This is a genomic window from Acetobacterium bakii (assembly GCF_001263355.1).
Lineage (GTDB): Bacteria > Bacillota > Clostridia > Eubacteriales > Eubacteriaceae > Acetobacterium > Acetobacterium bakii.
In genome coordinates, this window is sequence record NZ_LGYO01000011.1 from 57672 (window position 1) to 115342 (window position 57671).

Consider the following 57671-nt stretch of genomic DNA (forward strand, 5'->3'; position numbering starts at 1 on the left):
AAATGAAAATCCCCGTTCCGGATTGTCTATTTGCATGGAAGAGACACCCAAATCGGCTAATACAAAATCCAGTGGCCCTGATGCTAAAGCAATTTGATCGATATCGGAAAAGTTCATTTGTCTGAGAGTTAAAATTTCGGAGCCATAGCCAAGGCTCTCTAAGCGCTTTTGGGTCCGGGGTAACTCAATGGAATCGACATCCATTGCATACAAGTGCCCCTTAGAATCCAAGCATTTAAGCATCGCTAAGGTATGACCGCCAAAGCCCAGGGTTGCATCCAATCCCGTTTGTCCCGGCGTGATTTGCAGGAATTCCAGTATTTCTTTAACGCAAATGGAACGATGCATGCCCGCCGGCGTACTGCCCTTTTGAATAACTTTTTCCACGGTGTCGGCATATTTCTCGGGTTGCAGTTCCTTATACTTATCTTTATAAGCTTTAGGGTGCGTGCCTTTATAGCGCGGACGCCGCTGATGTTTTTGCTCTTGATTATCCATTGCACAACCATCGTAATTTGGAGTTTATGAATTTGGAATTTGAAATTGATGTACTATGAAACGCTTTACTCATTTTTTCCACCTTTTTAATAGCTTTTTGTATTTGCTTTTATAAATTATATAATATCAAATACAATTCATAAAAGCAAATCAAGGTTGGCAGTACCCTTATAATAATCATGCAACTGGAGATCCGGGAAAGTAATCCGGGACAGGTAACCGCGTCATAATTGGATTGGCGGAGCAGGAAAAGGAGGTGACTAAGGAAATGTATAAAAAAATCACAGCCCAGGAGGCAAAGAGTATCATTGACAGCCGTGAAGAGGTTATAATTTTGGATGTGCGCACTCAGAAGGAATTTGATGAAGGATATATCGAAAATGCTGTTTTAATCCCTCATACAGAAATTGAAAACCAGGCACCAGGTGTCTTAACAGATAAGAATGCAAAAATTTTAGTCTATTGCCGTACCGGTAGCCGCAGTGCAGTGGCGGCTAAGAAATTAGCAGAAATGGGTTATGCCAACGTTTATGATTTCGGCGGTATCGTGGATTGGCCCTATGGCGTGGTTGTAAAATAAGGGCTGAATCCTAAGTTAAAAACCGGTTCAGGAACTTTACGCAAACTTATTATATTTATCGTTGGCTGGTTTGATAGAATTTTTATGATTGGGGTACTCAATAAAGAAATAAAAAGTAAGGAGGAAGTGGAATGTTAAAAGCCAATACAGGGGCGAGTACTGACAAAATTGCCAAAAAAGCAGGTGGAGAAGCGGCTAAAAAGGCCAAAGCCGGACTTGGCGATATTAAAATGGCCTTTGCTTACGCAAGCTATACGTATGATTTGGATGATATGCTGGCAGGAATTAAAGAGGAATTGCCAGGCATCCCGATTATCGGAAATACATCCTTTACAGGGGTTATTTTGCCTGAGGGTTTTATTTCGGGCGAGGAGGGTTTTCTTGGCATGCTGCTACTCGGGGATCCGGATTTAAAGGTAGGGATTGCAGGTGTGAAAAAAGGTGAAAGTGCGATTTCTGATGGTAAAAAAGTGGCTCAAAAAGCCATGGAAAACGCAGGAAAGTCAGAACCACCCAGTTATTTTTACATGGTGGCGCCTCCGGGAGAGGAAGAATATTTTTTAAAGGGCATTACCGAGGTTATTGGGAGAGTGCCTTTCTTCGGCGGGAGTGCAGCAGATAATGCCATCGCCGGGGAATGGAAGCTTTTTACAGCTGAGGGATCCTTTGCAGATGGGGTGGCAGTGGCTTTTTTCTATACGGACAAAGAAATGAAAAATCGTTTTACCGGAGCTTATCATGAAACGAAAGACCGGGGCATTGTCACCAAAGTCAGGGGCGACCGGACCCTGGTAGAAATTGACGGAGAGCCGGCATTGGAAAAATATGCAAAATGGTTGGGTGTCGATGTGGCATCATTAAAGAACGGCAACTTGTTGGCAGCCGCGATTACCGCGCCTCTTGGGGTTAAAGACCGTTTGGGGGATTTAGTCGCCATCCGTCATCCTATGAATGGGAATGCGGATGGTTCTATGGCCATTGGCAGTAAGATAACCGAAGGGACGGCAGTCATTCGCATGGAAGCCACCGTCGATGACCTCATTGAATCCTCGGGAAACGAATTAAGGGCATTAAAGGGAAAAATGGCAGGGACTCCTGGAGCATTTCATCTGGTTCATTGCGGCGGCAGGCGGGCAGGGATTGGCGATCGGATTGAAGAGGTGGTGAAACAAGTAAAAGCCGCAGCCGGGGAGGTTCCCTTTATTATGGAATTTACATTTGGAGAATATGGGTTTGAAGCAGATGGTATTAATACCTGCGGCGGTTTGATGTTGTCCTATACCGGATTTGCAAAGTAAGCATTAAATTTGTGGAAAAAGTTCGCCTCAAAATGGCAAGGGAATAAACGTTCCCTTGTCATTTTCCCTTGTTATTCGGAAAAACATTTAAATGATCAGTAATTTAAACAATTAATATGCTATAATTTTTACAGTTACTCAGTAATAAGGGGTAGCTAAACCAGCACAGAATTTGAAACTATTTTATTACGGCCAGTGTGGAAACGTTTATCTAAAAATATTAAGCCAGGAAAGAGAAATGACAATGATCGAAATTAGGAAGCTTATAATTTTTATGTTTGTTAGTCTGCTGCTGATTTATACCTATAAACTTCTTTATGCAACACGGCATAAGAATGATAAATCATACATATTTATTATCATGATCTGTGGGCTCAGTGTATTGTCCGTTGCTACTTTTTTAGACCTGATTTCAGGAATTTTCCGAATTCCCTATATTTATATAAGCATAAAAGCATGCTTTACCCTGGGCGGAATTTTATACATTATTGGAATAATATTATGGACGGATTTCACTAAAAAAATGCTCAATGACCTTGAAAGAATGGCTACTATGGATTCGCTGACCGGTTCATTTAATCGAAATGGGTTAAGAAAAGTATTCGAGACATTGATCAAAGATAAAAAACAATTTTATCTTGTTGTCTGTGATCTTGATGGCACCAAATTAATTAATGATACCCTGGGCCATATAGAGGGGGATCGTTTTATCTGCAACACATGCCGGATCATGATTGATTCGGTGGGGCAGTACGGACGGGTTTCGAGATTTGGCGGCGATGAGTTTGTGATACTCTTGGAGCAGAATGAAGTATTGAAAATTGAAAACGTAATTTTGAATATTAAAGAAGAGATTTCAAGGCTTTATCCACAGGATAACTTTGGTGTCAGTATCGGCTATGCAAGTTTCTATAAAGAAGGTCGAGCATTTGAAGAGTTAGTTAAGGTGGCTGATTCCAGAATGTATGAGGATAAAAAAAACAACCACACCAGGTACCCGGACCCTGGTGATAAAGAACCGGCCAGGCTTATTGATATTCTGGAGTATGCAGAATAAATAACTCAAGATGAGGCCGATCATATAAGAAATAAAGGTTGCGGTTAGTCGGCAAGTTCAATAAATCGTTTAATTAAAATGCCCCCATAGGAATTTTGACAAGAGGCAGCGCAAAGGAAATTTTCAGTGCATTCCGGGTGAAACTGTACGCCCCATATCTTTTCACCGTATGAAACCGCATGATAGGGTTCGAAATTGTTTTTGGCCAGAATTACGGCATTTTTGGGCAATTTGGTCACTGTCTGAAAATGTGAGGCGTAGGCAGAAAAGTGGGCTGGCAAGACACTGAGCAAGGGATCTTTTTTGCCTTCTTCGGTCAGATAAATTTCAACTTCACCCTGTTCCGCTCCCAGGGAATGGTAATCCACGGAGCCCCCAAAGGTTTGAGCCAAAAGCTGATGCCCATAGCAAATGCCCAGAATGGGGATTTTTTTCGTGACAATATCCTTTATCCAGTGCGAGGTGGCAATACTCCAGGGGTCAAAGTCGGTAATCATCGCAGGCGACCCGGTAATGATGATGGAAGATACATCTTCCATTAGATCGGAGACGCTCTCAATCAGACCGGGAATACTGTCTTCATGGACGGAAACAACTTTTACATCCTCATAGGGAATGCCGGCACAGCCGGCAATGCGAAGATCACAATCCCCGCATTTTGAAATAATTGATTTGTCGGAAAGGCCGGTTTTAATAATAAGCAGCTTACTCATAAGAATCCCCTAACAAAATATTTGCCTGGTTTTGACAACCAAAAGCTGTGATTTTGATTATAACATAATTCAGATCCCAAAGAGAAAAATTTTAGGGAATCATCGAAAAGGGGAGGTAGAAAAATGAAAAAAATTGTTGTCATGATTTTGGCGGGATCGTGGATTGGCCCTATGAGGTAGTTAAATAATAAAAAACGGCAGCTCCAAAATTAGATGGGATCTCTAATATTTGAAGTTGTCGTTTTTTTATGTCTGTTCATGACAGGAAATAAAACCTTAATTATAAAATTATTTAAAATTTCTAGGCCAGATCGTTATCCTCCAGGGCCAGCTTAGCAGCCGGAAAAGGTTCCAAAGCCCGGCTGAGAATGCCCTGAACATAGGCGATGAGCATGCCGTAATTGGTGATGTACACGCCTTTTTGTCTGGCCGTGCGGACTCGGTACTGCATTTCCCGGCGATTGAGCATGCAACCCCCACAGTGGACGATGACGGCGTATTCAGAAATATCTTTGGGATAATGGGCGCCGGCGGCCCAGTTAAATTCAATGTCGCCGCCGGCAATCTGACGGATCCAACGGGGAATTTTGACCTTGCCAATATCATCTGACTGGCGATGGTGGGTGCAGCCTTCCACAATCAGGACCTTGTCACCCGGAACCAGTTGTTCAATGCGTTTAATGCCCTTTACCATTTCAGCAAGATCAGATTTCTGGCGGGCAAACAGGATGGAAAAAGAGGTTAAGGGGATTCCGGGCGGGGTGTCTGCCGAGACCTTTAAAAAGGCCTGGGAATCGGTAATGACAATGGCCGGGGGTTTGTTTAAACCTTCAAGGGTATGCTTAAGTTCGTGCTCTTTGGTGACAATGGCGACAGCATCTTTTTCAATAATATCCCGGATCGTTTGTTGCTGGGGGAGGATGAGGCGACCCTTTGGTGCCGATTTATCAATCGGTGTCACCAGGATGACCATATCTCCGGATTCAACAAGATCCCCTACTAGGGCAGGTTCCACATCTTCGTAATTGGCATGGTCGATGATCATTTGCTTTACGGCTTTAATGCCGCTGCCATTGTAAACACTGGTAAAAGAAAGGGGGATTTTAATGGATTTTCTCAGGATATCGATTTCTTCCTTAGTGGGTTCGCCTTTATCGGACTTGTTTAAGACAAAAACACTGGGGATCTTTCGTTGGATCAGCTGATCAACGAATTCCTGTTCAAAGGCGGTAATGCCGGTTTCGATATCCGCCACCACAATGGCAAAGTGACATTTTCTCAGGACTTCGTATGTTTTTTCAATTCGCAGCAGGCCCAGTTCGCCGGCATCATCCAAGCCTGCGGTATCAATAAAAACCACCGGTCCAATCGGTAAGAGTTCCATGGTTTTGTAAACCGGGTCGGTGGTTGTTCCGGCCACATCGGATATGACTGCCACGGACTGGCCGGTCAAGGCATTAATCAGGGAAGATTTTCCGGCGTTTCGTTTGCCAAAAAGACCAATTGCCATGCGGCTTGCCATGGGGGTTTCATTCATACTATTATTCATGATTTGTATTGTCCTTTCTTATTTGAACTGGGAGAGGTGAGTCGTTCGGGTTTTAGGACCTCATCCAGGGTATCCTTATCCATCCAGTTGTTTTCAATGATAATTTCCTTAATGGATTTTCCGGTTTCGTTAAAGACCAGTGCGGCAACCGTGGCGTTATCATAACCAATGGTCGTGGTCAGAGCGGTGAGCATAACGGTGCTGTTGTCCAGGTTTTGGCGGCAGGCCCTTTCATTTGCCGCAATGCCCTCAATGCAGCGTTTGATAAATATGGGCAGGATATTTCTTAGGATATCCAGGGCTTCAAACAAATTTTTGGCAATCACCGGTAAAAAAGCATTGAGCTCCAGTTGTCCCGACATAGCGGCCAGGGTGATGGCGGTATCGTTGGCCATGATCTGAAAAGCCACCTGATTCACTGCTTCGGGAATAACCGGATTGACTTTTCCCGGCATAATCGAAGACCCGGCCTGAACCGGCGGCAAGGTGATTTCGCCAATACCGGCATAAGGGCCTGAGGCCAGAAGCCGCAGATCATTGGCGATTTTTGAAAGATTAACCGCCGCGGTTTTTAACAGTCCGGACACTTCCACAAAGACATCGCAGTTCTGAGTGGGGTCCATCATGTAGTCCGTCCGGGCAAGACTGATTCCGGTGAGATCCCGGAGGCGTTCAATCATATTAAAAATGTAGGCCCGAGGGGCATTCAGCCCGGTACCCACAGCAGTGCCCCCAATGTTAACCTGCCGGAGCCTTTCTTCAGCTTTGTAAAGTCGCCAGCGGTCCCGGGAAATAGCCTGAGCCCAGGCACCGAATTCCTGGCCCAGGGTGACCGGGACAGCATCCTGTAACTGGGTTCGTCCAACCTTGATGATTCGGGAAAATTCTTCTTCCTTTTCCTGAAGAGCGCTTTGAAGATCCGCAAAGGATTCGGTTACCGGTTTTAACAGGCGGATGGCAGCAATTCGCACAGCGGTGGGAAAAACATCATTAGTGGATTGATGCATATTCACGTGATCCAACGGATGAACCAGATCATAGTCCCCTTTTTTACCGCCTAAATGTTCAATGGCTCGGTTGGCAATGACTTCGTTGGCATTCATATTGGCCGAGGTGCCGGCGCCGCCCTGAAGACAGTCCACCACAAAATGGTCGCGGAGAGCGCCGGCCAGAATTTCATCACAGGCGATGATAATGGCTTCTGCTGTTTGCTCATCCAAAACACCGATATTGCGGTTGGTGATGGCAGCAGCTTTTTTGATGGTTACCAGAGCATCCACCAGTTCCTTATGGATGGCAACAGCTGTGATATGAAAATTCTGTAGGGCCCTGAGAGTATGAATACCGTAATATGCCGTGTCTTCTATTTCCAGTTCACCGATTAGGTCGTGTTCTTTTCGCATTTTTCCCTCATTTCAAAAAATAAAAACTCCCTTTCTGAAAAATAGACAGAAAGAGAGCGACATAGCAAAAATTATACACGTTGCCAAATGCGCACCTTTCCGGTCAGAAAACTCTTTTCGGTTAGGTTGAATTATAAAGTATCATCTCAGCGACGTCGTCTGCTGAGATGATAACTAATTAACGTTTACAATTATCTTAGCATTGTTTTGCTGGCTTGTCAAAGAAGATTGATGATAAAAATTTACATTTTTTGTGTTGTATCAAGTGCCGATCCAAAACTCAGGCATTCATTATCAAAGTTAAGCTATTCCCGAGAATCAGAGGTTTGGTTCCAACAGGTCGGCCAGGGCTTTGGCCTGTAAAACATCGGAAATTGCCAGTACCTCATCTTTTACCTGCAAAACCGTGCTCCCGGTGGGGATGAGCAGCTGATCATCTCGAATCACCGCGACCAGCACACATTCACAGGGTAGGTTGAGCTCTTTCAGGGACTTGCCGGCAACCAAAGAAGCCGGATGTATTTTTTTTTGCACCAGCGAATATTGGCCCTGGTGCAGCTTAAGCAGGGTTATCATATCACCCAGTGACATTTCTTCAGCAACCACATGGGCCATCAGGTCGGCCTCGCTGAGTCCCACATCCACACCCATTAAAGGTGTGAACAGCCAGGTGTTTTTGGGGTTATTGGCCCGGGCAATCACTCGCTTCACATTGTATTCGAACCGGGCCAAGGTTGACACAACCAGATTTCCTTCGTCAGAGGGTGTTACTGCGACCACAACATCGGCCTGCAAAATACCGGCAGTTTCCAAGACCCCGGGATCGGTGAAGTCCCCGGGAACAACGGTGCCCGGGGGTAAGTCCCGCTGAAGGATCCGCAGGTGCTTTTCGCGCATTTCAACAACTTTGATATCATGGCCGTCTTTAAGGAGCAGCGAAGCCAGATACGAACCAACCTGACCGCCACCCACGATAATCACATTCATGGTTTTATAGTCCTTTCTGCTTACTTCAAACCCAATACATATTTCAGCTGATCCATTGAGGTGCCGGCGACGGCCAGGTGAATGAAATCTCTTTCCAGAAATTCTGTGCCCAGTGTCGGTAAAAAGGTTTTATTGTTCCGACTGATGCCAATAACCTGAATCTCCCCGGGGATGGTTAATTCTTTAACCCGTCGACCCACCAGCAGGATGGGGACCTCAATTTCCACAATATCCACATCCCCGCTGCCGATGCTCAGTACTGTGCCCAGCGGTGAAAAACAAAGCAGGTCAACGATTCGGTTGATCCCCCAGGCGGTGGGGTCAATGGTTTGAAGGCCCAGACGATTATAAATTTGGTCTTTGCGCACATCCTTTAGCCGGGCAACAACTTTCGGAACATGGAAAACCTGACTGGCCACCCGGGCGATAACGGCATTTACTTCATCGCTGAAAGTCACTGCTGCCAGGGCATCGCTGTGCTCAATGTCAGCTTCCAGCAGCACATCGCGGTCAAAACCAAAACCGACAAGCGTACGGCCCTTGAACGATGGGTCCAGCAGTTCAAAGGCCGTCGCATCCAGATCAATAACGGTGACGGTATGACCGATTCGGGTCAGACTAAGGGCCAGACCAGACCCCACCCGGCCACAGCCGACAATAATAATTTTCATTTAGAAACCTCCTCAGAGCTGTTCTTTTTTCGGTCGGCGCGTTTGTCCCATCCACGGAGGAAGGCTTTACGCAGCTCATCCAACAAAATAATTACCGGTGCCCAGATTATCAGATAGGCCCATTGGCTTAAGCCAAGGGGGGCGGTGTTAAAAAGATCGTGAAAGATGGGAACATACATTAAGATGCAAATTAAGATAAGTTCCACGGCGATGCCAATTAATAGCAAACGATTGGTAAAAAAACCAATCGAGAAAACTGACGCCCGGTGGGTGCGGGCATTAAAGACCACCCCGACCTGGCAGATCACAATAGCCGTCAGGGTCATGGTCGTGGCCATCCGATAAATGGTACCGGAGTCGGCTAAGGGCACGCCGGGCCAGCCGTACTGCCAGTTCAGGAAAAAATACGCGGAAATGGAAATAACCGACTCCAACATGCCATACCAGAAAAATGCCAGCAGCAGCAGTTGGCGACTGAGCAGCGGTTCTTTCTGGGAACGGGGTGGGTGATCCATAATGCCGGCTTCCGGAAGTTCCGCGCCCAGCCCGATGGCGGGCACCATATCGGTGCCCAGATCCATGGCCAAAATCTGCATGATGGTAAGCGGCAGCGGAATACTTCCCCGGGAGAACAAAAATAAGATAAAGGGAGCGGCTTCGGACATATTGCTGTTGAAAATATAGACCGCGAATTTACGGATATTATTATAAACCGCCCGGCCTTCTTCCACCGCATTCACGATTGAAGCAAAGTTATCATCGGTCAGAATCATATCCGCAGCTTCTTTGGCAACATCGGTGCCGGATATCCCCATGGCCACGCCAATGTCCGCCTTTTTAAGGGCCGGGGCATCATTCACACCATCTCCGGTGACAGCCACCACGTGACCCATTTCCTGTAGGGCGGTGACCACCCGTAATTTTTGTTCCGGAGCCACCCGGGCAAAAATCACCTCATCCCCGAGCGCTTCTTTTAAAGTGGCGTCATCAAGCTCTTCCAAGTCAATCCCGGTCAGAATCCGGGGATGATCTCCCCCAATAATACCGATGCGTCGGGCGATGCTCTCGGCGGTGAGCCCATAATCACCGGTGATCATAATAATGCGGATACTGGAATGATGGCATTTTTCAACCGCTGCGGCCACCTCGGGCCGAGGCGGATCCGCCATGGCAACGAGTCCCAGAAAGGTCAGGTTCTGCTCAACCAATTCGGGAGTATAGGCACTCATACTGGCAGGCAGGGTGGCTTCTTCAGTTAGCCATCGCAGAGCCACAGCCAGGACCCGCAGGCCGCTTCGGGCATACCCATCATTGGCGGATATAATCTCGGTGCGCAGCGCTTCGGTCACCGGAGCATCCTGACCGCCACGGCGGACATGGGTACACAAGTCCAAGACTTCTTTGGGGGCACCCTTCACATAGGCAATCCGAACCGTCTGTGAGTCCGGATCTTTGATTTGGTGGATCGTGCTCATCCGTTTCCGCCGGGCTTCAAAGGGCAGCTCCCTGAGACGAGGCGTCAGAAGGGCTTCTTTAGGTAAGTCTAAACCGCTTTTTTGAGCAGCAACCAGCATGGCTGCTTCGGTGGGATCACCCAGCACCGTCCAGCGAGGGGCATCATCAGTGGGAGGAATAAGTCGGGCGTTGTTACACAGACTGGCCGCCACCAGCAGTTGACGCAAATCCTGATTTTGGGCTTGGGTAACCGGGTGATTGTCCGCTAATATTTCTCCCTGGGCGCTATCATAACCAACACCGGTGACTTTAAATGGCTGATTCGCCAGCCACAGATCGCTGACGGTCATTTCATTCTGGGTCAGGGTTCCGGTTTTATCGGTGCAGATGATGGTTGTACAGCCCAGGGTTTCAACCGCGGACAGCCGTTTAATCAGGGCATTGCGTTTGGCCATCCGCTGAACGCCCATAGCCAGGGACAGGGTCACGGTCGGCAGCAATCCTTCGGGGACAAAAGCGATAATCATACCCATGGCAAAGATAAAGCTTTCGGCGACATTGGCGTTGGGCAGCAGAATTGAGGCGATAAAGAAAAATACACCAATGCTCACAGCCATAACCGACACCGTTCGGGTTACCCGTTTAAGTTCCTTTTGAAGAGGACTTTGAACTTCTTTCTGGCTTTGGGTCATACCGGCGATTTTTCCAAATTCGGTGCTCATGCCGGTGGCAAAGACAATTGCTTTTCCCGATCCCGCCGCGACATTGGTTCCGGCAAAAACCAGATTAGGCTCCTCAGCCCGGGCTAAATCCGGCCGCAGTACCGGGTCTTTCGTTTTTTTGACAGCGTGTGACTCACCGGTGAGGGTTGATTGATCACACCTTAAATCAGCATCTTCAACCAATCGGGCATCCGCTGAAATGCGGTCCCCTTCCGCCAGCAAAATCACATCGCCGGGAACTAATTCCTCAGCCAGAATGCGCTGTTCTTCGCCATCCCGAAGGACCCGGGCATAGGATGGCAGCATTTTGCGTAGCGCTTCGGTGGCTTTTTCGGCTCTGAATTCCTGCATAAAACTGAAGACGCCGTTGATGATATTTACCAGCCAGATGGCAATGCCCAATTGTGGCAGCTGAGCAATAAAACCGATGATACCGCCAATCCATAAGAGTATCGCCATTAAGTGAGTGAAATTGGATAAAAATTTCCAAATCAGCGGCTTACCTTTGACTTCCTGGATGGTGTTGCTGCCATAGGCTTTTAGGCGCAGGGCCGCCTCAGTTTTAGGCAATCCGGATATGGCCGTTTCCAAGTCACTATAAACCTGGTTAACTGGTAATTGGTGAATCGTCTTTTCCGTTTCGCGGTTGATTTTCTGAGTAGTTAAAGTTTCCATAATTTTTCATTCATCCTTTAAATTCACTGGATTGTAAATGTTAATACCGAATGGCTCAGGCAGATCAAAAATTATTTGTATCAATAATCAGTGTATACCCTTTTAAAAATTTATATGCATAAGAAGTTAATCAAAAACACCTTGATGTCGTTTCATTTAATAAGATTGACAACGCGATAACTACTGGTTAAAATTAGCATAGCTAACGATTAAAGTAAAAGAGGGGTACTAAATGTTTAATATTGCTTCACGAATTGATAAACTGCCATCAACGCCCATGCTCAGAAAGATTCTGGTTTTGACTGGGATCGGTTGGATGTTTGATGCCATGGATCAGGGAATGGTTGCCGGTGTGATGGCAGCCATTGGTACGGAATGGGCCCTGAGTCCCGCTCAGTTGGGTCTTCTTGGTAGTATTGGTATGCTGGGAATGGCTTTAGGAGCGGCTTTATCCGGTATGGCCGCGGACCGCTGGGGAAGAAGAACGGTGATTATGTGGACCTTGATTATTTATGGGGTTGCCAGTGCACTTTCGGGTTTATCCGTCAATTTCACCATGCTTTTGGTATTGCGTTTTTTCACCGGCTTTGGCCTGGGAGGGGAATTGCCGGCGGCGGTTACCCTGGTCAGCGAGTACTCACCGACACGGATCCGCGGCCGAAATGTTATTATTCTTGAAAGCTTTTGGGCCTGGGGCTGGATTCTTGCAGCCCTTGTGGCATATCTGCTTATTCCGGTATACGGTTGGCGGATTGCTTTTTTTATCGGCGGGATCCCCGCGCTGTTTGCGGCCTATCTGCGAAAGGCTGTGCCTGAATCGCCGCGGTTCCTGGAGTCAGTCGGAAAAACCAAAGAAGCGGATGAATTGGTTACAGTTATGGAAAAACAGGCAGGGATTACAAATGATGTCATCAATGACTCAAACGCCGCAGAGCAAAAATTGGATAAGGTGCGGATTACGTTTCTGGATTTATGGTCAAAAAAATACCTTCGAACCACCGTTGTGCTGTGGGCAATTTGGTTTGGAATTAATTTTGGCTATTACGGTTTTGTTTTGTGGACCCCAACGTTGTTGGTGGCAAAGGGTTTTGCCCTGGCAAAAAGCTTTGAATTCACACTGATTATGTGTCTGGCCCAATTACCGGGTTATTTCAGCGCCGCCTATCTGGTTGAACGGGTTGGCCGCAAGAAGGTATTGACTCTATATTTTGCCGGTACCGCAGTGGCAGCCTGGTTATTTGGACATGCCGGAAGCGTCAATGAAGTGCTGGCCTTTGGCAGCATGCTTTACTTCTTTAGCCTGGGCGCCTGGGGCTGCGTTTATGCATATACACCGGAAGTCTACCCAACCGTTGTCAGAGCCAGTGGTTCTGGTTGGGCTGCCGCTTTCGGACGTCTTGGGGCTTTCACCGCGCCGTTTATTGTACCGGTTATTTATAAACTCTATGGGACAGAACTGGGTTATACCTATATATTTATCCTACTCACAGGGGTATTTGCCATAGTGGCGCTGATTGTTGCAGTCTTTGGAAGAGAAACCATGGGTAGATCCCTGGAAGAAATTTCAGCTAGCCAGGAACAAGCAGCATAATTAAAAAAATAAATTTGAATAAAAAGCTGTATGATTTGGTTTAATCCAATTCATACAGTTTTTTATTATATTGCATAATAATTGGGTATAAAAAAATAAAGATGGTGGATTTCCAACATCAGGTAAGAAGAAGGAGGGTTCATATGCTTAGCTTCGATATTTCAAACCAATATAAGGGTTCGGGGGTTTCTCAAGGTCTTGATCGGGGGCTACTTGTGTATGACGACGACATTTTGCTGGTGGAGGAAGGCATGGGACTGGGGGCTTGCTCATTTCAAATTGGCGGATACACCCATTTCACATCAATAAAAAGCATTTCCAAAGCCGGCGATTCTTTCCGGGTGGTGTGCAAAATTGATAAAAAACTGGTCTGGAAAGCACTGGGTGTGAAATCCAAGTCGTTGACACGAAGTATGGAATTTATAACCACAAATGTATATATGAAGCAAGAAAAAAGGCAAAAAAGACTTCTGGAATTAGGGGATGTTTTGCGGAGGATTTTTAATGTGGAAGCAAGTTTTGTGGATGTGCCAGCCCAGGGGGAAGTTGAAATTACCTATGAGATCAGGGACAATGCGATTTTTGTGAATTTAAACTGTGAAACAAAAGAAACCGGAAGCAGGATTTTTGTGATGAATGAACTGGGGGGAAGCATCTTTAATCGGGGAATTATCGATGGAAAAATCGCCGCACCGCCGACCGGATGGGAAAAATTAAAGGGTGCATGCGAATTATATAGTTATGTTCATGGGTTGACATTCACGTGTGTGCAAGAAAATATCCCGGAAAATGTGACCAGCAAACTCTATTGGGGAAGGGAGCGAACCGCCAATAATTATTGTTGGGCCGGATTTGAAAGTGAGATTATCTGTAACTCAAACAAATTCAACAATTACAGATACTCAATAAGGTTCAGAGAGGTGGCATAATGAAAAAGAAAAGGGTTTTACTGATATATCCATATTTTTACACCGGGGTCATAAAAGATCAGCTTTTCCCCCCTCTTGGCATCAGTATGCTTTCCGCTAGCCTAAAGCAAAAGGGCATCGAAACAATGAAACTTGATTGTACCTTTTTAACAATGGCGGCGGCGATTGAAAAAGCTAAAGCGTATAAACCTGACATTACCGGTATCTATATCATGACTACTCTTGAAAAAAATGCCATAGGATTATTGAAAAAGCTGAAAAAATGCAATCCGGGCAGTCTTTATATTGCGGGAGGCCCATTGGCAACACTTTATCCCCAAAAATTTGCCGAGCATTTTGATTGTGTGTTCAAAGGAGAGGCGGCGATCAGCTTTCCTGATTTTTGTGATGATTATTTAAAGGTTAACTCCGGGGTTGAGTTTTTAATAACCAGCGAAGGATCAAAATATCCCGGAATATACAGTCTAAAAGCAGCCACCATTGACTCCCCGGTGATGCATCTTACAAAGAAAGAAATTGACTGCTGTCCCATCCCGGACCGGCAGGATTTTGATCATGAAAGATATCAGTGCCAGAGCTTCAAATACTCTGGAAAAAAAACAGCAACCATTATGATGACCTACGGCTGTCCGTTTTCCTGTGATTTCTGTTCAAAACCGATATTTGGCAATGAGGTCAGATTCAGATGTTTAGAAAAAATATTTGAAGAAATCAGGGATATCACTTCCTACGGCTATGACTCCCTTTGGATTGCCGATGATTTGTTCACCTGGGATCTGCAATTTCTGGAAAAATTTTGCGAAAGATGCATCAAAGAAGACCTGGGAATTTCCTGGAGTTGTCTGTCAAGGGTTGACAGTTTAACCGATGAAATTGCCCGGATCATGAAAAAAGCTGGGTGTACCAAGGTTTACCTGGGCATAGAATCTGGAAATGATGTGATTTTAAAGCTGATGAATAAGAAAATTGATACCGCTACAGTGAGACGAGGCGTAGCCGTGCTAAAGCGTAATGGTATAAATTGTACCGGATTCTTTATTGTGGGATATCCCGGAGAAACTGTTGAAACAATTGAAGAGACATTTGCGTTTGCCCTATCATTGGAAATTGAAGAAATTTCGTTTAATGTCCCTTATCCCCTGCCGGGATCAAAACTGTATGAACGGGTTTCCGGGATAAAAGATGATGATTGGACCATTGAAAATGAGACCCGCTTTTTATATAAAAGCGAATTTAATGAACAATGGTTACAGGAACGAATTCAGGAAATACAATTACTGAATAGTGGTAAATATCGGCGCAGTTTAATGTGATTTTGGGAAGCAATTGGGTAATTAGCTAACATACCACAAAGGAGGATTTGTATTATGAAATACCAAATCACAAAAGAATTTCCACATCCGATTATGGACAAAGGAAAAAGTCCGGTGGTCTCAATTTATATCGACACCAATATTAAAAAACCGGATCGACTTGAGAACGCTATTAATTTCAAAAATCTCGTAAAGGAAGTAAAAGAATCTTTAAAAGATAAAACCTATCGAGGATTTAAGGATCTCTTCACTTTGTTTGATGAGCTGGAAAGAGATGCTCTATTTTGGGCAGGTGTCACCGAGGGCATGGCGATTCTGGGGGATGAGGAAGAATGTGTTGTATATAAGCTGCCCATAAGCGTTGGCAACCGAGCCATTGTTGCAGATAACTTTTATTTGAAACCACTGCTTAAAAATTATCAGTCAAGTGGATTATATCACGTCCTTGGTCTCAATCGGGAAAGGATTTCGCTTTTCGAAGCAGATCGCGATGGGATACATCAGATAGAATTGGATGAAAAAGACTCAACCTTAGAAGGGGTTTTAGGCGATGAAAAAACATCACCTCATCTGATCGCAGCCAGTATGGGCGGTGATCAATTCAGATATCACGGCCAGGGCGGCGCAAAGGCCGAGAAAAAAGTTGATCAGGAAAAATTTTTTAAATACATCAGTGGCTTTATTCAGGAGCAGTATTCAAATCCTTACAAAATTCCATTGATCCTGGTTGGTTTGGATCAACATCAGGGGGAATTTCGAAAAATATCAAAAAATCCTTACATGATTGCAGAAAGTATTAAAGGCGATATTGAATCGATGGACGAAAAAATGCTTTATGAAAAGGTTCAGGAAGTCATGAAGATTATTTTCAAACAACAGATGGACGAACGAACCGAACGGTTTTTTGAGGCTCATGCCAGGGACCTTGCTTCAGATGATGTTGTTCAGATCGCCCGGGCCATTACTGAAGATCGGGTTGCCGAACTTTATCTGGAAGAAAATAAGGTTCATCCCGGTCAATATGACCCAAATCTGGGAAGTATTACTGAGGGCGATCTTGAGGAACCCAATATCGGGGATATTTATGACAGTATGGCTGAAGCGGTTCTTAGCCGCGGCGGTGAAGTTTTAATCCTGGAACGGGAAGATATGCCAACCGAAAGCGATATAGCGGGAATATACCGTTACTAAAAACGTGAAAACCTTAGTTTGATTATAAATGACACCAAAGGATTAGCTCCGAGCTTGAACGGGAGCTAATCCTTATTATTTTGTGAATGCTGAAATTTTCTTTGTATTATGTGATTCAAACAGATATAATCAGAGGAGCTAAATATCGATTTGCAGTGAAAGGAATCGCCATGAGAAATGAATTTAAGAATGATATCGAAGAGTTGGTTGAAAGTATTTCCGAAAGTTATAACCTGGAGTACTATATTGTTCCGCGCGAGTTAGGTTCGCTGCCAAACAGAGATGTGATTATTGAAATATTAACAACATTGAGACGGCTTATTTTTCCAAGTTATTTTGGCAAGAACAGTTTCCGAAAGGAAGTTCAGGAATTTCATATTGGGGAACTATTGATTAATGTGACCGAAAAAATAAGTAAACAGATCACCCTGGCATTAAAACATCAGGCCCGTATATTGGAAAATTTTAATGAAGATGATTTTATCTTAAAAGCGGATCAATTAGGCTATGAATTTATCAGTAAAATTCCGCAAATCAGGGAATACATTGCAACGGATGTTCAGGCGGCCTTTGACGGCGATCCGGCAGCAGAGAGCAAGGATGAAATTATTTTTTCTTACCCGGGACTACTGGCAATCAGCATTCATCGATTGGCCCATGAGCTATATGAACTGGCAGTACCTCTGATCCCCCGAATTATGAGCGAATACGCCCACAGTATTACCGGAATTGATATTCACCCCGGCGCATGTATTGGGAAATACTTCTTTATTGACCATGGGACCGGGGTTGTTATCGGGGAAACTGCTATTATCGGACAACACGTAAAAATATATCAGGGTGTGACCCTGGGGGCTTTATCCACCCGCGGCGGCCAGAAGCTCAGAGGCGTCAGGCGCCATCCCTGTCTAGAAGATGATGTTACCGTTTATTCCGGAGCATCTATTTTAGGCGGTGAGACAGTGGTCGGCAAAGGTGTTGTCATCGGCAGTAATGTATTCATTACAAACTCTGTTCAGGCGGGAACCAAGGTAAGCATTAAAAATCCTGAACTGCTTTTTTCCGAGGGTGGACCAAAAGAACAACAAAAAGAAGAAATTGGTTTTGACTGGGTTATCTGACAGGTGAAAAATGCAGATTAATCGATTATTTGAAATGGTCTATATTTTGCTGGATAAGAAGAAAATCACCGCCCGTGAGCTTTCTGAGTACTTTGAAGTGTCCCAGCGAACCATTTATCGTGATGTTGATATTCTGAGTCAGGCCGGTATACCTCTCTATACCACCAAAGGAAAAGGTGGGGGAATCAGTGTTTTACCGGATTTCGTTTTAAATAAATCCATTCTGTCAGATAATGAACAAAATGAAATCATCGCCGCGCTGCAAAGCTTAAATGCACTGAGTGGATCGCCCCTTGACCCCATACTGAACAAGATGGGGATGCTGTTCAACAAAAATAACATAAATTGGATTGATGTCGATTTTTCCCATTGGGGCAGTGATGAAAAAGAACGGGAAAAATTCAAACTCATCAAAAATGGGATATTGGACAAAAAAGTATTGGGCTTCGATTATTACAGTTCTTATGGAGAAAAATCAACCCGGTTCATTGAACCGCTCAAGCTTTTATTTAAAGGTCAGAGCTGGTATCTTTATGGGTATTGCCGTTTGAAATGCGACTGTCGGATTTTTAAAATAACCCGGATCCGAAACTTGACCGGCACCGATGAACATTTTCAACGGGAAATACCGGAAAATATCTGGAAAGAAACCGACGGCGGATATACTGACAAGATGATAACCCTGGTATTGAAGTTTGATACATCGATGGCATATCGTCTGTTTGATGAATTTTTGACGGAAGAGATCACAATAAATTCGGATAAAAGCTATACGGTTAAAACCGTCCGACCTGAAAGTGAATGGATCTATGGCTATATTATGTCCTTTGGAGAATACGTGGAGGTTTTAGAACCTTCGTCCATTAAGCAGGAAATGTTAGCAAAACATGAAAAAGCAATAAAAAATTATTTATAATATGACATGATGATGTCAGTTGAAGCGTGCTACACTGAGTTTATTAAATGAAATGAGGTGTGCAAGATGAATTATGAAGTTGTCGAATTAAAGGAAAAAAAGGTTGTGGGATTAACAGCCCGAACAGGGAATAATGATGTCAATATGACTCAGGTCATCGGGACTTTATGGCAGCGTTTTTACGGGGATGGCATCTACCATGCAATTGCCGGCAAGAAAAACAATTGTGCTATCGGATTGTATTCAAATTATAAAGATGGTGTGAATGATCGCTATGATGTAACAGTTTGCTGTGAAGTGAATGATGTTCAGGAATTAAAGGATGGCATGGTCGCCCAGACAATAAACCCCGGGAAATATGCGAAGTTTGTTGTTCATGGAAACATGCAAACCGCAGTAATGGATTTTTGGACAAAGCTTTGGGTTATGGATATAAACCGAAGCTTTGACTGTGATTTTGAAGAATATCAAGGTGATGGTGATATGGAGAATTCTGAAATACACATGTATATTTCAATTGCCTAATTAATGGGAGCGTGAGAATAATTTTATGAAAATCGAATTGTTCTCACGCTTTTCTTAAAAAAGTTAAATTGGAAAACTGTGCTGAGTTATTCGTTCAAAGCAATATAAACAAGCCTGGAAATTTATTTAACCTCGATGTCAGCATCCGGATCAAAGGGGTTTGTTCGAACAGCGTAGGAGTATAGAAACGGATAGGTTTTTCGTAAATGGTTCATGTAGAGCAGCCATTCATAGAACAACAATTTATATACCCGTTCAATATCCAAAACCAGGTGGGCGCGGTCATTGGCATTTAATTGTGAAACATCTTTTCGACTTGATAATTCCTGTTCCACGTGAAACAATGCCAAAATTAAATCGGTAAAGGATTCATGCTCAAGTAAAATCGGGTTTTCAAGGATTTTCAAAAGAAAATCCCGGTTTGAGGAAAGAAATTCTTTAATATCAGTGAGGCTGTGTTCAGAAAGGTCTAAATTATAATCGGAATTTTTAATGATCCTGATGGAATTTTTGTAATCTTTACTATTCCAGGTGGGGCGAATTAATAGTGCCGGTTTCAGTTTTACAAGGTTCTTATCATTTTGGGCGAATAGTTTCATCAGATCCACACCGATTTCGGAAAAAAATACACTCAGTACCATATTGATCTTTTTGAGTTTTTCCTGCTTATCGCGATCATCAATCACTTTATGAAAAATGAGTGCAACCAGCAACACGTCTACCGGCAGAAAAGCAAGATCTCCCAGTAAATAGATAAATATGTGGTGCGCATCTCCAAAAATAAAAAAATGAAGGGTGTACATTATTGCGGACAAGGCAATAAAGGCAATGGCAATGAGAATGCCTTTTGAATGCTTTTTCATGTTTGGCTCCTTTTTTAAATAGTACAGCTAATTTATATTGGTTCCTGTTCATTATAGCCGATCAAAGAATATTATTCCAGTGAAATACCATGCATTCAAAAAAAGTCTGGATTTATGTGATTAAGTCACAGTTTGTATTGTTCTATTCAACTATAATGAAACTATAAAATAAATTCTAATAATTTAAGGAGAAAAATATAATGAGTGTAATCACAATCACAAAAGAAAATTATGAAGCAGAAGTTATGAAATCAGATATGCCGGTATTATTGGATTTTTGGGCACCCTGGTGTGGCCCATGTAAAACTGTATCACCCATTGTGGATGAAATCGCAGAAGAAATTACCTACGCCAAGGTTGGTAAGGTGAATGTTGATGAACAGCCGGAATTGGCAGCCCAATTCAAAGTCAGAGGGATTCCAACCCTTGCAGTGGTAAAAGATGGCAAGGTGGTAAAATCTTCAGCCGGAGCAAGACCAAAGGCAGACATTCTGGAAATGCTTAAAGGTTAATAAAAATAGAGGCAGGCTCATTTGGGTCTTGTTGCAGACGATGATAAAAGGGCGTGTTTCTAAAAGAAACATGCCCTTTTTGTTTATTTAACACAAAATAGGTTTAACGATTTTAAAATGAGGGTATGATAAGAATGTTTGATAAATTGAAATCACACCGCGAAACGCACATCACTTTCGCAATCACCTAAAAATGAGTTAAGGAGAAAAATAACATGAGTGTACTAACAATCACAAAAGAAAATTTCGAAGCAGAAATTATGAAATCAGACAAACCGGTAATACTGGATTTTTGGGCACCATGGTGCGATCACTGCAAAAGGTTATCCCCGATAATCGATGAAATTGGCGACGAACTCACAGACGCCAAGGTTGGGAAAGTCAATGTGGAAGAACAACAGGACTTGGCCGTTCAATTTAAGGTGCGAGGGATTCCAACCCTGCTTGCAATTAGCGACGGTAAGGTAATGAAGACTTTAGTGGGTGAACGATCAAAAGCAGAAATCATAGAAATGGTAAAGGTTTAAACAAAAATTTTACAAACCCAGAGTTGTATAATTTAGAATGCAGATAAAAAAAGTGAGTCCCGGGGACAATCGTAACATCAGTTGTCGGCATCATGACGAACAGGTGTTACTTGTACGATCATGCAGCCGACAACGATTTGTCATTGTCCCCGGGTTTTTTGGCATATTAAGTGCCGGCAAAACAGCAACGTGAGTCCTGGGGACAATCGTAACATCAGTTGTCGGCATCATGGCGAACAGGCAGCGCCTGTACGATCATGCAGCCGACAACGATTTACCATTGTCCCCAGGACGGTTTAGTCAGCAAACCTGAAGGTGCAACCCCAGGGCGGCACCATTTTTATTCGATCAATTCATGGAGCCGCTTTTTATCCAGTACTTTAACTTCGCCCCGGGATAAAGCTACGAAACCTTCTTTTTCAAAATATTTTAACATCCGGGAGACAACTTCACGGGCGGAACCCACATATTTTGCAATTTGTTCATGGGTGAGGGGGATGGTCACCGAGCTGATCCGGGATATTTCGTCCAGTAAAAAAAGGGCAAGGCGTTTATCAAAACTCATAAAGAGAATTTGCTGCATAGCCCACATCACATCAGAAAAACTGTCAATGGTGGTTTTATAGGAAAAATTTTCAGCGTAAATGTTCTGACTGCAGATTTCCTGAAAAACAGTTGAGTTAAGAAGTAATACGTCACTGTCAGCTTCGGCATCAATATGGACATCAAAGGTAATGTTTTGTAAAATACAGGAGGCAGATAAAATACAGACATCAGCCGGTCCCAGACGATAAAGTGTTATCTCACGACCATCTTCAGATAATATATAAGTTCGCAGTTCACCGCGTTTTATCAGCAAAACCCCAACACAGTCATTATCACCGCTATGGATGTTTTCTCCGGCTTTGTAATTCACAGTCATAATATTTCCTAAAATCAGTGATTTCTGCTGGGCGGTTAATTTATCCCAAAATGTAAAAATTGATTCAATAAACGCGTTATCTTTTTCATTCACCATATTTTTGAACCTCGCTTTTAGAATTGTTCTTTAGTATACCATAATACCGCTTGATTCAACCATAATCAAGAGGGTATAAATAGAATAAATTGTTTAACATGATTTTCAAAAAATAACCGAAAAACGTGATATAATTGAGCTTTGTTTAATTGAAAGGGGACTTCTCATGATCAGGGATATTAAAAAGAATCTTGAATTAAGAAAACTGGAACCAAAAGATCTAACCCAGTTTAATGATATTTTAAGATATGCTTTTCAGGTTACGGATGAAGATTTATTAAAAGTGGGATGGAAACACGATGAAATAAAACGATCTAAATTTCCAATATTAGAAAAAGCAGAGGTGCTCGGTTGGTTTGAAGATGGCAAATTAGCGTCCCAAATTGCGGTGTACCCGCTTCAGGTCAATATTTACGGCAGTATTTACGATATGGGTTACATTACCGGAGTGGCAACTTACCCCGAATATATGGGAATGGGTTTAATGTCACGATTAATGAAAAAAAGCCTGGAAAGTATGCGGGAACAAAACCAAAGCATCTCTTTTCTGTTTCCATATTCCATGCCTCTGTATCGTCACAAGGGCTGGGAAGTTGTATCTGATAAAATGACCTATCGGATCCGGGATAATCAGTTGCCAAAGGATATTGAGGTGCCAGGTAGAATTCGAAGGGTTCCGGAAGATAGTCCGGACTTAATTAATCTCCATGACGCCTATGCAAAGAAAACCCATGGCTGTTTGGTTCGATCCGAACTGGTATGGGAAGAATACTGGCGCTGGGATGTTGAAGATGTCACCGTAGCGATTTACTATGATGAGGATGACGTGCCACGGGGGTACCTGGTTTATCTCATCGAAAATGATGTTTTTCATGTAAAAGAAATGATCTACTTAAATCAGGAGGCAAGAAAAGGACTGTGGGGTTATATCGCAGCCCACGAATCGATGATTAATGAGGTGGTTGGAAATAACTATAACAATCATACCATTTCCTTTTTATTTGGCGACAGTGATATGAAAGAGACCATTCGACCCTATATCATGGCGCGAATTGTGGATTTTGAAAAATTTATAGCAGAATATAATTTTGTCAACACAGATATCAATGAATCGGTAACCTTTGAAATTTCGGATTCAGTATTGGAATGGAATAATAGAAGTTTTACTATTGCCTTTAGTAAAGGGCAGGATCCGATGTTAACGGATGAGCCATCAGAAAATATTATTCGGTTGGAAATCGGGATATTAACAACCATGCTGTTGGGATACGAGCGACCCACTTATTTGCAGAGAATCGAACGCATTGAGACGGATAAAAAAACAGTTTTAATATTGGAAAGTATTATCCCCAATGATAAGGTTTATTTTTCAGATTATATTTAAACATTAAAGATTAATCGACAAACTTTTTAGATTCAGTTATTTAAATTATCTTCAGTCTGAGCGGTTTGGAATTTTTCCAAACCGCTCAGGTTGTCGACAAACCCGACCTGGGGACAATGGTAAATCGTTGTCGTCGGCATGATCGGACAGGCTAGCCTGTTCGCCATGATGCCGACAACTGATGTTACGATTGTCCCCAGGACTCACTTTTCTGCTTTGTTATCTAATGTGGTTTGGAATTTTTCCAAACCGCTTTTTTAAATTGATTTTTAGTTCAGCTCCTAATTTGTAATTAATGCGATGCCTTCCATTAAAGTCGCTTCATCAATGGCCCCCCGATAACTGGTAATAATATTACCGTTTGCATCAATGAAAAAGGTTGTCGGTATGGATGTTACCGCATAGGCCCTGGCCGCTTCCTGTTCGGTGTCAAAATACACCGGAAAATCAAAGCCCTGATCCTTAACATAGGCAAGGCCTTTTTCGGTTGTCTCGCGCTGGCCATCCACAAGATCCAACATTAAAAACACAACCGCATCCTTATTATCGCCATAGACTGAATTAAAGTGCGGCATTTCGCTTTTACAGGGCGGACACCAGGACGCCCAAAAATTGAGAACAATGGGTTTGCCGGAAAAATCAGAGAGTTTAACGGGATTTCCGGTTTCGTCAACAACCGTAAAATCCGGAGCGGAGTCATAACTGCTTTCCTGGACCGGGTTTTCATTGTTCTCTGAGCTGTTATTGGTTTTAAATGAGCTGGATAAATAGCTGTATCCCAAAGAGGCGATGACTAAAAAGGTGATAAAGGCCATAATACCGATGATTGTTTTTGTCTTATTATTCATAAACTTCTCCTTAAAAAGTTAAGATTGAAAGAAAATATCCCATTAAACCTGTGGCGGTTAAAACACCCACAAGAACGAGCAGGCCACCTGAAATTAAATTGATGATGCGATAATTGCGCTTAATAAAGTTAAACGCAGACTTGAGCCGATCAATTAAAAGTGCACTGATAATAAACGGAATACCCAGACCGATGGAAAATGATAACAACATCAATACACCCTTTAGGGTATCCCCACTGGAGGCTGCCAACATCAGGGCCGAACCTAAAAAGGCGCCCACACAGGGAGTCCAGCCAATGGAAAAGACGACACCGAAAACAACCGAAGATAAAAATCCCATTTTGAAATTCTTCAGGCTCAATTGCCGGTTTGTATTGAGAAAGGGAATATGAAACAGACCCATAAAATGCAACCCAAAAACAATGATGATGCCACCGGTTACTAAATTCAGTAGCACACTATATTCGATCAATAAACTTCCTATTGTGCCGGCAAATGCTCCTAATAGAACAAAAACAAGGGTAAAACCAAGAACGAAGCCCAATGCATTCCTAAGAACTGCCGACTTATTTTCATTATTGGTTTGGCCGGCAAAATATGAAATATAAATGGGCAGCATGGGTAAGAGACAAGGGGAAATAAAGGTCATGATTCCTTCCAGAAACGCGATAAAATAATCCATAAACATCCTTTCTAAGTAAGTATTCCAACGTCAACGCTTTTTTTTATGATCGGCATTCTAGTTGTCTATTTTTTGTCATGTTTATTGTAACAATTTCAGTTTGATTTTAGCCTTAATTGAAGCCTTAATTGAAGCCTTAATTGAAGCCTTAATTGAAGCCTTAATTGAAGCAACGAATAGCTTTTTTAATTATACCAAAATCGTATTGAGAATTCTGTAATTGGATCACAGAGTTCATGTTAGCAGTCGGTAATGCCATAAATCGTTATGGCACTGGATGGCTTTAAAAAATGAATAGCAGGTGCGCGGAGAGAAGCGTTCTAATTCAGTTTGTTTTATTTAAATTTCTTTGGAATTTATTAAAAATAAAGGTATCATAGGGTGAGGATAACAGCGTAGAGGAAATTAAGGGAAAGAACCACCGGAACACTGGAACGGCTTATGTTGACCCCAATAAAACGATATGAAGTGATCCCTGGTTATACTTTGGGATTTGGAATTTCTCAGGGATTATCTGGTTGCCCTTTGTGTATTCATTATTTTATTATCGGTGATCAATACCCTTGCCTTAAAAAAATATCGAAAAATTTAAAAAAGGAGAAGAGCGGATGTCAATTAGTGAAAAAAGGATCGAATTAATTAAAACTATTCTAAAAGACGAGGTCATTGCGGATGAAGAAAATGAAATTTTACATCAACTCCTGGATGAGCGTATTTCCCGAAATACCGTAACCCTGCATGATGAGAAGCTGACTTTTGGCCAAAAGGCAGCAGATAGACTTGCAAAATTCGCAGGAAGTTGGACGTTTATCATCCTCTTCTTTATAACATTGACAGCCTGGATTATCTTAAATGCAGTCATTCTCACAAGACCCTACGATGTTTATCCCTTCATTCTTCTTAATTTAGCACTGTCCTGTCTGGCTGCAATTCAGGCACCGGTGATTATGATGAGCCAAAACCGTCAGGAAGAAAAAGACCGGATCCGAGCTAAAAATGATTATAAAGTTAATCTGAAATCTGAAATAATTGTTGAGGATATCCATCAAAAACTTGATGCCATTCTGGAAAATCAAGAGAACATTCTCAGCAGAGTCGATTTGCTTGAGAAAAACAAAAATGAATAAGTCCTATTTATTTACAAAAGTCATGAGACTGTGTGCGAATGCAAACAGCGGATATCGGGAATGCAAAAATAGCTGGCTATGGTTTATTAAAGTGAGATCGTGGTATAATAAAACAAAGTTGTTTCATAATTTTAGCCTATAAATGCTGTAAAATCAGGGCGATATTAATTTTCAGGAGGTAGTGCCGTGTCCCATATTTTAGCGAAATCCGCTTACAAAAGTCTTGAAGAGCGTTTAAACCGATTCCCCCAGGGAGCACCGGTTTCAGACACCTTATATAAGATCCTTGGCATTCTGTTTTCCGAAAAGGAGGCGGCGCTTGTGGCCCAACTCCCCATCCAACCGTTCACCGCAAAAAAAGCGGGGAAGATCTGGGGAATGTCTGAAGCCGAGGCTCGGAAGGTTCTGGATGGATTGGCCTCAAGATGCATTCTCATGGATATGGAAAGCAATAAAGAAACCCGATACTTGCTGCCACCGCCAATGGCCGGTTTCCTTGAGTTTTCGATGATGCGCACCAGAAATGATATCGATCAGAAGCTGTTGGCGGAGCTTTTTTATCAGTATATGAATGTTGAGGAAGACTTTGTCAAAGAACTTTTCTTTGGAACCGAGACCCGGCTGGGAAGAGTGTTTGTTAATGAAAGCGTCCTGGGCGCTGAGGACCGGGTTCAGATTCTTGATTTCCAGAAGGCTAGCCATATCATCGAAACCGCGGAACATATTGGCATTGGGATGTGCTATTGTCGGCATAAGATGGAGCATGTCGGAAAAAATTGTGACGCTCCCATCAATGATATCTGTATGACTTTTGGCGGCGCTGCCGAAGCGCTGATCCGACATGATTATGCCAGGAAAATCGATACCTCAGAGGGGTTGGAAACCCTGTATAAAGCCTATGATTATAACCTGATTCAGTGCGGGGAAAATGTCCGAAACGATGTTTCGTTTATCTGCAACTGCTGCGGCTGCTGCTGCGAAGCGCTGGTGGCCACTAAGAAATTTGGGAATCTTCATCCGGTTGAAACCACTGGCTTTATCCCTGAGCTCAATGCAGATACCTGTATCGGTTGTGGCAAATGCGAAAAAGCCTGCCAGATCGAAGTTATCAAAATGGAAGCTGTCGATGGAAAAAAGGTTCCGGTTATAGATGAAAATATATGCCTTGGCTGTGGTCTTTGTGTCCGTGCCTGTCCCAATAAAAGTCTCTTGTTAAAAAGCACCGGGCAAAAGATCATCACGCCATCCACATCCGTCCACCGGGTTGTCCTCATGGCCATTGAAAAAGGGACGCTTCAGGAGTTGATTTTTGATAACAAAGCGTTATTCAGTCACCGCGCCATGGTCGCAATCCTGTCGGCGATTCTCAAAATGCCGCCCATTAAAAAGGCCATGGCCAGCGAACAGATGCGCTCAGTTTATTTGGAGAAACTCATTGCGAGACAAAATATTTAAGCAACAAATTCGAGAGAAGTAAAAAAACGCATGGTTGCGGAGTTTGTAATCAAACTAGAAACGTAAGTTCTGGGGATAATCGTAACATCAGTTGTCGGCATCATGGCGACAGCCTGTACGATCATGCAGCCGACAACGATTTACCATTGTCCCCAGGACGGGTTTGCCAACAAACTCAACAATACTTTGCTTTTTTTATGGTATCATTATTGAAGAAGCTTTGGTAAGAGGAGAAATGAATGCCTAAAATCGGAATGCGAATTATTAAAACATGCATAGCAGTGTATATCTGCTTTTTAATCTATCTCCTGCGGGGCGAGCAGGGGGCACCATTTTATTCTGCCATTGCAGCGATTTTATGCATGCAGCCCTATGTTTCAAATAGCTTTAAAATTGCCTTAAACAGAACCGTCGGCACCTTTATCGGCGGTGCCATGGGACTGGTTTTTTTGATCGTTGAAAGAAGTTTGGCCCTGACATCGATTCCGGCCCTCCAGTATCTGATGGTCTCTTTAGCCATTATCCCTCTGATTTACATTACCTTACTGATAAAAAAGCCAACCGCTTCCTATATTGCCTGTGTTGTTTTTTTGAGCATTGCCATAACCCATGGTTCAGACGTGAATCCGGCTCTTTTTACAATGGATAGAATCTTAGATACATTAATCGGTATTTTTGTATCTCTGGGGGTTAATGCATTTCATCTTCCCAGGAAGAAAAACACCCATATTCTGTTTGTCAGCGATTTGGACGGAACTTTATTAAATTCACAAAATGCAATCAGCAATTATTCAAAGATAAAGCTCAATAAGCTGCTCAGCCAGGGTGCGCTCATCTCTATTGTAACAAATCGCAGTATTGCCACTCTGCTGCCTATTTTCGAAGGTGTGGAACTGAAGCTGCCATTGGTATTAATGAATGGCGCGGCACTCTATGATCTGCAAAAAAAGAAATATGTGCATTGTCGGACGGTTTCCAATTCCACCGCCCAACAGGTGCTGAAGGTTTTCAAGCAGCAGGGAACCAATTGTTTCACCCATACCATTATCAACGATATGCTGCATATTTATTATATCAGACTCATCAATCCGGTTGAAAAAGAGCTCTATCATTCCAAAAAACTCCACCCTCAGAAAAACTATATTTCCGGTGAATTGCCAGACGACCGGGACGTGCTTTATATTATGGCAGTGGACAAACTGGAATTAATCGAAAAACTCCGGGAAAAAATCATCGGTCTTAGCTGTGCCCCTGAAATCAATGTGATTATTCATGGGGATAAAGAGCATGACGGATACTATTATTTAGAAATTTACAGCGCTGAAGTTTCAGTGAAAAAGGCGATTGTTGAAATGCAAGAGCGACTGTCGGCTGATACCCTCGTTGCTTTTGGTGACAATGAAAGCGATATTCCCTTATTGGAAATGGCCGACCATGGTTATGCAGTTGCCAATGCAACCGATGGATTAATGGAAATGGAGCCGATAATCATAGGGGATAATAATAGTGATGCTGTTGTCAAAACCATAGAAAAGCATTTTTATTCCAAACGAAAAGGAGCGCAAACTTTTGAAAGCTGATAAAACAATTGAATTGAGAATTCTGAAAATCATTCTTTGGATCTATATCATCCTATGTCTTGTGATTGCAGGTTTGAATTATGGCTATGCCAGCCAGGCAAGTCCTGAGGTGGCAGCTTTTATTACCTGGTTTTGGCACTTCTATGAAAACTGGATAAAGATGGCCTTTATCATTCTGGGCAGTTTTTTAACCCTGCGAATCATCGGCGCTTCCAAAAGAACCACGATGCGAAAAAGAAACCTGACTGGATTTATCATAGCGGCTTTGGTGGTGCATATTATTTCGCCGCTGCTTTTAAACAACACAGAATTATACTTCTTTACCATGCCCCTGCCCTGGACCACAACGCCTTTACAATTGTTGGATCCCGGCTCCTCTTTTTATCTGAGTCGTTTACCAGTTTGGGGGATTACAGGTATAAGCGCGGCCTTAGTATTTTATGTTTGTTTCAGTGTTATTGTAACTATCGGGACCCTGTTATTCGGCCGGCGGTGGCAGTGTTCAACGCTATGCCTTTTTAATGGGTTTGCTTCGGAAGTTTTTGCTCCGGCATTTCCTCTGGTGGGGAAAAAGAAAAAGGCCGGGAGTCGGGGACTTCGTGTTTTTTCTGTATTGAGATGGATTTTTCTTTTTATGGCGCTTTTTTTCACCCTTTACTGGATCCTGTATCTACTAGGGGTATCCCTGCCAGGCAATATTGAAACCATCGGCAAAATTGAATTATATAAATACCTGAGTGCAGAATTATTAATGGCCATGTTTTTCTGGGTGGCATTTATTGGCCGGGGCTATTGCTATTATTGTCCACTCGGGACGGTATTGGGTTTGCTGGGAAAAATAGTCGGACAAAAAATCATCACGAACAACACAAAATGTATTGAGTGCGGTCAGTGCAATGATGTCTGCCCAATGTCCATTGATATTAAAAACAGAGCAAAGGATGGGAAGTCAGTGAAAGAGCTGCGCTGCGTGGGGTGCGGTCACTGTGTGGATATCTGTCCAACGATGACCTTATCCTATTCAACCAACTTTATAGAGCTAATTTCAAAAATATAGTTATAATTGTTTAATTATTTGCTTCTGGGAGCACCCATATAAAAGAAACCGGCCATTTAAATTTATTCAAACAATTTGCACTTCAACTATGTTATAATTTAAAAATTAAGAATCGAGTTTTCGATAAATTCAAGAGGTAGGTATTTTTATGACAAAGGAAAATGAAAATGAGTAAGAAGAGCAGTACAATCAAGAAGATACTGATTCCGCTGTTGGTAGTTTTTATTTTGGCGGCATCGGGATTTTTTTATGTATATAGCACCTATCTAGGTGATATTGATACGGTGAAAATTACAGAGAATGACGAAGCATTGAATATCAAATCTGAAGTCGCAGATAAAAGCAGTGACATTATCAATATCGCCTTATTTGGGATTGATACCAGAGCCGAGGACTATGACGGTTCCCGGGCGGATTCAATTATGATCGCGTCCCTGGATACTGTTCATAAAAAAATCAAACTTACTTCCATCATGCGGGATACCTTTGTAAATATTCCCGGTGAAAAATATGATAAAATCAATCATTCCTATGCATACGGCGGGCCTGAATTGACGATTAAAACAATCAATGAAAACTTTGATATGAATATTAAAGATTATGTCACCGTGAACTTCAGTGCGTTGGAAAAAATAGTGGATGCTGTTGGTGGTGTTGAGATTGATGTGAAAGATTATGAAATTGAGCACATCCCAGGCAGCAGCCTGGGCTTGCAAACGCTCAATGGCGAACAGGCCTTGGCATATAGTAGAATACGTTATTCCGGCGATGGGGATTACGAACGAACATTACGGCAAAGAACCGTTTTACAGAATGTCTTAACCAAGGTATTGAATAATAAATCATTACCTCAGGCTCTATCGCTGATTGATATACTCTCACCCTACATACAAACGAGTTTTGATCAAGGTGAACTGGTGGGGCTGGCTACCAAGGTATTTGCTGCGGGGATCACAACCATGGAAGATGCGCGTTTGCCGATTGATGGTCAGGCAGTCGGTGGTTTGTGGGATAGTGTTTATTATTTAAAACCAGATACGTTGAGTGAAAATGTGATTTATTTGCATCAGTTTATTTATGAGGAAACAGGGTATGTACCAACTGAAGGGGTTGAAGCCATAAGCAATGAAATAATAAATACTTTTTAGACAAGAAAATATAAAATTATTCTTGATTTTTAAGTTTTTTTATAGTACAATTCGTGTCGTGAATAAAGGCTTGATTTAAGCTGTTTTGGTGTCAATAATCAAAGAATTTAGGAACACTGAAAAATTGCAAATGACCATTTCTTTGTCCGCATGTTTGGGATTATAAAGAAATTAAATACGGTAAGGACGGCCGGGTCAAAGGCCCTTTGGCAACTTTCGTTGCCTTATTGATTGAGTGATTGCTCAAATTTTATAAGTTGGTTACTTAAAACCGTGTGCACTAAGCACATCACACTTGTGAAAAATCAATAAGAGTAGTAAAAGTGAATTCTTGCTATATAGACTCTAATCTTCGAATTTTGAATAAAAATTAAAGGCCCGATTCGGGGCATTTAATTGTAAATAAAACAAGATTTTTAGAAGTGAAACTCAAGTGTTAGGAAGCAGATACTGCTTTTTCACTTGGGTTTTTTGTTTGGTAAAAAAATATGAATTGGGGTGGATTATGGAAAATAAATTAAAGTTGAACGGTTTTAACAACTTGACCAAATCTCTTAGCTTTAATATATATGATGTGTGTTATGCTAAAACCGAACGGGAACAACGGGATTATATCGCCTATATTGATGAGCAGTACAATTCTGAACGGCTTACCAAAATTTTATTTCATGTGACAGAAATGATTGGAGCCCAGGTATTGAATGTGTCAAAACAGGACTACGATCCCCAGGGTGCCAGCGTAACTTTTTTAATTGCCGAAGAAACATTCTTGCGTGACTGCGGGGAAGTCGGCCAGTCCCATGCGAATCTTCACGGCGAAACCGTGGTGGCGCATCTGGACAAAAGCCATGTAACCGTCCATACCTATCCGGAATATCATCCGGATACCTGTCTGGCAACCTTTCGGGTGGATATTGATGTGGCGACCTGTGGGGAAATTACTCCCTTGAGCACCCTTGATTATCTCATTGGCAGCTTCGATTCCGACATCATTACTATGGACTATCGCGTTCGGGGATTCACCCGGGATATTAGCGGAAAAAAGCTGTTTATGGATCATAAAATTACATCCATCCAGGATTATATTAAAGATGAAACACTGAAAGCCTATGATGCCATTGACATCAATGTTTATCAGTCCAATATATTTCACACAAAAATGCTGTTAAAAGAAATGTGTCTGCAGAACTATCTGTTCAATACCGACGTCTATGAATTGCCGCCAAAGACACGGCTGCAAATTTCCGATAGCCTGCGCCGGGAGATGATTGAAATTTTCAGCGGTAGCAATGTGTATTAAAACAAGGGGGATAAAAATGATGAAATTAAATCAGAGTAGAATTCCCATTTTAGAAGCGCTCAACGAATTTAAAAAAATGCGGGTGGTACCCTTTGACGTGCCCGGACACAAACGGGGGAAGGGTAACAAGGAGTTGACCGATTTTTTGGGCGAACGTTGTATGTCCGTGGATGTAAACTCCATGAAACCCCTGGATAACCTCTGCCATCCCATTTCGGTCATCAAAGAAGCCGAGGAACTGGCGGCGGATGCCTTTGGGGCCAGGTATGCATTCTTTATGGTTAATGGCACCACCTCAGCGGTTCAGAGCATGGTTTTAGCGGCCTGTAAAGAGGGGGATAAAATCATTCTGCCCAGGAATGTCCATCGCAGCGTTATCAATGCCCTAATTCTTTGCGGGGCGATCCCGGTTTATGTGAATCCGGAAATAAACCATCAGCTGGGTATTTCCCTGGGCATGACCCTTTCCGGGGTGGCACAAGCAATTCGGTCCAATCCGGATGCTAAGGCAGTGTTGATTAACAACCCTACCTATTATGGAATTTGTTCGAATATAAAAGCCATTACCGAACTGGCCCATCAGCACGGCATGCTGGTACTGGCGGATGAGGCCCACGGCACCCACCTGTACTTTGGTGAGGATCTGCCCCTCAGTGGCATGGCCGCCGGGGTCAACATGGCCTCGGTGAGCATGCATAAATCCGGCGGCTCCCTGACCCAAAGCTCATTTCTGCTGGTGGGCGAGGGCGTCAATCCCGGTCACGTCCGCCAGATCATCAACCTGACCCAGACCACCAGCGGTTCCTACCTGCTGTTATCCAGTCTGGATATTTCCCGGAAAAATCTGGCGGTTAACGGCAAAGCAATTTTTACAAAAGTTAATCAAATGGCCCAGTATGCCCGGGATGAAATTAACCAGATTGGGGACTATTACGCCTATTCCCGGGAACTCATCAATGGCGACACCATCTATGATTTTGACGTCACCAAGCTATCGGTGAATACCCTGGATCTGGGTCTGGCCGGAATTGAAGTCTATAATATTCTCCGGGATGAATATGACATCCAGGTAGAATTTGGGGATATTGGCAATATCCTGGCCTATATCTCCGTCGGGGATTGTCAGCGGAATCTGGAGCGGTTGGTTAGCGCCTTGGCGGAAATTCGGCGGCGTTATAAAAAACAGGATAAATCCGGGATGCTCCAATTTGAATATATCAATCCCGAAGTGGTGGTAGCGCCCCGGGAGGCCTTTTATGCCGACAAAGAAGCCCTGGAACTAAAGCGTGCCACTGGTCGAATCTGCAGCGAATTTGTGATGTGCTACCCGCCCGGCATTCCTATTCTGGCTCCGGGGGAGCGTATTACCGAGGAAATTCTGGAGTCGATTGCGTATGTCAAGGAAAAAGGGTGCTCGGTAACGGGTCCCGAGGATATGGACATAGAATATTTGAATGTGCTAAAGGGGGTTTAGATAAATGGAATTGTGGTATACCGAAAAACACACCGACAGCGTAAAATTTTCAATTCAGGTCGACCGCCAGCTTTATTCCGGGCAAAGCGAATTTCAGCGCATCGATGTCTTCGACTCTAAAGAGTTTGGCCGATTTTTAACCCTGGACGGCTATATGATGCTCACTGAAAAAGATGAGTTTATTTATCATGAAATGATGGTCCATGTACCCATGGCCGTCCATCCCGCGGTTAAACGGGTGCTGATTATCGGCGGCGGCGATGGCGGGGCCATCCGCGAGTTGGTCCGCTATCCGACGGTGGAACACATCGATCTGGTGGAGATTGATGAGCTGGTGGTGGAGGTTTGTAAAAAGCACCTGCCCCAGACCGCCTGCTGTTTTAATGACCCCCGGGTCCACCTGCATTTTGAGGACGGCTTGCGCTACATTCGGCACTGTGAAGATGAGTATGATTTGATTATTGTGGACTCCACCGATCCCTTTGGGCCCGGGGAAGGCCTGTTTACCAAGGAGTTTTACGGCAATTGCTACAAAGCTCTTAAAGCGGACGGCATTATGGTCAATCAGCACGAAAGCGCCTTTTATGCCGATGATGCCATTGCCATGCAACGAGCCCATAAGCGGATTGTCCAGTCATTTCTGATTAGTAAAGTTTATCAGGCCCATATTCCCACCTATCCCTCCGGGCACTGGCTGTTTGGGTTTGCTTCCAAAAAATATCATCCCACCGCGGATTTAAATGGCGTTAAATGGAATGCCCTGGGTTTAAAAACCCGTTATTACAATACCCGACTGCATGCCGGGTGCTTTGCGCTGCCAAATTATGTGGAGGAGATGTTAAGAGATGCTGAGTAAAAATATTGAGACCTTTATCGGCTGCGACAGCGACTACCGGGATGCCAGGGCGGTGATTTTTGGAGCCCCCTTCGATTCCACCACCTCCTACCGCCCGGGCACCCGTTTTGCCAGCCGAACCATGCGCATGGAATCCTTTGGCCTCGAAACCTACAGCCTCTATCAGGATAAGGATATGGAAGAGATTGCCGTGTTTGACGGCGGTGATCTGGAGCTGTGCTTTGGCGACACCCCCAAGGCCCTGGCCCAAATTGAAGCGTTCACCCGGGAAATCCTGGCCGACCACAAGCTGCCGGTGATGATCGGCGGTGAGCATCTGGTGACCCTCGGCGCCGTACGGGCCGTGGTATCCCAATATCCGGATCTGCATGTGATTCATTTTGACGCCCATGCCGACCTGCGGGACGACTATCTGGGGGTAACCCTGTCCCACGCTTCGGTTATGCACCGGGTCTGGGATCTGGTGGGGGACCACAAAATTTTTCAGTTCGGGATTCGCTCCGGCGACCGCAGCGAATTTCTTTGGGGGAAAGACCATGTCACCACCCAGAAATTTAACTTTAACGGTTTGGCAGAAGTTGTCAAACCGCTTCAAGACAAACCCGTTTATTTCACCCTGGATCTGGACGTCCTGGACCCTTCGATTTTCCCGGGCACCGGAACCCCCGAAGCCGGCGGGGTCGGTTTCCTGGAACTTCTGGACGCCATTCAAATCGTCAGCAAACTCAATATCGTCGGTTGTGACCTCAACGAACTGTCCCCGATCTACGATCAAAGCGGTGCTTCCACAGCGGTGGCCTGCAAGGTGTTGCGCGAGTTATTGCTAGCAATTTTATAAAGAATAAATAAAAGGAGGATGAAATTATGGGAAAAGCATTGATTATCGGTTGTGGGGGCGTGGCTAGCGTCGCCATTCATAAATGCTGTCAGAACAGCGAAGTATTCAGTGAAATATGTATTGCCAGTCGGACCAAGAGCAAGTGTGACGCACTTAAGGCTAAATTGGATGGCGGAGCAACTAAAATCACCACCGCTCAGGTGGATGCCGATCATGTGGACGAATTGGTTGCCCTCATCGAGGCATTCAAGCCCGATGTGGTACTTAATCTGGCCCTGCCCTATCAGGACCTGACCATTATGGATGCCTGTCTGGCGACCAAAACCAATTACGTCGATACCGCCAACTATGAGCCCATGGATACCGCTAAATTTGAATACAAATGGCAGTGGGATTACCGGGAACGGTTTGAAAAGGCGGGTATCACCGCCCTGCTGGGTAGTGGTTTTGATCCCGGCGTAACCGGGGTATTCGCAGCCTATGCCCAAAAGCATGAGTTTGACGAGATCAATTACATTGATATTCTCGATGCCAATGCCGGGGATCACGGCTATCCCTTTGCCACCAACTTTAACCCGGAAATCAATATTCGTGAAGTCAGTGCCAATGGCAGCTACTGGGAAAATGGCCAGTGGATTGAAACCAAGCCTATGGAAATTAAGCGAGTTTACAACTTTCCGGAAATTGGTCAGAAGGATATGTACCTGCTCCACCATGAGGAGCTGGAATCCCTGGGTCTGAATATTAAAGGCATTCGCCGGATTCGTTTTTTTATGACCTTCGGCGAGAGCTACCTGACTCACCTTAAATGTCTGGAGAATGTCGGCATGACCTCGATCAAGCCCATTGAATTTCAGGGTATGCAGATTGTGCCCCTGCAATTTTTAGCAGCGGTACTGCCGGACCCATCCACATTAGGACCGCGAACCAAGGGAAAAACCAACATCGGCTGTATTTTCCAGGGTAAAAAAGACGGGAAAGATAAAACTTATTATCTTTATAATGTCTGCGACCACGAGGAAAGTTACAAAGAAGTGGGATCCCAGGCAATTTCCTATACCACCGGGGTGCCGGCGATGATCGGAACGATGATGGTCATGACCGGCAAGTGGAATAAACCCGGAGTTTATAATATTGAGGAATTTGATCCCGATCCCTTTATGGAAGCCTTAAACAAATGGGGATTGCCCTGGCAGGAAAGCTTTGAACCGGAGCTGGTTGACTAGCGTATGGAATTAAACGATGCGTTTGCCCAATTGCCCACGCCCTGTTATGTGGTGGATGAAGCCCTGCTTATTAAAAATTTAAAAATTCTGAAACAAATACAGGATCGTACCGGTGCCCATATTTTATTGGCCCAGAAGGCTTTTTCGATGTTTGCAATGTACCCCCTGATGGGAGAGTACCTTGCGGGCACCACCGCCAGCGGTTTGTTCGAAGCAAAGCTGGGATATGAGGAAATGGGCAAGGAGAACCATGTTTTTTCAACCGCCTATTTAGAAAGTGAATTTACTGAGATTGTAAGTATTTGTGACCACATCGTCTTTAATTCCTTTAACCAGTGGCAGAAATATAAGGATCAGGCCCTGGCTGGGAACCGCGACTGTGGCATCCGGATTAATCCCGGCTGTTCCACCCAGGATCATGCTATTTATGATCCCTGTGCAACCGGCTCCCGGCTGGGGGTCGCCGCCAGGCAATTTCGCCCTGACCTTCTTGAGGGCATTAGCGGACTGCATTTTCACACCCTCTGCGAACAAAATGCGGATGCCCTGGAGTTAACCCTGGCAGCCGTGGAAGAGCAATTCGGCCCCTTTCTTCAGCAGCTGAAGTGGTTGAATTTTGGTGGTGGACACCATATCACCCGGCCTGATTATGACATTGAGAAACTGATTTCCAGCATTACCCGGATGCAGAAGAAATACGATCTAAGAATCTATTTGGAGCCCGGCGAGGCGGTGGCCCTCAATACCGGGTTTTTGGTGGCCACGGTGCTGGACATCGTAGATAACGATATAGAAATCGCGATCCTCGATACCTCAGCGGCCTGTCATATGCCCGACGTGCTGGAAATGCCCTACCGACCGGAAATTATTGGTGCTGCTCTACCTGAAGAGAAACCATTTACCTACCGTTTGGGTGGTCCCACCTGTCTGGCCGGGGATATCATCGGAGATTACTCCTTTGCGCAGCCCTTGAAAATTGGTGACCGGCTGGTATTTTGTGATATGGCCCATTATTCCATGGTGAAGAACAACACCTTTAATGGCATGAACTTGCCTTCAATCGCAATTTTCACCCAGGCGAAAAATATCCGTATGGTTCGACAATTCGGATACGAGGATTTTAAAAACAGGCTTTCCTAAGATCGGCAACGAAACAAATTAGACAAAAGGATTGTCAAAAAACAAAGTGACCAATCTTGCCAATGATAAAGGCAAAATTGGTCATTTTGTTTTTTTGAAAGCAAAAATATTTCCGGCAGGGTTTTTCAAAGAGTCGACAATTAATAAAATAATTCAATTAATAGTCAATCATCAATCCGATGTTTTTTTATAGGAAAGATTATGGTATAATACATTAAATTAATTTTTCTGAAACATTATAGAAAGATAGAAACGATAATGGAAAAATAAAGGCAATTTTGATAAATTCAATCAACATTATAAAAAGAATGAGTGGGAATCTCTATGCAATCATTGAAAAAGTTTATTTCAGGTCATATAAACGATCTAAAAAAACAAAAAGTATTCTTCATATTGTCATTGATGCTGTTAATTGTTTTCGGTGGTCTTTTTTTAACGAGTACCTGGCAAATCAGTATTAAGGTTACCACCGGTAAAGCAGTCGAACTTGCAGAGGCCGGAGCGGCTGGATTTCAAAAAAAAGCCATTGAGAATCTGGAACTCATTCCCGCAGATGTTCAAAAAATTGACTATCAACAAATTAAAGAAAGTCTGACAAATCTTGTTAATCTGAATAATGACATTCGTTTTTCTTATCTCTATGCACTAAGGGATGGCAAAATTTATTTTATGGCAGATTCTGAACAGCCGGATTCAGTTGATTATTCACCGCCGGGACAAGCGTATCCCGAAGCAACCGAAATGGACTTCCAGGTATTCAATGAGGGAAAAACATTGGTAACTGGGCCCACCATCGATCGATGGGGAAACTGGATCAGTGTGCTGGTTCCCATAATGGACTCAAAAACAGGGGAAGTTATTGCGGTATTCGGTGTGGACTATCCTGCGGATAATTGGAATCATATCGCAATGAAGGATCTGTTGAGGTCCGCTATCATTTTGTGCTTTCTCTTTTTGATTTTATTGTTTTTTTATAGAATCCTCATGAAAAATACGGATTTAAAAGAAGAAAAAAATAAATTATCAATTGTGACCAATCAATTACAGGAAAGAGAGACGTTATTCAGAAATATTTTTGAACAGGCTCCCATCGGCATTGCAATGGTTGATGAAAGGATGAATAATACAACAATTAATCCATCCTTTAATAAAATAATCGGTCGAACAAAAGAAAAAAACAGTTCTTTTAATTGGATGGATATTACCCACCCGGATGATGTTCAAAAGGATCTTGATTTTTTCACAAAATTTAAGACCGGGGAAATCGGTAATTATTCTATTGAAAAAAGGTACATTAAACCGGATGGCTCTCTGGTTTGGGTTCAGATGATGATCACAGCTTTACAATTTGGTGCTAATAAGGGTTATTTGTGTATGGTCGAAGATATCTCCGAGCGTAGGCATAGAGACGAACAAATCCATTATATCAGCGAGCATGATGATATGACCGGCTTGTATAATCGCCGGTTTTTCGAACAGGAACTGAAGCGAATGGATTCGGAAGCGTTTTTTCCAGTTTCCCTGATTATTGGTGATATTAATGGGGTTAAACTAATCAACGATGCTTTTGGATACGCAGAGGGCGACCGGCTCATCATTCAAATCGCAGAGATTCTGAAGAGCTGTTGTCGACCGGGAGATATTCTGGTTAGAAGCAGTGGCGATGAATTCAGAATCATATTGCCCAATACCGCTGCCGGAACAGCCAATGACATATTAAAAAAAATCAAAGGGGCCTGTGAATCCTATAATAAGGAAACTACCAATGAGATTATTTATCTTAATCTTTCTCTGGGTTGCGGAACAAAGGAATCGGCGGAAGAAATAATTAGCGGGATTGAAAAAGAAGCTGAAGACAACATGCGCAAACAGAAACTGATGGAGCATCGGAGTACCCAAAGCTCTATTGTATCTTCGATTAGGGCGACGATGTTTGAAAAAAGTCAGGAAACCGAAGAGCATGCCCAGCGTTTAATACAATTATCCAAAAGTATTGGTATGACCCTTCATCTTTCACAAAAGGAACTTGATAAATTGGAGTTGTTTGCAATGCTTCATGATATAGGTAAAATTGGAATTGCTGATCATATTTTAAATAAACCGGGAAAATTAACCGATCAAGAATGGGAAATCATGAAAAAGCATCCTGAAATCGGATATCGGATTGCCATGTCCGCTCCGGAGCTTGAACAAATCGCAGAATATATTCTTAGCCATCATGAGAAATGGGATGGAACTGGATATCCTCAGGGGTTAAAAGGTGGTGCTATACCATTGGCGGCCCGAATTATTGCCGTAGCTGATGCCTATGATGCGATGACCAGCGACCGACCCTACCGAAAAGCCATGGATCAAGAAGTGGCAATCAATGAGATTGTTCGAAATGCCGGAACTCAATTTGATCCGGATATTGTGAACATCTTTATTAATAATGGTATCAGTGACCAAAAAGTTCAGCAAATTAAAATATAATAGGATTGGAGGGTGGTGAAAAAATGGAAAAATACGGATTGCCGGTACTCATGATCATTATTACTATAAGCTTAATAAGTTTAGTCATATATATAATCAGGAAAAAATTGAAAAAGAAGAAAAAGAATCAGGAAATTCGTCGATTTAATGAATTAGTGCAGACCTTTATTGAATCAGAAGAAATTCCGGTTTCTTTGAAAGATGAACAATTTAATTATATTTTTGTAAATGAAGCCATGGAAGAATTTTATGGAAAAGATATTACCGAAATCATCGGATATGATGACTTTGATTTCATGGATGAGTTAAGCGCAATCAAACAACGAAAAACCGATAAAAAGGTACTGGAAACCAAATCTTTTGTTACCGACCAGGAAATTGCCAAGGGTAATATTTACAAAACAACCAAGTTCCCGGTAGATTTGTTAAACGGAAATTTTGGCATTGGGTCATACATTCGAATTGTGGCAGGAAAAGAAAAATATTTACAAACCCTTCTCTCCATTGGGGATGGCGTTCTGGTTGTGGATCGACAGGGGAAAATTGAAATGCTAAATGGCGCAGCGGAAAAAATGACGGGGTGGTCCGCAGAAGAAGCCGTTGGCAGGGATTATAAGGAAGTGTTTGTTTTACAGCATGAAGTAAATGGCGGTGTCATTAATGATCCCATTGAAACAGTTTTCAAAACAAAGGCGACAAAGGAACTTGATAGCCATGCGGTATTGGTTTCCAAAGACGGAAAAAAATATCACCTGGAAGACAGTGTGGCACCGGTCAGCGATGAAAGCGGAAAGATAACCGGTGCTGTTATTGTATTTAGAGATGTAACCGATAAAAAAGAAGAACGGAAAAAGAATGAATACCTGAGCTTCCATGATTCCCTCACCGGCTTATACAATCGCCGGTTTTTCGAAGAAGAAATGAATCGCCTGGATATTGAACGAAATCTGCCGATCTCCATTATCATTGGAGATGTGGATGGATTAAAATTGACCAATGATATTTTTGGACATGATGCCGGGGATGAACTGCTCAAAAAAGTTTCTGAAATATTTAAAAAAGTGTGTCGGGCCGATGATATTATTGCCCGCTGGGGTGGGGATGAATTTGCGATTTTACTCCCGCAGACACAAAAGAAGGAAGCCCAAATAATAACCGATCGCATAAAAGATAACTTTTCCAGGGAGAAGATTAAAGGCATTAAGGGCAGTGTTTCAATGGGTTATGCCACAAAGTATCAACCCGATGAAAGTATTCTGGCGGTGCTGGCCGGAGCCGAAGAAAATATGTACATGGAAAAAACCCTTGAACGGGGGCAGAACAAGGAAGACACCTTTAATGTTATTGTGGACACCCTTTATGGCGCTTTTCCGGATGAGGCTAAACACGCCCGGCGAACCAGTGAAATTTGCAAGAAAATAGCCCGAAAGATGAATTTATCCGAAGCCGACATCAATAAGGTCGCCAAGGCTGCCTATCTCCATGATATTGGAAAAGTTGCACTGGATAAGGAAGCTTTAAAGAAAGATACGAAACTGACCGAAGATGAATCGAAGGAGATGAAACTCCACCCGGTTGTAGGATATCGCATCCTCAATGCTTTTGACCATACCATGGATTTAGCTCCGGTGGTACTGGGCCACCATGAACGATGGGATGGCACCGGATATCCCCAGGGAACAAAGGCTGAAGAAACGCCGAAGCTGGCCAGAATAATCTCGGTTGGCGAGCATTTTGACGAAATGACAACCGACAAACCCTACCGCAGAGCATTCAGTAATCGGATTGCCTTGGAAGAAATGAAACGAAATGCCGGGACTCATTATGATCCGGATATTGTCGAGGCGCTGATTAAGGTGATTTATGATGAATTACGTTAAAAGACCATAGTATTAGTTAATAAAAAGGCCGGCATCTTTAATTAAAGATGCCGGCCTTTTTATCTTTTTGTCAGCAAAATAACGGGATTCAAGATTAAATAAAAAGAGTGAAATTTTAAAGAAAAACCTACAGAAAACCTTGATTATGTCGATTAAATTTAGAATAGGATTGGTTTGGGCAGAATCAATATGAAACTGGAATCAGTGAAAATCCAATAGTTTGGATACGATGAGGTAAGGCTGTCACCCTTGCTTTTTATGGTTTTGACAATTTGTTTAACAGAATAAGAATAAATTCAGACATGTTACAAACAAAAATTATCGGATCATAAAAAACAAAGGAGCGACACAACATGAAATTTTTAAAAAACCTGGCATTAATGCTATCATTGGTATTGGTATTAAATACCATACTGCCCCAAGCGGCGGTTTTTGCGCAAGAGGCGAGTAACAATTTAGAAATAAATGGATCCACAGTCAACGTTACGTTGACGGACTTCAACCCAGCATTTGGAACAGTCACATTAAGCAGTGGAGGTCAAACTGGACCGGGAGTCTACCCTAAGGGATCAATATTGACAATCAATGCAGTGGCCAACCCAGGCTACGAAGTTTATCTCGTTTATGCATCCATGGGGGGACGAATCTTCGAAACCCCTTTGCCTGTAAGCAATCAACAATTAGATGCTGATACGGTCATCTCAGTGGCATTTATCTCGGATTCTCAACCGGTCAGTACTGCGAACGTTTATTACCAGGGTTTGCCCGCTCAATTTGGAAGCATGTCAGTAAGTGGAAGCGACGGTCAAACCGGCAATGGCGACTATCCGATGGGATCGACTTTGAATGTTGATGTAAAAACAATTAATGGCTATGTCGTTACCTCAATTGTGGCATATTTTGACAAAGGGTATACCCAGCATTTTGACAATACAACCTCTGCCAGTTTTATCTTGACTGGAGACGTGACCATCGAAGCACAGGTTGTTGGGGGCTATAATATCGTCGTGGAAAGTTCAGATCCAACCCGGGGAACCGTTTTTAATGAAACCGGTTCATACAGCTCGCTGGATAGTGTGTATTTGTGCGCTACCGGCAACCCCGGTTATGAATGCACGGGCTATTATTTTATTGATGCCAACAATCAAACAGCCTACACTGCCTATACCGAGCCGGTGTATGTACCGGTGACAGAATCAGGCACCTATCAAATGATTTTTGGACCAACGATATGTACGGTGGCAGCAGTGAGTGCCGGAAATGGAACAGTAATTGGCGGGGGTAATGTTGCCAACGGCTCTAAGGTGACGCTCACAGCCACCCCCAACGCCGGCTATAAGTTCAGCCAATGGACCGATGAAAATACTGTGGTTGTTGGTACAAACCCGACCTTAAGCATCACGGTGACAGATAATGGTAAATATACCGCCAGTTTTGTTCCTGATACCGTAGAAATTCAGGTTTCGGCGGATCCCACAGGGGGCGGAACAGTAAGTGGCAGCGGTACCTATGTAAGTGGAACTTCAGTGACACTTACTGCCACACCCGCAGAGAATTATTGTTTTGTCCAGTGGATTAATCCCCAAACACAGGCGGTTATCAGTAAAAAGAGTAATTATACCTTTACCGCCAGTGCCGCAACATCGGGTCAATATTCGGCGGTGTTTGAAGTAAAAATGATCCCGGTACAGATTTCCAAGGTAGCTTCCCCGGCATCGCTTCAGTCGATTACAGTGATGCCGGCAGCCGGGAACTATGCCAGTGGAACCGTTTTGCCTTTGGAAGCCCGGTGGACCGGCTCTGCTGTTACGTTTTTGGGTTGGTATGCAAACGGCGTTTTATTATCCAGCGAGATCAACTTTAATTATACTGTAACCGAACCAGTGCTGATTACCGCGGTATTTGATACAGATTGGGGTTCAGTTATCGTTTTTGGAAATCCATTTTCATCAAGAACCGTGGATATTGATATCCAGCCCATAGGCACGTCTCTGAATTATAACGGTCAATCCGACAACTACGATTTTGTGAACTGGACCAATCCTGCAGGCGCGGTTGTGAGCAGTAACCCAAACCTCGATGTTGAGGTGCAAACGGGGTTACAGACCTTTATTGCCAACGTTACGCCTAAAATATTTACCATTTCCGTTATCGAAACTCCAACCAGGGGAGGTACCGTCCAGGTTACTTCGGATTCTTCGATACCATACGGAAAAAATGCTACGGTTGAAGCAACAGCGTCACCGGGATACTCATTTAACAGTTGGACAGATGGCGATACCGGGCAGATTATGAGCACAACCCCAACTTATACCTTTGGACCGGAAAAAAATACTAATCTGGTGGCTCATTTTACCCAAAATACCTATGCCCTGGATCTGACAGCTGATCCAAGCGATGGTGGAACCGTCGTCGGCAGTGCAGATAATCTGACTTATGGACAGGTCGTTAATATTCAGGCAATTCCCAATGATGAATACAATTTTAATGGCTGGGTTGATGAGTATGGGAATACTGTTTCTACCAGTGCAAAATATAGTGTCACCATTGTTGGAAACATGTCCCTAACGGCGACTTTTTCCGAAATCCAGTATCCGATCTCCGCAACTGCAAACCCCAGTGAAGGCGGAACCGTGACTGGAAGCGGTTCTTTTGTGAATGGCGCAGCCGTTACCTTGAATGCAACGCCCAGTCCAAATTATAACTTTATTCGCTGGACCCTGGGTGATTCAGAGTTAGCGGTAAGCTCAAGTCCTCAATATAGCTTTACCGCCAGTGAAGCTACCCAGGGAAATTATACCGCTGTTTTTGAATTAAAATCTTATTCGGTAGATATTTCATTGCTGGCTCAGGCATCTGTGGCCGATCAGGTAACGATCACTCCTCAAAGCGGTCTTTACAGCTACGGGACAGTGCTGCCTCTTGATGCAGTTGTAACAGTTCCAAATCCCGCCCTGCGTTTTTTGGGATGGTATGAAAATGGGAAAGAGCTTAGCAAAGATCAAAATTTCGATTATACGGTAACCCAGGCAACCAAGCTTTCAGCTATTTTTGTTACCGATTACGGCGTCATCATTTCCTATGGGGATCCTCTTGGGATCCAACCGCCAGATGTGATTATAGCGCCCATGTATGAGAATAAAACCATTTCAGCGGCAACGAATCTGCCCTATAATTTTGTCAACTGGACGGATTCCGATGGCAATATCTGCACAGACTCCAATGGCCATCCCTATACGATTTCGCAACTCCCCGTAACAGTGGGTCCGGACTGGGTAAAGACCTATGTGGCTCACTATGCCCCAAAATCCTTTAATGTGTCGGTTGTCGAAAAAACTCCTGGCGGAACCGCGAGCGCCTCCCGGATTTCGTTGCTTTACGGGGAATGGCTGACAGTGACGGCTGTGCCGGACCCGGGGTATGTTTTTGTGAACTGGACGGACATTCCCACCGGAAACGTTTTCAGCCGGAATCCGAACTGGACTTTTCTTCCGGCTGATAACGTGAATCTGCAAGCTAACTTTTCGCAGATTGCTTATACGGTCGATTTAAATGCTGATGCCGAAGGCGGAGGAACGGTTGCCTGGGCTGATTACCCGACAGATGGACCTTATTATGGGGATATCATAACGGCGGTCGCCACGCCAGATCCTAATTTTGTCTTTGATGGCTGGGTTAACGCAGCCGGAGATATTGTCACCGGGGACAGCTCCTTAAATTATACGGTTACCGGCAATGATACCTTAACCGGAGCTTTTCATGCGAGCCAAAACACCATCACGGCCGTTGCCAACCCCGCGACGATGGGGACCGCCACCGGAGGAGCGGTTTATAACTATAAAGATCAGGCCACGCTGACAGCCACACCCAATACCGGGTTTGGATTTATCAATTGGACCAACAGTCTCGATGATACGGTCATTACAACGCCTTCATTGGTGTTGGATGTGGCAGAAGATATCACCTATACGGCAAACTTTGAAATACTCCCATGCCCGGTGACCCTGAATTTCATTGATCCCAGCCGTTCGGCCTACGGCAATGTTGAAATGAAGGTGTCAAGGGTGGATGCAAACGGGAACATGGATTTAATGCCGGATGGGACAGTCCCGATATATGGGGATCAGGTCGTGCTGACGGCCACTCCTAATACAACCATACCAAATGTCCTTTTCAAAGACTATCTGGATGGCAACACTGGAGTTTTGATTACCTATGATGCGGTTTATACCATTGCCGCCATTGCTGAACCGATGGACATTCAATATGATTTTGTCCAGGAGTATACCGTGGTAGTCCCTGTTTCAGCCGAGTGGACAGACAATTACCAGCGGAATCGGCTTCCCGGGGTTTTTCCCCAGGTGACCCAGTTCCCCAACGCCCAAGTCAGCGGTAATTTCAAAGATTCGGTTACCCTTAATTACGGAACTGTGGATCCCAATCTGGTTTTTGACGGCTGGTATACGGACACGGATACCCCGGTTTTAGTGAGCAGTGAGCTGTCATTCAGCTATCAGCTGCTGGATACTACCCCGCTGATTGCCAAACTGCATTTAAAAGACATTGGAATTCCCGTGGAAAATGCCTTTACCAGTGAGGGATCCGTTCCCGGAGTGGATTTAATTGGTGGAGAGGTTTCCGGCAATGGGTATCGAAATGTCGGTGAAACCTTTAATATCAGTGCTTCCGTGGATGCGGATTATAGCTTTGAAAACTGGACTCAAGGGACTGAAAAACTTAGTAAAACGACAAGCTTTACCTATATTGCAGCCGGTCAGCCGGGCATTGATGCGATCCCGTTACAGGCAAATTATTCACCAAAATCCTGCTACTTGACAGTAACGGCAAATCCTAAAGCTGGTGGAAATGCGGCGCCGTCGGGCTACTATCCTTATGGAACCTTGGTTACTGTATCCCAGGGAAATCAGGCCGATTATAAATTTTCCCATTTTGAAGATGAAAAGGGCAAAACTTTAACAAGTGCGGTGCCAAATAACAAAGCTGGCACGATCAATCTCTACATCACCGGAAACACCACTGTTGTGGCTGTCTATAACAAAAGCAATGGAGATACGGCAACAGAGATAGTGAAATTTTTTGCGACCATCGCCAGTCTTGCGGCGATTGCCGCCGGTATTGCCGCAGCCATTTACCTGGGCGAAGAAGAACTATTGGCAGATGCCGAAATAGAGGCTGCAGAAGTGGCCTTCGAACTACTGGAAGATATAGCCGCAGGCATCACCGATGATGACCCGGATCCTGACCCGGATGACAATAACCATGTAACGATTACCACCATAGCCACGCCGGCAGAAGCCGGAATGGCAATCGGCGGAGAAGCTTACCGCGTCGGTGAAATGGCTGTCTTAAAAGCCACCGCAAATCCAGGTTGGGTTTTTGAAAATTGGACCTGCAGTGATGCACTAAAAGTCATCGATGACCCCTTAGCAGAAAGCATGTCTTTCTTTGTGAACGAAACTGAAAAAGGATCCATTTACACCGCCCATTTTAAGGAAGAATTCACGATTACCACCAATGCGACTCCAGAAGTTGGCGGAACGGTTACCGCCACTCATACAGTGGTAAGCGGAGAACCCGCAACAGTCACAGCCACGGCAAATGAAAATTATATTTTTGACGGCTGGTATGAAAATGAACTTCTTGTCTCGCCTGATGAAATCTATACCCTTGATGCGGTCTTATCTGATCATATTCTGACTGCTCAGTTTGAGCTGGGAGCCAATGTGAATCTCACCTGTGATCCCGTGTCAATGGATGAATTTATAACCCTATCCGGAAATGGATTGAATAAAATAGGTGAAGAAGTTACCGTCACTGCCGTCCTTGATCCGGAGCAGACGGATAACTATATATTCAAGGGCTGGTATGCCGCACTAACAGATGAAGTGCCGTTATCAACGGAAGCAATATATACCTTCATACTGGAAGAAGACACGACATTGATTGCCAGTTATGAAGGCGCAGTTACGATTACCACCAATGCATTACCGGATGACGGCGGAACCGTTACACTAACCCAGGAAGCGGTCATTGGAGACACGGTAACGCTAACTGCGACCCCTGCTGAAGGCTATGTCTGTGACGGCTGGTTTGAAGATGAGGCTCAAGTATCCGAGGATGAAACCTATACCTTTGAAGCCGCAACTGATCGCACTCTTACCGCTCAGTTTGAGTTGGGAGCCAATGTGACCCTTACTTCTGATCCCCTTGAAATGGAACCCTTGGTCACCCTAACCGGAGACGGCTGTCGTAAAATTGGGGAAGAAACGACGGTTACGGCTGTGCTTGATGAAGATCAGACGGAAAATTATATCTTTAATGGCTGGTATGCATCATTAGCTGATGATGTTGCCTTGTCCACATCTGAAACTTACACTTTCATTTTGGAAGAAGATACCACACTGATTGCCAGCTATAAAGAAAATTCATTCACCGTGGACGTGACTTCGGAAGATGTTACAATGGGAACGGTCAGCCAAACCGGAACCAACCCATATAAACTGTCGGATTCGGTAACCGTAACGGCGGTGTCGGAAAAAGGATATAAATTTGCCTACTGGTCAAATGGAAATAGTGTATCGGTTTCTCAGCTCGCGGAATATACCTTCGACGTAACCGATGACGAAACTTTAATCGCCAATTTCGTTGGCAATTCGGTTAAGATCCAAGTGCAGTGTGATTATGTTGAGGGTGGAACGGTCACCTCGGATGATGTCGACATACCGGAAACCGGGCTGGTCACCACTGCTGGGGAGTCCATCACTTTAAAAGCCGAAGAAAAGAAAGACTATGAATTTGAAGGCTGGTATGAAAATGGAAAGAAGGTCGAAAAGAAAGACACCTATACCTTTGTAGCCGAAAAAGATCGCACCTTGGTGGCAGCATTTTCTCATAAAGGATTGTGGCTGTTAGCTTTCCCGGATCCCATTGAAGGGGGGCGGGTTTATAAGATCCATCAGACTTCGGAAACCAAGGACGAATTCTACCTTAATGCCGTACCTCTAACAGGTTATGAATTTGTTGGCTGGTACGATATATTGGGGATTAAGGTTTGTGATACACCGGAATACGACTTTGTGGGTTATATTGATCATATCATTTTTGGAAAATTTAAGCCCATTCAATATAATGTATCAGTTGATATTGAGTCGGCTCAGGGCGGAACCGTATCCGGAACAGGCACCTCTGATTACGGAAAACCAGTGACCTTAACGGCAACACCGAAACTGGGCTATGTGTTTAATGGCTATTCAGACAGTACCGGAAGCCTTGTCTGTGCGGATGCTGTTTACACCTTTACCATCCGGGAAGATGTTCAGCTAACAGCGAACTTCTCACCGCAAACCTATAATGTCACGGCCACTGTTAATGATCCTAACCTGGGCAGTGTTTCCGATGCCGGCACCTATCCCGCCGGAGAATCGGTTTCACTTGAAGCCTCACCTGTTGCTGGGGCCCGGCTGGTGGGCTGGTTTGAAAATGGACAGTGCGTCAGTCAGGAGAGTACCTATACTTTTACGGCCACTGCTGACCGCAACCTGGAGGTTGATTTCAGCAATGAAGCATTTGTCCTGACCATCATGGCAGATCCGGTTTCAGGTGGAAGCGTATCAGGGGAAGGTGGTTACAATCCGTCTTCCGAGGCTGATCAGGCCAGCATATCGGCAATACCTTCACCAGGTTACGCTTTTACCGCCTGGATAGATGCAGAAACCGGGGAGCAGGTTTCCATATTAAGCAGTGATGCGATTACGCTTACCAAAGACACCAATCTGACGGCAGTTTTCACACCGAATATTTACCAGGTGAACGTCACCAGTGGAGATGGCGGCTCAGCCACCGGAAACGGATCCTATAATTTCGGTCAAGCGGTCACATTATCTGCCAGGGCAGATATGGGATATGCTTTTGCGGGCTGGATGATGACCGATACCGAGGGGAATCAGTCCTGTATCTCACCGGATTTGGATTATACCTTTAACTTAAATGAAGATTGGATTAATAACAGTCCCATTAATATTTCAGCAACTTTTAAAAACACCAAGGGAGCCCTGATCATTCCCCTGGCACAAGAATATCTTCGCGGGAATATCGCCAGAGGCTATCATCTGGATGCCACCGTTGGTGATACAACCACAGTGGAAGCTATACCCGGCTATGGTTATGAATTTACCAACTGGACAGATATCAAAGGAAATGTACTCAGTCAGGACGCAGTATATACATTTATAGTTGCTGGAGATACTGTTTTGATGGCACACTTTAAATCCACGGAGACTGTTAAACTCACGGTAACCGAAGAATCAATTTTACAGGGGAAAGCCTTTTTAGTAGGGGCTGCCATCGCTGGTGAAAAAGAAGTTGAATCGGGTCAATATGTCATGGTCTATGCGGTGGCCTATCCCGGGAATAAGTTCCTTCATTGGGTAAACCAAAACGGTTTGAAAGTCTCCAATGCCAGATGTCATCTCTTTCGGATATCTGAAGATACGACCTTAACAGCCGTATTTGAAAAAACCACCCATGATATCAGAGCCAATGTGGATCCCGAAAGAATCGGTTATGTTTTCGGCCAGAAAACCTATACCTATGGTGACACAGCGATGTTAACGGCAATACCCTTAAAATCACATTACATCTTGGCTTATTGGTCAGATGAAAATGGGCGCATTAAAGGAGCCGTGTCACCGGTCTTTAGACCAGTAGTCAATGGAACCAAAACCTATACCGCTCATTTTATAAAAGTCGAGCATGAAATAACCGCCACCGCAGTGCCGGCTCAGGGGGGAACCGCTGCCGGAGGAGGATTCTACGCTGACGGGGATTCGGTGACTTTAACCGCCACCGCTAATGAGGGCTATCAGTTTGATGGCTGGTTTGTCAATGAGGTCTGTAAAAGTACCGATGAAAACTGGAGCTTTAGTGTATCAAGCCACCTGGCTGCAGAAGCCCATTTCTCCCTGATTCCACCAGTTGTGGTACCCTATCTGGTAACAGCAATTGCAGTGCCGGATCAAGGGGGAACAGTAACTGGGGTCGGATCGTTTAATCCCGGAGATCTAGTTACTTTAACGGCCACCGCCAATGATGGCTATCAATTTGACGGTTGGTTTGTCGATGGAGTCAGTGCCAGTTCCGATACCAGCTGGACTTTTAGTGCAGCGAGCAATCTTGCAGCAGAAGCCCATTTCTCCCTGATTCCACCGGTGGTGGTAACCTATCAGGTGAGGGCAACAGCAGTTCCGGATCAAGGCGGAATTATCATAGGAGGCGGATCGTTTAATCCCGGGGATCCAGTCACTTTAAGCGCCACTACCAATGATGGCTACCAATTTGACGGTTGGTTTGTCAATGGAGTCAGTGCCAGTACCGATGCCAGCTGGACTTTTAGTGCAGCGAGCGATCTTGCCGCAGAGGCCCATTTCTCATTAAATCCTCCGGGTATTAATGAAGTGGATCGCTATCAACCCATTTTGCAGAATAATTCGGGGTTAAATGTAACGGCAACTGGTGATTTGCAAAGCATTTTAACCGGCCCAGATATTCAAAAGGATACAACGGCATATGCCCAATTAATATTAGATAAAATCGAGCTGTCGGACATCGGTATTTGGGATCAGCGCCTGATTGAAAATATTGCTAATGGACAGAGGGTGGGACTATATCTCAACATCCGCTTAAATATGCTGCTGTTTAATTACCTGTTAAACAGCTATGGCGTTAAGGAATTGTCTGAGCTCAACCAACCACTTCAAATGTCCATTGATATTGGCAATTTAATCAATGAGGGCACGGACTTTAGGTTGATTCGAATTCACAATGGTGTGGTACAAGAGATTCCATCTCAATTGAATGGGTCGATTTTAAGTTTTGGATCCCAATATTTTAGCACCTTTGCCGTTGTTTATACTCCGGTTGCTGAAATAGCAGCACCTCCTGATTCAAATACCGGTGGTTTAGGATCGAGTGCTAATGAGACCGGCTTGGGCTCCAATAATCCAAGCGCAGTTACCATCAAAAAGACCGCCTCCGTTGAAAATCCCAAAACAGGAGAACCAGTCGCCCATGATTGGCTCCTGTCGGGATTGCTGCTTTCACTGCTTTTAGGTGCGGGCATACACATCAAAAAAAGAAAAGCTTCTAAATAAAATCATAATAGCCGCTTAAAAAACAAAAACGCTGACCCGGATGCATGACGCATCAAGGTCAGTGTTTTTATTAGCTTGCAGCTAATTTTCAAACGCCATAATCAGCTTAGGTTCACTTGTTATTGGACAGGAATTGTTTTATAATAAGTTGAATGAAAGCAAAATGACGTCTTCACAGGCGGTAATAATGTCTGTGTGAAATAAGAATAACTTAAAAATCATATGAAAGGAAGAAAGAAAATGAAAGTAACGGTGATCAATGGAAATACCCGCCATGGCAGCACCTGGCATTGCATGGATTTATTAAAACAGGAACTTTCCCGATACGAAGCCATTGAAGTCACAGAATTCTATATGCCAAGGGACATGCCGCACTTTTGTAAGGGCTGTTTTTCCTGCTTTTTAAACGGGGAGGAAACATGTCCGCACGCGGAAAGTATTGATCCGATTGTGAAGGCGATGGAAGAGGCGGACCTGGTGGTACTGACCTCGCCGGTTTATGGAATGGATGTGTCCGGGCAGTTAAAGGCCCTGCTCGATCATTTGTGTTTTATGTGGCTGAGTCATCGGCCCAACCCGAAAATGTTTAATACGGTCGGGCTGAGCATTTCCACCACCGCCGGTGCCGGGCTTTCCCACACCACAAAAACCATGCAGAACAGTTTGAAATTCTGGGGGCTTAAAAAACGATTTGCCCTCAAAGAACCGGTTTCGGCAATGAAATGGGACGAGGTTCCGACTAAAAACAAGGCAAAAATAAGACGGGATGTTGCGCTCACGGCAAAAAAGATCGCTGAAAAGGTTAGTAATATTGAAAAGCAGCCGTCCCCTTTATTTAGAAGATTCATGTTTAAAATGATGTTGGGAATGATGAAAAAAAACACCTGGAATCCAACGGATAGAAATCACTGGGAAGCCCAGGGCTGGCTGAGCGGCGAGAAACCCTTTTAATAAAAAGGGTCTGAGTGGATACATAGTAATGTGACAAACCTTGTTGCGGATTTTTAATTCATCAGGTTGTGTGCATCAAGGCGAACAGGCGATAGCCTGTACGATCTTGCAGCACACAACGATAAATAAATGTCCGCGACGAGGTTTGTCGACACGCAGAACCTTTATTAATAAAAAGTTTTATCTATCATTTAATGGGTATCTAAAATTAAGTAAGTGTATTAGCTAAAAAAAGAGGAGGAATCAAATGGGGTTTGTAAGGGCAACGGATACGACTGGCTTAAGTGTTGGTAATAAAAAAATGGTTGTGGTGGATGGCAAAGAGATTCTTTTGACCAATATTGATGGTTCATATTATGCAATAGCCAACAGATGTCCCCATATGGGTGGGTCACTGGTTAAAGGTATCCTGGAGGATGGCATTATAACCTGTCCCCGGCACGGTTCAAAATTCGATGTGAAAACAGGCAGGGCTGTGGGAGGTCCAACGATATTATTTATGAAGTTTAAAGTAAAGGATGACAGAAGTTATCCGGTAAAGCTTGAAGGCAGCGATATATTCATAGACTTAGAGAAATAAAGGAGAATGTTATGCTAAAACTTAAATCACTGACAATTATTTTGGCAACACTGTTAATTGGGGTTGTAATCTCTGGGTGCGCGGGAACAACGGGTGCAGGCAATCAGGGGAAGATAACCGAGGATACGGTTTTTGAGTTCTATAACAAGGTCCAGCTTGATCAGACAAAGGAACAGGTTGATGCAGCGGTGGGTGTTGCCCCAACAGAAAGTACCCAGCTGGAAAAATTATATTCCTATACAAATGAAGAAACAGGTTTCGGGGTAAGTGTTCTTATTAATGAAACTGGTCAGGTAACCAGTAAAACCCTTATTTATCCAGCTCGGGGAGATTTAGCGTTTATGACCAGCCAACCGGTTACCCAGGAGCAGTCGGATCAAATAACAAAGGGAATGACATTTGATGAGATTAAAAGCTTGCTGGGCGGAGAAGGAATTGAAGTTAGCAGCACTCAAATTCCTTTTGACGAGAATAAAGTGAGCACTATCCGGATTTGGGTTAACGACGATGGATCTATGATTCAGGTTGTTTTTGGAACCGACGGTACAGCAACCGGTGCTATTTTTTTTAATGCCCAAGCTTAAAAATATGGCCTTTTAAAATGATACTAAACACTGCTTATAAAAAAATCCTGATGCTCATAGCATGCTATGAGCATCAGGCGCTTTTTATTGGATATCAGTTGCTTATTAGTTTTTCAAATTCACTTGCGGTCATGGGTTTATGGAAATAATAGCCTTGAATTTCGCCGCACTTAATGTCTTTTAAAAACAAAAACTGTTCTTTGGTTTCAACGCCTTCCGCAATGACTTTCAATCCTAAAATTTCAGATAAATTGACGATGATTTTGGCAATGATCCCGTTATCTTTTTCAGGGTAATCTTTGATAAACTCTCTGTCGATTTTTAATTTATCGAATTCAAGCTTTCTAAGGTAACTCAGCGATGAGTAACCAGTTCCAAAATCATCGATGGATATTTTAACACCCAGGTTTTTGATTTTTTTCAATTCGGTTCTTATGGTATCTAAATTCTCAACCAAAACATTTTCGGTTATTTCTATTTCCAAAAATTCACCGGGTAGCGAGTATTTCATGAGTAATTGCAGAATTATTTCTGCCATATTGGTTTTCTTAAACTGTATGGGTGAAATATTTACTCCTACAACAAGGTTTTTATGAGTGGTATCCTGCCATTTTTTATTCTGTTTAATGGCTTCTTCCAGCACCCAATTACCAATGGGAATAATTAAATCTGTTTTTTCGGCTACTGGAATAAAAGCTCCCGGTCCCACATTTCCTAATTCAGGATTATGCCATCTTAGTAAGGCTTCCATTCCAATTATTTCTCCGGTTTCGGTGATGACCTGGGGCTGATAATTCAAACTCAGCTCATTTTTTTCAAGTGCGCTTCTAAGATGGGTTTCAAGCTTCAGGTTTTTCAGATAGCGCTCTTTTATTTCTTTAGCATAATAGACATAGGCATTATTACCGGTTTGAACAGAATAATTTTTGGCAATATTCGCATATTCAATTAAATTGTTGACGTCAACACTATGTTCCTGGAACATTGATATTCCGATTGATACGTTGAGATAAATTTTTTCGTTATTGATGATAATGGCTTCATTGAGTGAGGCAATGAGCTTATTTGTAAAATGATCAACATCCAGTTTATTGTCAGCCTTGACCCGGGCAATGGCAAATTCATCCTTGTGAAATTTTGCCAGGAGATCTTCGGCGGCTAAAAACATCTTTATGCGGTGAGCGGTTTCTTTTAGAATGTCAAGTCCATTTTTCATACCTAAATTATTATAGAGGTTATTAAAGTTTGTTATTTGTAAGGTTATAATGGCAATATGATCATATTGTTTAATCAGATCTCCCATGGTTTTCTCAAATAGAGATTGATTGGCAAGTCCGGTATTTTCATCATAATTTTTAATTTTTTTGATCGCTTCTTCACGATCTTTAATGACGGTCAGATCTTCTGTTTTTAAAAATAAAAGAAACGCGATGATATAACTGATGATGATTAAAGCAATAACGATAAGAATAGTACCGACAATAATCGCTCTGGTGGTATCGTTGTTTAATAGACCTAAGTTGGTCAAAGGATAATAATAAATCAAATGCCACTGAAGATTTTCATATAAATCAGCAGGGTGTTGGGTAGTATAATAGTACAAATTGTCATGGTCCTCATAATAACCGGAAGTATTTGCTTCAATTGTCTGCCAGAAAATGGGTTTATCCACTTTAAACGATAATTCGCTGCCAGTGTCATACATAAAAGAAAAATTCTTGCTCGTTTGATCACTCAGCAGGTAAAAGCCCTGGTTATTTAATAACAGGGTATGCATATCAAAATTGTTTTTTGAATCATTGGCGATTTGATTCAAAAGATTTTGGGCCAGGTAATTAAGAACCAGAATTCCGACTTTCTCATTTTTTTCATTATACATGGGGGCAACCAGTCGGATGACTGGTTTGGCAGGGGTTTCGAGGGCAGTATTTTCAATATTTAAATCCATTGGCGAAATATAAATATCACCCTGGTTTAAGGTCATTCCCGCGGTAAAATAATATCGATCACCCTTATACTGCAAATTATTTTCAGAAACGGTTTGTGAACCACCGCTGTCGTAATTGACGCGCACGGTTTCAAAGCCGCTGTTATTAATAACTCGGAGTTGATCGTAAACGCCATTGTTCATTGCTATATTTGACAGCATCCGGGCGATGGCGGTGAGATTTTCCTCATTGTCAGGACTAGTATAATAGGACTTTATTTCATTGGAATTTATAATGACGTTAATATCGGAGTAAATTCGATTAAAGATTGAGTTGATGTTTGCGCTGACAATTTTAGAGTTTTCCAGCTGTCTGATTTTAATAATTTCCTTTTCAGTGTTTATGTTAATTTGGATCAGTGTATATGATAAAATTAAAATTATTATTAAGGAAGGTAAAAAAATTCGAATAAAATTAAAAAGTATTTTATGCGTTCGATTTTTGATCCATTTAATCATAAAAATCACACCTCCACTAGGCATTTTAATCATTATACTAAATTAATAAGGAACTAGCAATTAATACTGGCTCATCTGAAAATGTTTGGTGGCGGTTAAGGCAGGAGTGGGATTTCCTGAAAGATAAGAATGGATTATAATTATTTTATAGTAGAAAGAGGTTATGGAGATGATAACGAAAAATACTGGAAAAATTGCAAAAAACAATGATCAATGGCATGGATCGACTAAACCAGAGGTGAAGGATGAATAAGATGGACAATCTAGATGGAAAATCCAAAGTGTGTTTAACTTCAATGAAAGATTTGCGGCATCAGGCGGAAGAGTTGATCACGAAAAAACAAAGCTGGTTAAGCAACG

General features: G+C 43.4%; 46 protein-coding genes (2 of these 46 cut by a window edge). 33 read left to right on the forward strand and 13 right to left on the reverse strand.

Annotation, left to right across the window (positions count from 1 at the left end; genetic code table 11):
• On the reverse strand, positions 1-498 hold the 5' end (the start) of the coding sequence (gene rsmH, locus AKG39_RS05420) for a 16S rRNA (cytosine(1402)-N(4))-methyltransferase RsmH (RefSeq protein WP_050739353.1). The gene continues 552 nt to the left of window position 1, outside the view; the window shows 498 of its 1050 coding nt (coding positions 1-498); its start codon is at positions 496-498; its stop codon lies beyond the left edge, outside the window.
• A 268-nt stretch (positions 499-766) separates the two neighbouring features.
• Between rsmH and AKG39_RS05425 the strand changes: the two genes are divergently transcribed.
• The 3 genes from AKG39_RS05425 (at position 767) to AKG39_RS05435 (ending at position 3433) form a co-directional block, all read left to right on the forward strand.
• A complete protein-coding gene (locus tag AKG39_RS05425; RefSeq protein ID WP_050739354.1) occupies positions 767-1078 on the forward strand; it encodes a rhodanese-like domain-containing protein in 312 nt (103 codons plus the stop codon).
• 131 nt (positions 1079-1209) lie between these two features.
• The gene (locus tag AKG39_RS05430) at positions 1210-2376 is read left to right on the forward strand and encodes an FIST signal transduction protein (RefSeq protein ID WP_050739355.1); all 1167 of its coding nucleotides are present in this window, start codon (positions 1210-1212) and stop codon (positions 2374-2376) included.
• 274 nt (positions 2377-2650) lie between these two features.
• On the forward strand, positions 2651-3433 hold the full coding sequence (locus tag AKG39_RS05435; RefSeq protein WP_160316147.1) for a GGDEF domain-containing protein: 783 nt from the start codon (positions 2651-2653) through the stop codon (positions 3431-3433).
• Between the two features lie 44 nt (positions 3434-3477).
• On the opposite strand, the gene AKG39_RS05440 is transcribed toward AKG39_RS05435, so the two are convergent.
• The 6 genes from AKG39_RS05440 to AKG39_RS05465 all read right to left on the reverse strand — a co-directional run bounded on the left by AKG39_RS05440 (position 3478) and on the right by AKG39_RS05465 (position 11608).
• The gene (locus AKG39_RS05440) at positions 3478-4146 is read right to left on the reverse strand and encodes a glutamine amidotransferase (protein ID WP_050739357.1); all 669 of its coding nucleotides are present in this window, start codon (positions 4144-4146) and stop codon (positions 3478-3480) included.
• A gap of 301 nt (positions 4147-4447) precedes the next feature.
• Positions 4448-5695 (reverse strand): [FeFe] hydrogenase H-cluster maturation GTPase HydF, encoded by a 1248-nt coding sequence (gene hydF, locus AKG39_RS05445; RefSeq protein ID WP_201780248.1) that lies wholly within the window; start codon positions 5693-5695, stop codon positions 4448-4450.
• Entirely contained in the window at positions 5692-7098 is a 1407-nt protein-coding gene (locus tag AKG39_RS05450) for an aspartate ammonia-lyase (RefSeq protein WP_050739358.1), read from the reverse strand. Before AKG39_RS05450 ends, hydF begins: the two co-directional genes overlap by 4 nt.
• Positions 7099-7416: 318 nt before the next feature.
• Positions 7417-8085 carry a potassium channel family protein gene (locus tag AKG39_RS05455; RefSeq protein ID WP_050739359.1) on the reverse strand — a complete coding sequence of 223 codons (669 nt, stop codon included), beginning with the start codon at positions 8083-8085 and terminating at the stop codon, positions 7417-7419.
• A 20-nt stretch (positions 8086-8105) separates the two neighbouring features.
• The gene (locus AKG39_RS05460) at positions 8106-8756 is read right to left on the reverse strand and encodes a potassium channel family protein (RefSeq protein WP_050739360.1); all 651 of its coding nucleotides are present in this window, start codon (positions 8754-8756) and stop codon (positions 8106-8108) included.
• Positions 8753-11608, reverse strand: a complete 2856-nt coding sequence (locus AKG39_RS05465; protein ID WP_050739361.1) for a cation-translocating P-type ATPase — start codon at positions 11606-11608, stop codon at positions 8753-8755. Before AKG39_RS05465 ends, AKG39_RS05460 begins: the two co-directional genes overlap by 4 nt.
• A gap of 232 nt (positions 11609-11840) precedes the next feature.
• Here AKG39_RS05465 and AKG39_RS05470 point away from each other — a divergent pair, with 232 nt between their 5' ends.
• From AKG39_RS05470 to AKG39_RS05500, 7 genes are all read left to right on the forward strand, one after another.
• Positions 11841-13199, forward strand: a complete 1359-nt coding sequence (locus AKG39_RS05470) for an MFS transporter (protein WP_050739362.1) — start codon at positions 11841-11843, stop codon at positions 13197-13199.
• A 143-nt stretch (positions 13200-13342) separates the two neighbouring features.
• On the forward strand, positions 13343-14128 hold the full coding sequence (locus AKG39_RS05475) for a hypothetical protein (RefSeq protein ID WP_050739363.1): 786 nt from the start codon (positions 13343-13345) through the stop codon (positions 14126-14128).
• The gene (locus tag AKG39_RS05480; RefSeq protein ID WP_050739364.1) at positions 14128-15441 is read left to right on the forward strand and encodes a B12-binding domain-containing radical SAM protein; all 1314 of its coding nucleotides are present in this window, start codon (positions 14128-14130) and stop codon (positions 15439-15441) included. Before AKG39_RS05475 ends, AKG39_RS05480 begins: the two co-directional genes overlap by 1 nt.
• 54 nt (positions 15442-15495) lie before the next feature.
• Positions 15496-16632, forward strand: a complete 1137-nt coding sequence (locus tag AKG39_RS05485; protein ID WP_050739365.1) for a baeRF3 domain-containing protein — start codon at positions 15496-15498, stop codon at positions 16630-16632.
• Positions 16633-16802: 170 nt separating this feature from the next.
• Positions 16803-17753 (forward strand): serine O-acetyltransferase, encoded by a 951-nt coding sequence (locus tag AKG39_RS05490; protein WP_050739443.1) that lies wholly within the window; start codon positions 16803-16805, stop codon positions 17751-17753.
• 10 nt (positions 17754-17763) lie between these two features.
• Positions 17764-18669 carry a helix-turn-helix transcriptional regulator gene (locus AKG39_RS05495; RefSeq protein ID WP_050739366.1) on the forward strand — a complete coding sequence of 302 codons (906 nt, stop codon included), beginning with the start codon at positions 17764-17766 and terminating at the stop codon, positions 18667-18669.
• A 66-nt stretch (positions 18670-18735) separates the two neighbouring features.
• Positions 18736-19194, forward strand: coding sequence for a GyrI-like domain-containing protein (locus tag AKG39_RS05500; RefSeq protein ID WP_050739367.1), 459 nt, complete (start codon positions 18736-18738; stop codon positions 19192-19194).
• A 122-nt stretch (positions 19195-19316) separates the two neighbouring features.
• Here the strand turns inward: AKG39_RS05500 and AKG39_RS05505 are convergent, their stop codons facing one another.
• Entirely contained in the window at positions 19317-20057 is a 741-nt protein-coding gene (locus AKG39_RS05505; protein WP_050739368.1) for a hypothetical protein, read from the reverse strand.
• 200 nt (positions 20058-20257) lie between these two features.
• Between AKG39_RS05505 and trxA (AKG39_RS05510) the strand changes: the two genes are divergently transcribed.
• From trxA (AKG39_RS05510) to AKG39_RS19980, 3 genes are all read left to right on the forward strand, one after another.
• Positions 20258-20569 carry a thioredoxin gene (gene trxA / locus AKG39_RS05510; protein WP_050739369.1) on the forward strand — a complete coding sequence of 104 codons (312 nt, stop codon included), beginning with the start codon at positions 20258-20260 and terminating at the stop codon, positions 20567-20569.
• 215 nt (positions 20570-20784) lie between these two features.
• The gene (gene trxA / locus AKG39_RS05515) at positions 20785-21096 is read left to right on the forward strand and encodes a thioredoxin (protein WP_050739370.1); all 312 of its coding nucleotides are present in this window, start codon (positions 20785-20787) and stop codon (positions 21094-21096) included.
• A 37-nt stretch (positions 21097-21133) separates the two neighbouring features.
• Positions 21134-21289 carry a hypothetical protein gene (locus AKG39_RS19980; protein ID WP_160316148.1) on the forward strand — a complete coding sequence of 52 codons (156 nt, stop codon included), beginning with the start codon at positions 21134-21136 and terminating at the stop codon, positions 21287-21289.
• Positions 21290-21436: 147 nt separating this feature from the next.
• On the opposite strand, the gene AKG39_RS05520 is transcribed toward AKG39_RS19980, so the two are convergent.
• Entirely contained in the window at positions 21437-22114 is a 678-nt protein-coding gene (locus tag AKG39_RS05520; protein ID WP_050739371.1) for a Crp/Fnr family transcriptional regulator, read from the reverse strand.
• A 166-nt stretch (positions 22115-22280) separates the two neighbouring features.
• On the opposite strand from AKG39_RS05520, the gene AKG39_RS05525 reads away from it, so the two are divergent.
• Complete coding sequence (locus AKG39_RS05525) at positions 22281-23498, forward strand: GNAT family N-acetyltransferase (RefSeq protein ID WP_050739372.1); 1218 nt, start codon at positions 22281-22283, stop codon at positions 23496-23498.
• Positions 23499-23530: 32 nt separating this feature from the next.
• Here the strand turns inward: AKG39_RS05525 and AKG39_RS20650 are convergent, their stop codons facing one another.
• The 3 genes from AKG39_RS20650 to AKG39_RS05535 all read right to left on the reverse strand — a co-directional run bounded on the left by AKG39_RS20650 (position 23531) and on the right by AKG39_RS05535 (position 25028).
• Complete coding sequence (locus tag AKG39_RS20650; protein ID WP_278277922.1) at positions 23531-23665, reverse strand: hypothetical protein; 135 nt, start codon at positions 23663-23665, stop codon at positions 23531-23533.
• Between the two features lie 114 nt (positions 23666-23779).
• Positions 23780-24346: a TlpA family protein disulfide reductase gene (locus AKG39_RS05530; protein WP_050739373.1), complete on the reverse strand. Its 567-nt coding sequence runs from the start codon at positions 24344-24346 to the stop codon at positions 23780-23782.
• A 10-nt stretch (positions 24347-24356) separates the two neighbouring features.
• Positions 24357-25028, reverse strand: coding sequence for a cytochrome c biogenesis CcdA family protein (locus AKG39_RS05535; RefSeq protein ID WP_050739374.1), 672 nt, complete (start codon positions 25026-25028; stop codon positions 24357-24359).
• A 608-nt stretch (positions 25029-25636) separates the two neighbouring features.
• Here AKG39_RS05535 and AKG39_RS05540 point away from each other — a divergent pair.
• The 18 genes from AKG39_RS05540 to AKG39_RS05620 all read left to right on the forward strand — a co-directional run bounded on the left by AKG39_RS05540 (position 25637) and on the right by AKG39_RS05620 (position 54865).
• A complete protein-coding gene (locus tag AKG39_RS05540; RefSeq protein WP_050739375.1) occupies positions 25637-26155 on the forward strand; it encodes a DUF1003 domain-containing protein in 519 nt (172 codons plus the stop codon).
• Between the two features lie 186 nt (positions 26156-26341).
• Entirely contained in the window at positions 26342-27610 is a 1269-nt protein-coding gene (locus tag AKG39_RS05545) for a 4Fe-4S dicluster domain-containing protein (RefSeq protein WP_050739376.1), read from the forward strand.
• A 239-nt stretch (positions 27611-27849) separates the two neighbouring features.
• A complete protein-coding gene (locus AKG39_RS05550) occupies positions 27850-29190 on the forward strand; it encodes an HAD-IIB family hydrolase (RefSeq protein ID WP_242852560.1) in 1341 nt (446 codons plus the stop codon).
• Positions 29180-30247: a 4Fe-4S binding protein gene (locus AKG39_RS05555; RefSeq protein ID WP_050739377.1), complete on the forward strand. Its 1068-nt coding sequence runs from the start codon at positions 29180-29182 to the stop codon at positions 30245-30247. Before AKG39_RS05550 ends, AKG39_RS05555 begins: the two co-directional genes overlap by 11 nt.
• Before the next feature lie 167 nt (positions 30248-30414).
• A complete protein-coding gene (locus AKG39_RS05560) occupies positions 30415-31395 on the forward strand; it encodes an LCP family protein (RefSeq protein WP_050739378.1) in 981 nt (326 codons plus the stop codon).
• Between the two features lie 505 nt (positions 31396-31900).
• Positions 31901-32695 carry an adenosylmethionine decarboxylase gene (speD, locus tag AKG39_RS05565; protein ID WP_050739445.1) on the forward strand — a complete coding sequence of 265 codons (795 nt, stop codon included), beginning with the start codon at positions 31901-31903 and terminating at the stop codon, positions 32693-32695.
• A gap of 16 nt (positions 32696-32711) precedes the next feature.
• Positions 32712-34169 (forward strand): aminotransferase class I/II-fold pyridoxal phosphate-dependent enzyme, encoded by a 1458-nt coding sequence (locus AKG39_RS05570; protein ID WP_201780249.1) that lies wholly within the window; start codon positions 32712-32714, stop codon positions 34167-34169.
• Between the two features lie 4 nt (positions 34170-34173).
• Positions 34174-35025, forward strand: coding sequence for a polyamine aminopropyltransferase (gene speE, locus AKG39_RS05575; protein ID WP_050739447.1), 852 nt, complete (start codon positions 34174-34176; stop codon positions 35023-35025).
• Positions 35018-35863: an agmatinase gene (gene speB, locus AKG39_RS05580; protein WP_050739448.1), complete on the forward strand. Its 846-nt coding sequence runs from the start codon at positions 35018-35020 to the stop codon at positions 35861-35863. Before speE ends, speB begins: the two co-directional genes overlap by 8 nt.
• 26 nt (positions 35864-35889) lie before the next feature.
• Positions 35890-37089, forward strand: coding sequence for a saccharopine dehydrogenase family protein (locus AKG39_RS05585; RefSeq protein WP_050739379.1), 1200 nt, complete (start codon positions 35890-35892; stop codon positions 37087-37089).
• Positions 37090-37092: 3 nt separating this feature from the next.
• The gene (gene nspC, locus AKG39_RS05590) at positions 37093-38229 is read left to right on the forward strand and encodes a carboxynorspermidine decarboxylase (protein ID WP_050739380.1); all 1137 of its coding nucleotides are present in this window, start codon (positions 37093-37095) and stop codon (positions 38227-38229) included.
• A 31-nt stretch (positions 38230-38260) separates the two neighbouring features.
• On the forward strand, positions 38261-38422 hold the full coding sequence (locus AKG39_RS19985) for a hypothetical protein (RefSeq protein WP_160316149.1): 162 nt from the start codon (positions 38261-38263) through the stop codon (positions 38420-38422).
• Positions 38423-38553: 131 nt separating this feature from the next.
• Complete coding sequence (locus tag AKG39_RS05595; protein ID WP_050739381.1) at positions 38554-40701, forward strand: HD domain-containing phosphohydrolase; 2148 nt, start codon at positions 38554-38556, stop codon at positions 40699-40701.
• A 23-nt stretch (positions 40702-40724) separates the two neighbouring features.
• Positions 40725-42581 (forward strand): HD domain-containing phosphohydrolase, encoded by a 1857-nt coding sequence (locus tag AKG39_RS05600; protein ID WP_050739382.1) that lies wholly within the window; start codon positions 40725-40727, stop codon positions 42579-42581.
• Positions 42582-42934: 353 nt separating this feature from the next.
• Complete coding sequence (locus tag AKG39_RS05605; protein ID WP_050739383.1) at positions 42935-52750, forward strand: InlB B-repeat-containing protein; 9816 nt, start codon at positions 42935-42937, stop codon at positions 52748-52750.
• Positions 52751-52990: 240 nt separating this feature from the next.
• Positions 52991-53701, forward strand: coding sequence for a flavodoxin family protein (locus AKG39_RS05610; RefSeq protein WP_050739384.1), 711 nt, complete (start codon positions 52991-52993; stop codon positions 53699-53701).
• Positions 53702-53948: 247 nt separating this feature from the next.
• Positions 53949-54281 carry a Rieske (2Fe-2S) protein gene (locus AKG39_RS05615; protein ID WP_050739385.1) on the forward strand — a complete coding sequence of 111 codons (333 nt, stop codon included), beginning with the start codon at positions 53949-53951 and terminating at the stop codon, positions 54279-54281.
• Positions 54282-54292: 11 nt separating this feature from the next.
• Entirely contained in the window at positions 54293-54865 is a 573-nt protein-coding gene (locus AKG39_RS05620; RefSeq protein WP_050739386.1) for a hypothetical protein, read from the forward strand.
• 94 nt (positions 54866-54959) lie between these two features.
• Here AKG39_RS05620 and AKG39_RS05625 read toward each other — a convergent pair whose 3' ends face one another.
• Positions 54960-57311 (reverse strand): bifunctional diguanylate cyclase/phosphodiesterase, encoded by a 2352-nt coding sequence (locus tag AKG39_RS05625; protein WP_050739387.1) that lies wholly within the window; start codon positions 57309-57311, stop codon positions 54960-54962.
• Between the two features lie 254 nt (positions 57312-57565).
• Between AKG39_RS05625 and AKG39_RS05630 the strand changes: the two genes are divergently transcribed.
• Positions 57566-57671, forward strand: the start of a protein-coding gene (locus AKG39_RS05630; RefSeq protein ID WP_160316150.1) for an HD domain-containing phosphohydrolase. 1505 nt of this gene lie beyond the right edge of the window; only the first 106 of its 1611 coding nucleotides appear in the window; it begins with the start codon at positions 57566-57568; the stop codon falls past the right edge of the window.

Bases quoted from the DNA above. Each gene is read 5' to 3' on its own strand.
- AKG39_RS05425 (WP_050739354.1), top strand. From the start codon at position 767: ATGTATAAAAAAATCACAGCCCAGGAGGCAAAGAGTATCATTGACAGC.
- AKG39_RS05430 (WP_050739355.1), top strand. From the start codon at position 1,210: ATGTTAAAAGCCAATACAGGGGCGAGTACTGACAAAATTGCCAAAAAA.
- AKG39_RS05435 (WP_160316147.1), top strand. From the start codon at position 2,651: ATGTTTGTTAGTCTGCTGCTGATTTATACCTATAAACTTCTTTATGCA.
- AKG39_RS05440 (WP_050739357.1), bottom strand. From the start codon at position 4,146: ATGAGTAAGCTGCTTATTATTAAAACCGGCCTTTCCGACAAATCAATT.
- hydF (WP_201780248.1), bottom strand. From the start codon at position 5,695: ATGAATAATAGTATGAATGAAACCCCCATGGCAAGCCGCATGGCAATT.
- AKG39_RS05450 (WP_050739358.1), bottom strand. From the start codon at position 7,098: ATGCGAAAAGAACACGACCTAATCGGTGAACTGGAAATAGAAGACACG.
- AKG39_RS05455 (WP_050739359.1), bottom strand. From the start codon at position 8,085: ATGAATGTGATTATCGTGGGTGGCGGTCAGGTTGGTTCGTATCTGGCT.
- AKG39_RS05460 (WP_050739360.1), bottom strand. From the start codon at position 8,756: ATGAAAATTATTATTGTCGGCTGTGGCCGGGTGGGGTCTGGTCTGGCC.
- AKG39_RS05465 (WP_050739361.1), bottom strand. From the start codon at position 11,608: ATGGAAACTTTAACTACTCAGAAAATCAACCGCGAAACGGAAAAGACG.
- AKG39_RS05470 (WP_050739362.1), top strand. From the start codon at position 11,841: ATGTTTAATATTGCTTCACGAATTGATAAACTGCCATCAACGCCCATG.
- AKG39_RS05475 (WP_050739363.1), top strand. From the start codon at position 13,343: ATGCTTAGCTTCGATATTTCAAACCAATATAAGGGTTCGGGGGTTTCT.
- AKG39_RS05480 (WP_050739364.1), top strand. From the start codon at position 14,128: ATGAAAAAGAAAAGGGTTTTACTGATATATCCATATTTTTACACCGGG.
- AKG39_RS05485 (WP_050739365.1), top strand. From the start codon at position 15,496: ATGAAATACCAAATCACAAAAGAATTTCCACATCCGATTATGGACAAA.
- AKG39_RS05490 (WP_050739443.1), top strand. From the start codon at position 16,803: ATGAGAAATGAATTTAAGAATGATATCGAAGAGTTGGTTGAAAGTATT.
- AKG39_RS05495 (WP_050739366.1), top strand. From the start codon at position 17,764: ATGCAGATTAATCGATTATTTGAAATGGTCTATATTTTGCTGGATAAG.
- AKG39_RS05500 (WP_050739367.1), top strand. From the start codon at position 18,736: ATGAATTATGAAGTTGTCGAATTAAAGGAAAAAAAGGTTGTGGGATTA.
- AKG39_RS05505 (WP_050739368.1), bottom strand. From the start codon at position 20,057: ATGAAAAAGCATTCAAAAGGCATTCTCATTGCCATTGCCTTTATTGCC.
- trxA (WP_050739369.1), top strand. From the start codon at position 20,258: ATGAGTGTAATCACAATCACAAAAGAAAATTATGAAGCAGAAGTTATG.
- trxA (WP_050739370.1), top strand. From the start codon at position 20,785: ATGAGTGTACTAACAATCACAAAAGAAAATTTCGAAGCAGAAATTATG.
- AKG39_RS19980 (WP_160316148.1), top strand. From the start codon at position 21,134: ATGCAGATAAAAAAAGTGAGTCCCGGGGACAATCGTAACATCAGTTGT.
- AKG39_RS05520 (WP_050739371.1), bottom strand. From the start codon at position 22,114: ATGGTGAATGAAAAAGATAACGCGTTTATTGAATCAATTTTTACATTT.
- AKG39_RS05525 (WP_050739372.1), top strand. From the start codon at position 22,281: ATGATCAGGGATATTAAAAAGAATCTTGAATTAAGAAAACTGGAACCA.
- AKG39_RS20650 (WP_278277922.1), bottom strand. From the start codon at position 23,665: ATGGCGAACAGGCTAGCCTGTCCGATCATGCCGACGACAACGATTTAC.
- AKG39_RS05530 (WP_050739373.1), bottom strand. From the start codon at position 24,346: ATGAATAATAAGACAAAAACAATCATCGGTATTATGGCCTTTATCACC.
- AKG39_RS05535 (WP_050739374.1), bottom strand. From the start codon at position 25,028: ATGGATTATTTTATCGCGTTTCTGGAAGGAATCATGACCTTTATTTCC.
- AKG39_RS05540 (WP_050739375.1), top strand. From the start codon at position 25,637: ATGTCAATTAGTGAAAAAAGGATCGAATTAATTAAAACTATTCTAAAA.
- AKG39_RS05550 (WP_242852560.1), top strand. From the start codon at position 27,850: ATGCCTAAAATCGGAATGCGAATTATTAAAACATGCATAGCAGTGTAT.
- AKG39_RS05560 (WP_050739378.1), top strand. From the start codon at position 30,415: ATGAGTAAGAAGAGCAGTACAATCAAGAAGATACTGATTCCGCTGTTG.
- speD (WP_050739445.1), top strand. From the start codon at position 31,901: ATGGAAAATAAATTAAAGTTGAACGGTTTTAACAACTTGACCAAATCT.
- AKG39_RS05570 (WP_201780249.1), top strand. From the start codon at position 32,712: ATGATGAAATTAAATCAGAGTAGAATTCCCATTTTAGAAGCGCTCAAC.
- speE (WP_050739447.1), top strand. From the start codon at position 34,174: ATGGAATTGTGGTATACCGAAAAACACACCGACAGCGTAAAATTTTCA.
- AKG39_RS05585 (WP_050739379.1), top strand. From the start codon at position 35,890: ATGGGAAAAGCATTGATTATCGGTTGTGGGGGCGTGGCTAGCGTCGCC.
- nspC (WP_050739380.1), top strand. From the start codon at position 37,093: ATGGAATTAAACGATGCGTTTGCCCAATTGCCCACGCCCTGTTATGTG.
- AKG39_RS05595 (WP_050739381.1), top strand. From the start codon at position 38,554: ATGCAATCATTGAAAAAGTTTATTTCAGGTCATATAAACGATCTAAAA.
- AKG39_RS05600 (WP_050739382.1), top strand. From the start codon at position 40,725: ATGGAAAAATACGGATTGCCGGTACTCATGATCATTATTACTATAAGC.
- AKG39_RS05605 (WP_050739383.1), top strand. From the start codon at position 42,935: ATGAAATTTTTAAAAAACCTGGCATTAATGCTATCATTGGTATTGGTA.
- AKG39_RS05610 (WP_050739384.1), top strand. From the start codon at position 52,991: ATGAAAGTAACGGTGATCAATGGAAATACCCGCCATGGCAGCACCTGG.
- AKG39_RS05615 (WP_050739385.1), top strand. From the start codon at position 53,949: ATGGGGTTTGTAAGGGCAACGGATACGACTGGCTTAAGTGTTGGTAAT.
- AKG39_RS05620 (WP_050739386.1), top strand. From the start codon at position 54,293: ATGCTAAAACTTAAATCACTGACAATTATTTTGGCAACACTGTTAATT.
- AKG39_RS05625 (WP_050739387.1), bottom strand. From the start codon at position 57,311: ATGATTAAATGGATCAAAAATCGAACGCATAAAATACTTTTTAATTTT.